At 33.0% G+C, this 57671-nt stretch carries 38 protein-coding genes, 1 rRNA gene and 1 pseudogene (1 of these 40 running past the window's edge); 14 read left to right on the top strand and 26 right to left on the bottom strand.

Annotation, left to right across the window (positions count from 1 at the left end):
- Positions 1–1206, top strand: the 3' portion of a protein-coding gene (locus DR871_RS14695; RefSeq protein WP_113667188.1) for a DUF6119 family protein. It extends 588 nt beyond the left edge of the window; 1206 of the gene's 1794 nt are visible here — the last part of the coding sequence; its start codon lies off the left edge, out of view; it ends in the stop codon at positions 1204–1206.
- A gap of 220 nt (positions 1207–1426) precedes the next feature.
- Here the strand turns inward: DR871_RS14695 and DR871_RS14690 are convergent, their stop codons facing one another.
- Both DR871_RS14690 and DR871_RS14685 read right to left on the bottom strand, forming a co-directional pair.
- Positions 1427–2536, bottom strand: a complete 1110-nt coding sequence (locus tag DR871_RS14690) for an IS91 family transposase (RefSeq protein WP_113667187.1) — start codon at positions 2534–2536, stop codon at positions 1427–1429.
- Positions 2521–3243: a tyrosine-type recombinase/integrase gene (locus tag DR871_RS14685; RefSeq protein ID WP_242497129.1), complete on the bottom strand. Its 723-nt coding sequence runs from the start codon at positions 3241–3243 to the stop codon at positions 2521–2523. Before DR871_RS14685 ends, DR871_RS14690 begins: the two co-directional genes overlap by 16 nt.
- A 1055-nt stretch (positions 3244–4298) precedes the next feature.
- On the opposite strand from DR871_RS14685, the gene DR871_RS14680 reads away from it, so the two are divergent.
- The 5 genes from DR871_RS14680 to DR871_RS14660 all read left to right on the top strand — a co-directional run bounded on the left by DR871_RS14680 (position 4299) and on the right by DR871_RS14660 (position 9844).
- A complete protein-coding gene (locus tag DR871_RS14680; protein WP_113667185.1) occupies positions 4299–6203 on the top strand; it encodes an AAA family ATPase in 1905 nt (634 codons plus the stop codon).
- Positions 6196–7122 carry a hypothetical protein gene (locus tag DR871_RS14675; protein WP_113667184.1) on the top strand — a complete coding sequence of 309 codons (927 nt, stop codon included), beginning with the start codon at positions 6196–6198 and terminating at the stop codon, positions 7120–7122. Before DR871_RS14680 ends, DR871_RS14675 begins: the two co-directional genes overlap by 8 nt.
- Before the next feature lie 179 nt (positions 7123–7301).
- Positions 7302–7802: a hypothetical protein gene (locus DR871_RS14670; protein WP_113667183.1), complete on the top strand. Its 501-nt coding sequence runs from the start codon at positions 7302–7304 to the stop codon at positions 7800–7802.
- A 78-nt stretch (positions 7803–7880) separates the two neighbouring features.
- On the top strand, positions 7881–8459 hold the full coding sequence (locus tag DR871_RS14665) for a hypothetical protein (RefSeq protein ID WP_113667182.1): 579 nt from the start codon (positions 7881–7883) through the stop codon (positions 8457–8459).
- A gap of 329 nt (positions 8460–8788) precedes the next feature.
- On the top strand, positions 8789–9844 hold the full coding sequence (locus DR871_RS14660) for a serine hydrolase domain-containing protein (RefSeq protein ID WP_113667181.1): 1056 nt from the start codon (positions 8789–8791) through the stop codon (positions 9842–9844).
- A 130-nt stretch (positions 9845–9974) separates the two neighbouring features.
- On the opposite strand, the gene DR871_RS14655 is transcribed toward DR871_RS14660, so the two are convergent.
- The 14 genes and pseudogenes from DR871_RS14655 to DR871_RS14590 all read right to left on the bottom strand — a co-directional run bounded on the left by DR871_RS14655 (position 9975) and on the right by DR871_RS14590 (position 25592).
- Positions 9975–10280 carry a helix-turn-helix domain-containing protein gene (locus DR871_RS14655; RefSeq protein ID WP_113667180.1) on the bottom strand — a complete coding sequence of 102 codons (306 nt, stop codon included), beginning with the start codon at positions 10278–10280 and terminating at the stop codon, positions 9975–9977.
- Positions 10281–11082: 802 nt separating this feature from the next.
- Positions 11083–11859, bottom strand: a complete 777-nt coding sequence (locus DR871_RS14650) for a phosphatase PAP2 family protein (RefSeq protein ID WP_099715583.1) — start codon at positions 11857–11859, stop codon at positions 11083–11085.
- A gap of 38 nt (positions 11860–11897) precedes the next feature.
- The gene (locus DR871_RS14645) at positions 11898–12323 is read right to left on the bottom strand and encodes an EamA family transporter (protein WP_113667179.1); all 426 of its coding nucleotides are present in this window, start codon (positions 12321–12323) and stop codon (positions 11898–11900) included.
- A gap of 19 nt (positions 12324–12342) precedes the next feature.
- Complete coding sequence (locus DR871_RS14640; RefSeq protein ID WP_099715581.1) at positions 12343–13224, bottom strand: diacylglycerol/lipid kinase family protein; 882 nt, start codon at positions 13222–13224, stop codon at positions 12343–12345.
- Positions 13224–15185 (bottom strand): LTA synthase family protein, encoded by a 1962-nt coding sequence (locus tag DR871_RS14635; RefSeq protein WP_113667178.1) that lies wholly within the window; start codon positions 15183–15185, stop codon positions 13224–13226. Before DR871_RS14635 ends, DR871_RS14640 begins: the two co-directional genes overlap by 1 nt.
- A 96-nt stretch (positions 15186–15281) precedes the next feature.
- Positions 15282–15713: a PepSY-like domain-containing protein gene (locus tag DR871_RS14630; RefSeq protein ID WP_099715579.1), complete on the bottom strand. Its 432-nt coding sequence runs from the start codon at positions 15711–15713 to the stop codon at positions 15282–15284.
- Between the two features lie 175 nt (positions 15714–15888).
- Positions 15889–15978 (bottom strand): annotated as a pseudogene (locus DR871_RS16665) (hypothetical protein); the annotation flags it as partial.
- Positions 15979–16469: 491 nt separating this feature from the next.
- Positions 16470–17876 (bottom strand): Omp85 family outer membrane protein, encoded by a 1407-nt coding sequence (gene omp85, locus DR871_RS14620; protein ID WP_113667177.1) that lies wholly within the window; start codon positions 17874–17876, stop codon positions 16470–16472.
- A 101-nt stretch (positions 17877–17977) separates the two neighbouring features.
- Entirely contained in the window at positions 17978–19006 is a 1029-nt protein-coding gene (locus tag DR871_RS14615) for a helix-turn-helix domain-containing protein (RefSeq protein ID WP_233206905.1), read from the bottom strand.
- A 64-nt stretch (positions 19007–19070) separates the two neighbouring features.
- A complete protein-coding gene (locus tag DR871_RS14610; protein ID WP_099715577.1) occupies positions 19071–19694 on the bottom strand; it encodes a COG4705 family protein in 624 nt (207 codons plus the stop codon).
- Positions 19695–19704: 10 nt separating this feature from the next.
- Positions 19705–22119, bottom strand: a complete 2415-nt coding sequence (locus DR871_RS14605; RefSeq protein ID WP_233206904.1) for an outer membrane beta-barrel protein — start codon at positions 22117–22119, stop codon at positions 19705–19707.
- A 61-nt stretch (positions 22120–22180) separates the two neighbouring features.
- Positions 22181–23470, bottom strand: coding sequence for a sensor histidine kinase (locus DR871_RS14600; RefSeq protein ID WP_099715576.1), 1290 nt, complete (start codon positions 23468–23470; stop codon positions 22181–22183).
- On the bottom strand, positions 23439–24116 hold the full coding sequence (locus DR871_RS14595) for a response regulator transcription factor (RefSeq protein WP_099715575.1): 678 nt from the start codon (positions 24114–24116) through the stop codon (positions 23439–23441). Before DR871_RS14595 ends, DR871_RS14600 begins: the two co-directional genes overlap by 32 nt.
- A gap of 720 nt (positions 24117–24836) precedes the next feature.
- Complete coding sequence (locus DR871_RS14590; protein WP_113667191.1) at positions 24837–25592, bottom strand: NUDIX hydrolase; 756 nt, start codon at positions 25590–25592, stop codon at positions 24837–24839.
- 327 nt (positions 25593–25919) lie between these two features.
- Between DR871_RS14590 and DR871_RS14585 the strand changes: the two genes are divergently transcribed.
- Positions 25920–28250 (top strand): glycoside hydrolase family 3 C-terminal domain-containing protein, encoded by a 2331-nt coding sequence (locus DR871_RS14585; protein WP_207209814.1) that lies wholly within the window; start codon positions 25920–25922, stop codon positions 28248–28250.
- A 279-nt stretch (positions 28251–28529) separates the two neighbouring features.
- On the opposite strand, the gene DR871_RS14580 is transcribed toward DR871_RS14585, so the two are convergent.
- The 6 genes from DR871_RS14580 to DR871_RS14555 all read right to left on the bottom strand — a co-directional run bounded on the left by DR871_RS14580 (position 28530) and on the right by DR871_RS14555 (position 39144).
- Positions 28530–30269, bottom strand: coding sequence for a cellulase family glycosylhydrolase (locus DR871_RS14580; protein ID WP_113667176.1), 1740 nt, complete (start codon positions 30267–30269; stop codon positions 28530–28532).
- Between the two features lie 32 nt (positions 30270–30301).
- Positions 30302–31759, bottom strand: coding sequence for a glycoside hydrolase family 30 protein (locus DR871_RS14575; protein WP_113667175.1), 1458 nt, complete (start codon positions 31757–31759; stop codon positions 30302–30304).
- Between the two features lie 28 nt (positions 31760–31787).
- Complete coding sequence (locus DR871_RS14570) at positions 31788–33251, bottom strand: glycoside hydrolase family 30 protein (protein ID WP_242497127.1); 1464 nt, start codon at positions 33249–33251, stop codon at positions 31788–31790.
- A gap of 14 nt (positions 33252–33265) precedes the next feature.
- A complete protein-coding gene (locus DR871_RS14565; protein WP_394345639.1) occupies positions 33266–34066 on the bottom strand; it encodes an endonuclease/exonuclease/phosphatase family protein in 801 nt (266 codons plus the stop codon).
- A gap of 444 nt (positions 34067–34510) precedes the next feature.
- Positions 34511–36013: a RagB/SusD family nutrient uptake outer membrane protein gene (locus DR871_RS14560; protein WP_317125691.1), complete on the bottom strand. Its 1503-nt coding sequence runs from the start codon at positions 36011–36013 to the stop codon at positions 34511–34513.
- 20 nt (positions 36014–36033) lie between these two features.
- Positions 36034–39144, bottom strand: a complete 3111-nt coding sequence (locus DR871_RS14555) for a SusC/RagA family TonB-linked outer membrane protein (protein ID WP_113667171.1) — start codon at positions 39142–39144, stop codon at positions 36034–36036.
- A 349-nt stretch (positions 39145–39493) separates the two neighbouring features.
- On the opposite strand from DR871_RS14555, the gene DR871_RS14550 reads away from it, so the two are divergent.
- Positions 39494–42364, top strand: coding sequence for a helix-turn-helix and ligand-binding sensor domain-containing protein (locus DR871_RS14550; protein ID WP_113667170.1), 2871 nt, complete (start codon positions 39494–39496; stop codon positions 42362–42364).
- Between the two features lie 64 nt (positions 42365–42428).
- Here the strand turns inward: DR871_RS14550 and DR871_RS14545 are convergent, their stop codons facing one another.
- Positions 42429–43715 carry a UDP-N-acetylmuramoyl-tripeptide--D-alanyl-D-alanine ligase gene (locus tag DR871_RS14545; protein WP_113667169.1) on the bottom strand — a complete coding sequence of 429 codons (1287 nt, stop codon included), beginning with the start codon at positions 43713–43715 and terminating at the stop codon, positions 42429–42431.
- Positions 43716–43780: 65 nt separating this feature from the next.
- A complete protein-coding gene (gldJ, locus tag DR871_RS14540; RefSeq protein ID WP_113667168.1) occupies positions 43781–45475 on the bottom strand; it encodes a gliding motility lipoprotein GldJ in 1695 nt (564 codons plus the stop codon).
- Between the two features lie 214 nt (positions 45476–45689).
- On the opposite strand from gldJ, the gene porU reads away from it, so the two are divergent.
- The 5 genes from porU to DR871_RS14515 all read left to right on the top strand — a co-directional run bounded on the left by porU (position 45690) and on the right by DR871_RS14515 (position 54124).
- On the top strand, positions 45690–49526 hold the full coding sequence (porU, locus tag DR871_RS14535; RefSeq protein WP_113667167.1) for a type IX secretion system sortase PorU: 3837 nt from the start codon (positions 45690–45692) through the stop codon (positions 49524–49526).
- 38 nt (positions 49527–49564) lie between these two features.
- Positions 49565–50734, top strand: a complete 1170-nt coding sequence (gene porV, locus DR871_RS14530; RefSeq protein ID WP_113667166.1) for a type IX secretion system outer membrane channel protein PorV — start codon at positions 49565–49567, stop codon at positions 50732–50734.
- Between the two features lie 85 nt (positions 50735–50819).
- Positions 50820–51302: a cytidine deaminase gene (cdd, locus tag DR871_RS14525; RefSeq protein ID WP_113667165.1), complete on the top strand. Its 483-nt coding sequence runs from the start codon at positions 50820–50822 to the stop codon at positions 51300–51302.
- Between the two features lie 142 nt (positions 51303–51444).
- A complete protein-coding gene (gene pdhA, locus DR871_RS14520; RefSeq protein WP_113667164.1) occupies positions 51445–52443 on the top strand; it encodes a pyruvate dehydrogenase (acetyl-transferring) E1 component subunit alpha in 999 nt (332 codons plus the stop codon).
- 7 nt (positions 52444–52450) lie between these two features.
- Positions 52451–54124 (top strand): pyruvate dehydrogenase complex dihydrolipoamide acetyltransferase, encoded by a 1674-nt coding sequence (locus DR871_RS14515; protein WP_113667163.1) that lies wholly within the window; start codon positions 52451–52453, stop codon positions 54122–54124.
- A 55-nt stretch (positions 54125–54179) separates the two neighbouring features.
- Here DR871_RS14515 and DR871_RS14510 read toward each other — a convergent pair whose 3' ends face one another.
- Entirely contained in the window at positions 54180–55421 is a 1242-nt protein-coding gene (locus DR871_RS14510; RefSeq protein WP_113667162.1) for a glycosyltransferase, read from the bottom strand.
- A 111-nt stretch (positions 55422–55532) separates the two neighbouring features.
- On the opposite strand from DR871_RS14510, the gene miaE reads away from it, so the two are divergent.
- Positions 55533–56114 (top strand): tRNA-(ms[2]io[6]A)-hydroxylase, encoded by a 582-nt coding sequence (gene miaE / locus DR871_RS14505; RefSeq protein WP_091203735.1) that lies wholly within the window; start codon positions 55533–55535, stop codon positions 56112–56114.
- 1436 nt (positions 56115–57550) lie between these two features.
- On the opposite strand, the gene rrf is transcribed toward miaE, so the two are convergent.
- A 5S ribosomal RNA gene (gene rrf, locus DR871_RS14495) occupies positions 57551–57660 on the bottom strand.
- Positions 57661–57671: the final 11 nt, after the last annotated feature.

Genomic DNA, 57671 nt, shown 5'->3' with positions numbered 1-57671 from the left:
AAGAAAGAGTTCAAAAAATACAATTTAGATAAGAACTTAGCAATAATGGAAGTTGGATCTTTCTTCTACCTTAGAAAGAAAATTGACTTTGAAGAATTAAAGGAATTGATAATTGACCTACACAAAATATATACTAAGAATACTCCTAAGCAATTAACATTATTTAATAAAGTTAATGAAACCGACCTTCTAAAAAAATTAGATGACAAACTATTAGATTTAATAACTGACGATATCCAATTGCATAATGATCCGTCCAGAGTTCGACAAACTTTAAACGATATTATAGAGGTAGTTCATCCTAGCAAACTTGAAAGATTTTACGAATGTGAAAAATTTGTAATTCGGTATAAATTTTCAAGAGGTAAAAAAGATTTAGAAATATTAGACCGATCAGATTTATATTTTAATGCAACTAAATATATCTTTGATACAATTGATAGTATAACCGACAGATACGCAATAAAGCAGAATATTTTTAAATTAAATATCACCGGTTATGTTAACAATAAAGAAGCAACATATGGAAGTTTTTTTTCGCATGTGACCGCAGAAATGGATCATGAAACAAGTAAGTATTTTAAAATCGATGGACATTGGTATATTTTAGAAAATGAATTCTTGAATATAATGAATGACGATGCCAAAGCATATTATTCAAAATATGTTTTAAATAAAAATATATTAATTAATTGGAAAGATGGTGAAGATGAAGATACATATAACCGAAGTTACCATGAATTAGACCAATATTACGTCTTAGATAAAGTAATCAAAGAAAATATTGAGCTTTGTGATATACTGACAATAAATAATAATATTGCTTATTTTATTCATGTTAAAAACGGTTTTAATACCAAAATGAGAGATCTATATATTCAAGTTATTCTTTCAGCGAAAAGATTGTCTAACGATTTAAAAAATACTAAAGGGATCAGTTATCTCAAAAAAACTTTAGAAGAGTATAATAAACGAAACTCTGATAAAAAAATTGATATTGATAATTTTCTTGAGAAAATTAAGTCTAAAGAATTAACTATAAATTTTGTTATGGCCTTTAAAAACAATCATTATAAAAAAGATAACATATTAGATCGTATTGACAAATGCAACTCAAATATTGCAAAATATTCATTAGTCCAAGTGGTAAAAGAAATGCAAGCTTTTAATTTTGGCATTAACTTAATTGACATATCCGACTTATAAAAAAACTGCAGGTAACAGCTAGAGATTCGTTGCGTGCGCAGCACGAACAATGAAACTCCGGTTGAACGGAACCGTTCACTGGCAGGAACTATGGAGTTATCGTAAAGTTTTAAAGGAGAATTTCAAGAGGATTTAGTGTCCTCTTTTTTTTTGAGAAGGATTTTGGGTTTAGTTTCGTATTTTCGGTCACTTATGAACACACGTTCCCTTACCCATAAAATTAGTTTTGACAGGGATTTAGATTTTGGCCACCGCCAAGATACCAAGCAGGCGGACCACGCTGGTCAAAAACTGCTATTCGGTGTAAATTACCCGTTTTACAACACGGACATTTAGGTAAAAAAGGCTTTTTTTCTGATTTTTCTAATACCTTCACTTGCAGTTTTTCCTGCAAAAGCTTTAACTTCTGACGTTTCCATGTACTGCTCAAAAAACCGTAATAACGGATCTTGACAAAGCCTTTAGGCAAAATATGCAACGCAAAACGCCTGATAAATTCCTGATGCGTCAGTGTCATTTGTTTTTTGACGCCCGCTAGGCGGTAATCCTTATAATCAAAAGTCACGTTTTGCTGGTCAATGCTCTTGATTCGATGGTTGCTAATGGCGATTTTATGGGTATATCTTCCCAGATATTCCACCACCGACTTTGGACTTCCAAAAGGTTTCTTTGCAAAAACAACCCATGATTTTTTCCATAAATCCTGTCGGATTTGTTCGTATTGGATAGGCGATTTTGCTTTGAGTTTGGCGCAATATTTAGCCCTAAAAACTTTCGACAAGGCTTTTACTGGGAACAAGAATTTACCATCGGTTCTGTTATTTTTCCACTGTGCTTCTTTGTTAACACCACCGCCTGGAACAATACAATGCAGGTGCGGATGCAAACTTAATTGCTGTCCCCAAGTGTGCAAAACGGCAATCATTCCCATTTGCATTTCCTTGGCTTTACCAAAACTTTGAAGCGTTTCCCAAGTAGCTTCAAACAAAGTATCATACACCATTTTAGGTTGATGTATCGCTAGAGAATTAATACTATCGGGCAAGGTAAAAACTACGTGGAAGTAGGGAACCGGTAAGAGTTCTGTACTTCTGGCTTGTATCCAATCTTCTCGTTTGTTGCCCTGACACTTCGGACAATGACGATTGCGGCAAGAGTTGTAGCTTATATTGAGGTTACCACAACTATCACAAGCATCGATATGACCACCCAACTCAGCTGTTCTGCATTTTTTAATGGCGTAAAGCGTGCGAAGTTGCCAACTATTTAATCCATAGTTTTCGAGTCTTGAGCCTGCCTTACTCAATACATCAGCTACTTCCGGCTGCATTTTGAAAATAGCGTATCGAGTGGGCTAAAAATACGCTGACTCTCGAGTTGAGCAATGTGCAAATATTCCATTGTAGTCTCAATGTTTTGGTGTCCCAAAAGGTCTTTGAGCGTCATAATATCCATACCATCTTCGAGCAAATGCGTGGCATAAGAGTGCCGCAGCGTATGGGTGTGAACTTCTTTTTTAACACCTGCTGCCTTGGCGACTTGCCGTACCGCCCATTGCACGCCTCGTTGTGAATACCGATTGTCAAAATCACCTCCTGCGCCAGTAGGCAAAGGTTGTCCATTAAAAAGATACTCTTGAGGTTTTTCGGCTTCGATGTATTTTTTCAATCCACGAATTAAATGTTCTGAAAGCGGTACATAACGGTCTTTCTTGCCCTTACCCTGTACTACTTTGAGCTGTTTGCGGTCAAAATCCAGATCTTGTAAACGCACCCCTCGAGCTTCCATACAACGAAGTCCGCAGCCATAAAGCAAGCCAATCAGTATTTTATGTTTAAGTAGTTTGGCACCTTGAAGCATAGCCCAAACTTCCTCTTTACTTAAAACAACAGGAAGCTTTTTCTCGTGTTTTATAGACGGCAAATGAAGGAAATCATACGGTAAACCTTCGGATTTTAGCAAAAACCGAAGTCCGTAAACACAGTGTTTAAAATAGGTTTGAGAAGGTGTTTTTGACTTTTTTTGTTGGTAAAACAAGTAGTCCTGTACTTGTTCGGGATCTAATTCGGTTGGGATTTTACCAAAATAAAGCGAGATAGCCGCAACATGGCGCGAATAATTATTGAAGGTACTTTGGCTTCTGCCTAAAACAGAAATCGTTCGCTCAAAACGATCTAAAAGTTCCTCAAAACCCGGAACTTCGCGCTTGGCTTGGTTGAGAATTTTGTTTTCTCTTAATGCATCAGGATGCTTTTTTTTGTAGTCATAATATTCTATTTTAGTTATCTTCGTAAGATAATCAAAATCAACAATGGTGCTACCGAAGGTTTAGTTCAACACACGCTACAAGCAATTTGGGTATTAGGCTTAATGGAAAAATTGGTTTTGTATTTGGAAGATTAGGCAAATCCGAATAATGGGCTTAATTTAGTCCCAAACTGCTTGTAGCGCGGGGACGTTAGCGCATAGCGTAAAAAAAAAACCTTAAAAAATTTAATTTTTGAAAAAATATACCTTAACAATATTTGGATTTGTTTTACAATGCTTTGGAATTGCGATTATGTTATATAAACTTTATAATAATCGTTTCTTATCATGGACTGGATTAACATTAGTATTTATTGGATTTGCATTAATAATTTCTGGAGTAATTTCAAACATAAAAAAAACTAAATAAATTACATTCATTAACTAGTAAATAAGTTAAACTAAAAAGCAAAACACAATTGAAAGATATACTCCGTAATGATTTTACCAAATAAAGCGTTATTCTGAACTGTGAAAAGTTTTAATCTAAACTTTCTTAACTTTTTGCAGAAATGCGAAATTTTTTAATCACTTTTTTTCCTAAATAAGCAACAAAAAAAAGAACTGTAAAAAATTCAAAAACAACTAAACGGAAATAAAACTAAATAAGAGCGCCATCCGCTAACAGCCATTTTGAGCTAGCTGGAATTTAGTGAAATTATCGTTTCGCATCAAGTTTTCGTTAAGCCGAAAAATTAGCGTTTACGAATTTCCAGCCATCTCAAAGTGGCATAACGTTGGCGGTCAGGCTATGACGACAACTTAAATCGATATAGAAAAAAATAATGAGAGAAATAGTTTACTTCTGGATTGCTGACTTTAGAAACATACAAAATCAAGGATTCAATTTTGGTTCTGAATATGAGTATTACACTGAAATAAGTGACACTGAAATTATAACCAAAAGAACAGAAAATGATTTCTACATTCCAAATTTCTTTCAGACAGAAGAAAGTAACTCTATCTTAAACATCTCTGCTTTTGTTGGTGAAAATGGTGCAGGAAAAAGCAATTTTCTTGACGCATTAAAATCAGCATTAACTCAAGACAGGGATTGGTTTGAATATTTAATTGTATTTAAAGATGCAAATGGCGAAGTTTTTTGTTTCGATTATTTTGAGGGACGGAAAGCGAAATATGAATTTAGTCAAAGTAAAGGTACTCCAGCTTTTACAGAAGTAATTTATTACAACCCTGCATTAGACAATAAAATTTATCCCATAACTCACGATAATAATGCTTGGATTGACATTTCCACCGATTGGTTAATTTTAAAAGATTTAGAGGAACAAAAATCAACTAAGCCGAATTTATCACAAATAGAGCTTTTTGCTGCGGAAGAAATCGCACGACAATTAAAATTATCAAATGATTCCGAATTTGTTATGTTTCTAAACGAGAAAATAAACATTCCTTCAGAAATCAGAATCGTTTCTGTAGCGGGTAATTTTCCTTCTAAAATAGACGGAACAAAGTCTAGCGTACGAAACGTTCCATACAACTACAGAAACTACTACGACTTATTTAATGAAATGGGAATGGTAGTTAATCAATACGCTCAAGAAGAACGCAAAATTCAAATAGAAAGAAAAATACCTGACGAAATAAATCCATATACAAGAAAAAAATGCTTCGCTATTTTTCTTGACCATTTGTTAAAAAATATTTTCTATCATTTTGAGTTAACTAACCACTATTTAGATAAAGGAAATATTGTTGTTAGTCTTGAAGATTTGAAAAAACTTGATTACGAAGAAGCTGTTTATACTTTCATCAAAAACATTGATTTAATTGATAATACAGATTATATTATAAATTTTATCGAATATACAAAAATTATAATTTTTGATGCAAAAGTAGAATTTTTGAATTACGGAGAAATATCGTGGGTTACACCTAAAGATTACCTTAAAAACTTTTTAATGTTAAAGGATGAATATCTTAATCAACTTTCCAAATTTTCAGATTACAACGTTCCAAGATCATTTATTGGCTATTCTTGGACAGGATTAAGTACAGGCGAAAAAGCTCTGTTTAATTTGTTTAGTAGGTTCTTTTTTGCAAATTCACTAATCATTGAAAAGGTAAAAACTGAAAAGTTTAATCATAAAAAAACACCTAATATGCTTTATATCTTAATTGACGAAGCAGAATCAGGATTTCACTTACAATGGCAGAAAGAATATGTTAATGATATTATAGAATTTATACCTAAAACATTAGTATTCGAAACCGATGAGGGAAAACTATACCCCAAAATTCAACTTATATTTACTACACACTCAACTTTAACACTCTCGGATATTCCAAACACTCATATTTCTTATATTCGATCCCGAGATAAAAAAGCTTACGTTTTGAACGGTGAGGAAAAACCAAACAAGTCTTTTGGAGCAAATGTACATACTTTAATGTCTGATTCATTTTTCTTAAGAAATGGATTAGTCGGAAGTTTTGCAATTAAAAAAATAAATGAAATAATTGCAATTCTTAATTCTAAAAAACCTTCATCAAAAGAAATAGAAAAAGTTAAAGCTGTAATCAAAATTATTGACGAACCTGTTTTGAAGACTAAATTGCAATCTATGCTTAGCAAATTTGATAACTCAAGCGAGTATGAGATTAAAAGACTTGAACAAATGAAAGAAGAAATAGAAAGTCGTATAAAAAAATTGAAGAGAAATGATTAATATAGTTACCAAACATACCGTAAATTCTAAATCGGAACACAAAAAAGGGTTGCTAAAAAAAACCAAAGCTAAGCTGAATAGTTCTTCATTACCCAAATATTTGAAGGAATTTATTGATGCTAATTTATCCCAAATTTTAGTTGACAAACCAGAAGAACTTTTAAAAATAAACAAGGCTTTTTATTCAACCAGTAAAGGGAAAAGCAAAAAAATCAATTCAATAATCAGAAAAATATTTGATTACGACCTATTTAGCAATAAAAAGCAAGAATATAACAGCTATTCTCTTGCCGATAATTTACAAATAAATACCTGTCCCAACTGCAACAGACAATATACAATCACGGTTAGTTCTAAAAAAGTAGACGGCCAGATAGCAAGACCTGATTTTGACCATTATTTCCCAAAAAGCAAATATCCATTACTCTCTCTCTCATTTTACAACCTTATACCTAGTTGTAAAATTTGCAATAGCACTTTTAAGGGTGACAAAGAAATGGATATTCTTCAAAATATTCACCCCTACATTGACAACCTAATAAATGACTTTTCATTTAACTACGAACTGTCTTCAAAAGGTCTTTACAAATGTGAAAGTATATCTATTAATTTTCACGAGCCTAATACCCAAGACAGAATTGAAAAGACATTAAAGATGTTTCGTATAGAAGAAACATACAATGGTCACAAATTCATAGTTGACCAAATTTTACAATTGAAAAATTCGTTGAATGACGACTATCTTAGAATTTTAACCCAAAACACTTATGAAAATATTAATTGGACACCAGAGGACGCTTACAGAATAGGATTTGGAGTAAATTATAAAGATGATGAATTATTTGAGCATCCATTTTCAAAACTAAAAAGGGACATTATAAAGAAAGAAGAAATGCTGAGTATATTTGAAACAAAATAAAGCCCGAACTGCTAACAGCAGTTACAAAAAATGGCAAATTATGTGGTAAATTCACGTTTACGTTTCGCAATAAATTTAGCAGTAACCGAATATATTCAGTTACGAATTTTGCCACTTCTTGTAGCTGCAAAACGTTATGCCTCTGTTTAAAAGAATTAGACGAATTCAATAACCTAACGATGAAATTAGATATTAACAGTATTAGTGACGGAAAAGCAAAAGATATAATTTTGGAATCAATAGTTCGTAGCGAAAATAATCTGAAACAAACTGAAGAATTCCAAAAAGAATTATTCTTAAATGCAACTTTAGACGATGTGAATTTTCTATTAAAATCAATAGTAGATTCAAAATTAGACTTAATTAAAGTATATTCAGGTAATAAAACATACGTTACTTCAATTGGACATATAAATCCATTTTTAAAAAAAGGCGGATTTGAAAAAATAGAAGCCGAACTAAAAAAAGCTGAATCAAAAGAAATTTTAGAAATTGAAAATCTAAAACTACAAAAAGAAGCTTCTGAATATGCCAAAAATTTTCGCCAAAAAGATGAAGAAATTAGAAATTTAACTAGAGATAATTTAAGGCTTGGTAATTGGGATATTCGATTTAGATGGTACATAGCAGTATTTAGTTTTATAATTGGATTTATAATTAAATATTTAATTGACAAGTAACATATTTCCGACCTTAAAGCGGTACGGAAGCGAAACCGAAAATTGAAATAAATAAAAAACCGAAACACCAAAACCTAAATGAATGTAAAAGGAAAAATTCAATTATCGTTTTTAGAATATACTGACGTCGAACTGAATGTCAAATATGGAAAAATTAACGAAATAAATATTCCCGACGTTAGTCCTTTAGTTTTATCTTCATTAGGGATTAAACAATCTTCTGATTATACCTTTGAGAAACATTATGATTCTCAAAAAGCTCCATATAAAAGCAATTATTACATTAGATATTATGGAGGCTCAGAAAAGCAACAGATAATATTTTTAAAATTAAACCTTTTGCAAATCATGCAATTGAGATACTCAATGCGTAAATGGTTAATCCAATCAGACGATATGAAAAAAGATATTTTAAAATATATAATCGGTGGTCTTCTTGGTTATGGTGGTGGACTATTTATTCAATACGTTAATGCAAACAACAATGACCCAGTTACTACACCTAAAGCGGAAAGCCAAAAGTCTTTAGAAAATAAATATCTAAAAACTGAAACTAAAAAAGATACAATCATAATAAAAAAGATTAAAAATACCTCTGACCTAAACGGTGCGGAAGCGAAACCGAAAATTGAAATGAATAAAAAACCGAAGGCATAACAGCCACTACAACGGATTTGGGCAATAGGCTTAATTTAAAGTTGGTTTTGTATTTGGGATGATTTGCTTCGCCTGTTCTATCGCTCGGGTGGCAAATCCGAATAATGGGCTTAATTTGTCCCAAACCCGCTGAGTACCGGAACGTCAGGCTCTGAAAAAACCTCATCAAATTTAGAAAGTATTCGGAGGGCTACCAAAGAAAAATCTCAAATATGAGAATCTTAAGAGGTAGATTTTAGTTTTTTCACAGACTAACGTTGGTGGCAATTTTATCGAAACGACCGTAAACACAAGATAGATTCAAACATTAAATAATTTTTAGAACATAAATGAACCAAATTTTTAGACTAACATTACTTGCAACAACAATTTTATTTACAAGTTGCAATTTATCAGCACAGCAAAAAGACAATTACTCAACAAAAATTGACAGTTTACTACAAACCAATAATCCAAGAGATTTTAACGGAGTAGTTTACATTCAACAAAACGGAAAATTGAAATATGCTAAAGCATACGGATTTGCTAATTTAAACAAAAAAACACCTCTGAAAATCGACGACAAATTCTCTACAATGTCGATAGCAAAACAATTTACAGCTACACTTATTTTACAAGAAGTTGAAAAAGGAACGATTGATTTGCAAACACCTATTCGTAAATATTTACCCGATTTAAAATATTCTTGGGCAGACACCGTTTCTGTTCATCAATTACTTAACAACACTTCGGGTTTGTACAGCGAAAGCATAGACAAGCCTTTGAAATTTAAACCAGGTACTGCATTCAACTACTCAAACGTTGGTTATTATGTGGCTGGAATGGTATTGGAAAAGCAAAGTGGGAAATGTTTTGAAACGTTAGTTACGGCATTATTTAAGAAATGCAAAATGAACAACAGCTATTATCCTAACGAAACCAATAGTATTTTTTTGACTAAAGGACACCTTATAAAAAAAGATGGAACGATAACGCAATTTGAAAAAATCAGCTTTACACCTGACCAGTATTGGGGAAGTCATTTAATTGTTACCGCATCAGATTTAGCCAAATGGAACGAATGTTTGCATAATGGAAAACTATTAAAACAAGCTACTTACAAACTGATGACTAATTATTCTATTACCAACAAACATCAACTTTTTAGTGAAAATCTTATTGGTTATGGTTATGGTTTACGAATTAATGATAAAGCCAATATCTACGAAATTGGACATACTGGTTTTCATCCAAGCGAAGGATTTACGGCAGTAAATTTATACTACCCTAAAACCAAAACAAATGTCATAGTGATGGAAAATCAAGCCAATGAAAACTTTGAAAGTGCTTATTATTTCGAGCAGGAAATTAGAAAAATAGTTAAAGAAAGTAAACTTTTGAAATAAATCGCTTCAATAAAAAAAGCACTATTGCTGTTTTGCAGTATAATATCATTTATAGTAAATGCACAAACAAATCACAGGAAATAATTAAAAAGTAGTCGAACATAGAAAGCTGAGCAAATGCTCGGCTTTCTTATTTTACATCAATAAGCAAACCCGAAAGAGTGTCTTTGTATTTTTTCTTGGAAACGAAAGCATCAAGAATATTAAACAAGATCTGTTTTTCTTCATCTGTCAGCGTTTCTATAAGTGTCAATTTTTCCATTAAACTTTTATCGTTGGAATGAATTTCTTTAATTTCTTCGGCAGACGCAAACAGTTCGGCAATTGAGCAACCCATTGCTTTTGCAATTTTTTCAATCGTAGAAAATGATGGGTCAGTTTTATTGTTTTCTATAGTACTAAATTGTGCTTTGTCGATACTTGCCTGCCAAAACAATAAATAGCAGATGTTTCATTCGATTGTTTTTGATATAGAAATAGAAGACAAGAGATAAACGGGTTATTATAATTATATTTCGTATCTATATTGTCAGGTTCAACCTGACAATATAGCTTTGGTATGTATATCGTACTAAATAAATAATTGTTGATATTATTATATTTTGTTTCATTGTAGTCAGGTTAAACCTGATATGTTAACTATGAGGCATAAATTTATATCTACACAATCTAATTAGATTTACTGCATTCGAAATTTTGATTAAAAGCTGGATAGTTCTATATGCACTATTATGCCAAATTATTTAACGAAGCTAAAAAAAAATTCTGGTGCAAATCACGAAGTGTAGATGATTTATTTTAAACTATGTCATTAATTTTTTGGAACGTTGGCAAAGAAGTGGCGACTGAAATGTAAAACGTACTTTTAATACCGTAAAAAGGAGAATGTTGGAGTTATCAAACAAGTAGTTCGTTAAATGAAGCTAATAAATAAATGAGTTGTGCACGGTGAGAAAAAATATATAAAGACAATTATTTATTATAAACTTATATTTGAAAAAAGGCTTTAATTATAAAAACCGAAGTCTAGACTTTTCAACTTACACTTTTTGCGATAGTGTCCAGAATTCCATTTATATCTGAATATTTAAAAAAATATTGCTTTCAATACTAAGTGTCAATTATACTTATACATTAGAAACCAATTAAAATTAGTATTTTAGGCTAAATCAGATAATAATCTAAAAAAAAACCACTTCTCTTTAACAAAAAGTATCTTTTAAAAATAATTACAAATATTAAAACGTTTTAATGAAGCCTACACCTAATTGTTTGCCATTATAGAAAGGTGCTATAGCTGACATACTATTTTTTTCTTTGGATTTGAATATTTTTTCTTGTATCCATGGATTGATCCAATAGGCAACTTTTGTACTTAAAATTCCAATTCCAGCACCTGCAACCACATCTGTTAGCCAATGTTTGTCGTTGTAAATTCTGAATGCTCCTGTACCAGTAGCAATTATATATCCTGAAATTCCATACCATATTGAGACATCTTTATACTCTTGCCAAAGGAACTCTGCGCCTGCAAAAGCCGTGGCTGTATGTCCAGATGGAAAAGAATTGAAACCACTACCATCAGGTCTTTCGACTTGTGTAATTGATTTTAAACTTAAAACTGATGCTGAGATAATTAAATAAGAAGTACCGAGTATTATGGTTCTGTCTTTAAAATTATGTTTTCCTTTTATGCCCAAAGCATTTAATCCGTAAACTGATAAAGCTGGTGCATATTGCGAGAAATCGTCAATGGTTACTTTTTTATCGATATCTTCATTTACTTCTTCTTTTATTTGAGTATTGAAGAGTTTTAATTGATCACTTTCAATACCAATTACACCATAACCTATTAAAACGGACGGAATGATTAGTTGTTTTAATTTGAATTTATGCGTGCTGTCGGTTTTCGGAATAGTATCTGTATCAATTTTCTTCTCTTGAACACTTTCAATCTGGTTCTGTGCATGCAATGTAGCTATACTTAATAATGAAAATAAAATGGTTTTAAACATGGTAAATAATTTAAAAGGTTACGCGTAGTTTTATACCATTATGATTTCATTGTTAAGATTAGTATTCCGCCTATAATCATCAAACCACCCAAAGCTATGCGCCAAGTAAATTGTTCGTTTAGAAATATAAAAGAAAGTACTAGTGTGATAATTATTCTTCCTTTATCGATTAATGCCACTTCGGAGACTGTGCCTATTTTTATTGCTCTATAATAAAAGACCCAAGAAATTGCCGTTGTTAGAGCCGAAACACCTAACAACAAAACATCTTTTTTGGTAAGATTAGAGAAATCTTTATAATTATTAAAAACTATGATGTTAAACCAAATAAAAATAAATACGAATGAAGTCCGAATAGCCAAGCCTGTATCGGAAGCTACATTCTTTAAACCTGCTTTAGCAACTACCGATGTCAAACCAGCGAAGAACATCGATATTAGAGCAAAAATTTGATACTGTTTCATAACTTAATTAGTTTAAATTTTATTCTGTCAAAACTTCTAATCCACTTTTTATTATTGTAACTTCTATTTTATTTGTTCTCAAATTATGAAATTCTCCGTCAATTTGCGTGTCTACGAAGATTTTCTTAGGCATTTCTATATTTATTTTTTCGATTAATGTGTGTCGTGCTTTTTCGAATTTTTCTATTTTATTTGATATTACTCTCATACCTAAAATTAGTTTATCAAATAAGTTTAGTTTAGAAATTACAACTAAATCTAATAGACCATCATTTAAACTTGCTTTAGGTGTTAAACTCATTCCATATCCCATTTCATTTGAATTAGAAATAAAAATCATGAAGGCATTTGTATTGACAATATGATTGTTAAATGAAAGTATCGTTTCCATCGGATTAAATTGAATACTTGATGCTATAGAAGCCCGAACATAAGAAAACAATGTTCTCTTACTGTAACTCTCATATTTTTTTATAATCGTTGCATCAATTCCAACCCCCACATTGCTAAAAAAATAATGGTCGTTTACTTTTCCAACATCAATAAATTGTGTGTTGCCTTTACGTATAATTTCCGTTGCTTTATCCAATGATTTTGGAATGTTTAGATTAGAAGCTAAACCATTTCCAGAACCAACTGGAATAATTCCTAATTTTATTTTGGTATTAATTAAACACGACGCCACTTCATTTATGGTGCCATCTCCGCCACATACTACAATACAGTCCGGATTGTTAGAAATTGCATTTTGGGTAAGGATGATTGCGTGTTTTTTATAATTTGAATAGTCAACTGCAATCTTATAAGTTTCCTTTGGAAAATGCTTTTCTAATTCGGTTTTGCCAATATTATGTTTTCCACTACCTGATATTGGATTAACAATAAAATGAATGTAAACCATTATTCAAGCAGCTTATTAGTAAATAAATAATCAGCAGTTTGATACCAAGAAATGGTTTCATTTAGGAAATTTTTGTCCAATGGCAATGGTTTTAATCTATTATCGGTTTTATTCCAAGTATAAAATGCTTGCTTCTTTTGGTCAGACAAAATCATTACTTTTTCTTTTTTCATCAATACTAATTTTCTGTATGTTCCTACTAATGCGCGTTCTTCAAAGTTTGGATTAAATACATTTTTACCAAAGAAATTGCTTTCGTAACTCCAATTCATCATTGAAAAAAATGTTGGAAAAACATCTATTTGAGAGCATTGTTTTTTTACTTTTTGGCTTATTGCTTCTGGAAAATTTATTATAAATGCCGGGATGTGATAATTGGCAACATCAATTTCATCTTTACCTGCACTACTAGCGCAATGGTCGGCAATAATTATAAAAACAGTATTCTTGAACCAAGGTTTGTTTTTGGCTTTTTGAAACATTTTTTTTAAGGCATAATCAGTATATTTTACAGCTCCTTCACGACCAGTTCCTGATGGAATATCAATTGCATTGTCAGGATAAGTATACGGTCTGTGGTTGGAAGTTGTCATTACAAAATTGAAAAATGGTTTGTTGTTTTTGTAATGTTCATCAGCCACTTTAAGCATTTTAGAGTAAATGTCATCATCACAAATACCCCAAGCATTTTCAAAAGTCACTTCGTTATCATTAATATTATTTCGTACCGTTTTAATTTTATCACTTAAAACGCTACCTCGTCCACGATCATAAATTGTAAATCCGTTGCCACCAAAATACGCGTTCATATTATCAAAATAACCATCGCCGCCATAAAAGAAATTTGAGTTATATCCTTTGGTTTTAAAAACATTTGAAACGGTATATAGGTTTTGATTTTCGGGACGTTTTACGATACTTTGTCCCGGTGTTGGTGGAATACAAAGTGTCATTGCTTCCATACCACGAACGGTTCTAGTTCCTGTGGCATATAAATTGTCGAAAAACACACTTTTTTGAGCTAAACTATCTAAAAAAGGTGTAATATTTTCTTTATTTCCAAACTCGTTCATAAAACTACCACTAAGACTTTCAACCAAAATAAATACTACATTCTTTTTACTTGGCTCTTGGTTAGTTGTGTCTGTTATTGTTCTGTGAATAGATAATCCTTCTGATTGGTATTTACTGTTTTTATCGCTCAATTTATTTCTAATAATAGCAAAAGCCGATTTGTTATTTACAGAAGTATAAAACTCATAGTATGCCATTTGATTGTTTCTGAAAGCTGCAAAAAATGAATAAATTCCCGATTTTGATATTTCAGCGTTGTATCTATTTTTAGACCATTCCGCCTGATTATTTGTTATAAATGTTGTAAAAAACAAACAAGAAACTACACCAGTACCTAACACAATACTTTTTTCTTTTAAAGTTGTAGTTTGTGAAAATGTGTTTTTGAAGGCATTTCTTTTATAAAATAGAAATAAGACTAAAAATACAATTAATGATACTCCACTAATTAATATTGGTAGAGGATATGATTGTTGAATGTTTGAAATAACTTCGTGAGTGTATATTAAATAATCTACTGCAATGAAATTAAATCTCGTTTTGAATTCGTCCCAAAAAGTAATTTCGGCAAAAAAGGTAAATACTAATATAAAGGTTACTACTGTGGTAAAAAACCAAATGAATATTTTATCAACCAACGAGCCAACCCATTTATTTGGAAAAATGAAGTAATAAATAATGGCAGGAAATACAATAAAACTAATTGTACCTATATCGAAAAATAATCCTGTTAGTACTGTTCCTAAAACAGTGAAAATGTTAAACGAAACTTCGTCGTATTGCCATATAAAAAAAATAATTCTTACTATCTGAGAGATAATAACAAACCATAATACAAAAGTAAGTAACAATGCGTATCTGGTTGATAAGTTGGTTTTTTTGAACATAATAGTTGGTAAATAATATTTTGAAAGAGAGTGAAATAGTGATTTGTAAACAGAAAAAAACACCCACACATACTGTCTAGATGCTTTAAAAAAAATCTAACTAACCTTGTCTTTAGTGATGAAATTACCGTTCTCGTCAAAAAGCAAATCCTTGCCTTTAATTTCGGCTTCGTATATTATAGTACCTTCTTCAGTAACAATTTTTGCTGCTTCTTTTACTTTTTGATTTTTATAATTATCCTTTAAGTATTGCAACGCATTTTTAGGCAATTGACTGACTTTAATTTCAATTTCTGTTTCAACAATTTTTCCATCTTGACTTAACAAAACCGAATTATCTACATTATTCAAATCAAAACTTGCTTCAAAGTTTTTCCCTTCCTTATCCCATTTTACTTCTTTTGCTTTTGGAAATTTTTGAAGAAGCGCATTTTTGACTACTTGAGGCACATTTTGCTCTTTCGTTTTTTGAGCAAACGACACTAATGATACCATTATTAAGGTTATCACAATTATTGATTTTTTCATTGCTATTCTATTTTATAAATTAATAATAGTCAAAGATGAAAACCAATTTAGAAGAAATATTGAATTTTGGGCTTGGGACTGTTTTTTATGAAGTTTTTATGATATTACTTTCCAATAATCAGTTTTTGTTTTTCTATTTTATTGTTTTTAATAATGGCAACGGTTATTAATAGCATTAAAATTGTAAATAGTATAGCTGACGACAAGTAGTTCCAAAATTTAGATCGCCTTTTTCCAAAGGTTTTGTAAGTAAATCTCCAAAAGTTGCTCCGAATGGTCGTGTTAAAACAAATGCTAACCAAAACGTTTCTTTGCTAGAGCTCGTGGCGACTTATGGAAAGCTTTTTTTCCATAATTGCCCGAGAGAAGTTATGAAAAGTAAATGAACAATTTACCGAAAAACTAGCCATGAGTTTTAGCAATTGTTGGCAGATGCCCTTTATTCTTCTGTTTCCGTTCTGTTTTGTAATCCTTTCATAATTAGGTTTAGGGTTTCAATAAATTTAAGTCTGATAGGTATAAATACAAATCGGATTACAAAAAATATAAGTCACACATAAATAAATATAAATTGGATTGATATAAATAGGACAAACAGAAATGTAAATGCGAAACATATTTATATAAATGCGGAGCAGATATATATAATTGCGATAGCAATAAATATAAATCCGCTAGTTAGTTTTATATTTCTGTTTGTAACATACACTATTTTTATATCTCCAAAATCTTTACAAATAATACCAAACTAATTTGTTAAAAAGCTTGACCTATGCCGATGTAGAAGAGTTTATCTTCTTTTGATATTCCGTAATCAAATGATAAAATTGTGGACTGATTCCAAGCAATTCTTGCACCTAAACCATACGAGTAACGAATGTTTTTAAAGTTTAGATTTTGCCATTCGTCTCTTACTGTTCCTGCATCAAAAAATGGTGCGACACCGAAAGCAAATCTTTGTTTTCCTAATTTTGTTTCTGCAATTCTATATCTTATTTCAATATTTGTGAACCACGTAGAACGTGCTAAAAACCGATTTGCTCGATAACCTCGCAATGATTGCTTTCCACCAAGTGCATTGATGCTACCTTCTGGACTCCATTGGTCTTGAAATTCAAAAAATGGGGCATTCGAGCCAAAAATGTTACCAACTCCAAATCTTCCAGCGATAACAGTTCTTTTTCCAAAAGGCAACTTTTGATATGCTCTTGCTTGAATAAAAAGTTTATTGAAATCAAATTGTGAGCCAATATATTTGCCAGAATATTCATTTGCTATTTCAAAATAGTAACCTTTGGTTGGGTCGGGTTCAAAATCTCTTGTGTCATAAATTAATGCGGTTTGTAAAATTGAAATCCAACCACCATTTAAGCCAGATATTAAGCCTTGATTAAAATCTCTTTGCAAAAGTGAAAATCCATTTGGAGCAGTAGTTTCTTCTCCTGAATTTGGATTTATTGCCTCTGCTTCCTCTCCCTCAAAAGTTTTATAACTTAAATTTTGAATTTCATAACCACCCATTACTCGCCATTTTCCGTTTCCTATTGCGTAATCTCCTTTTAGATTAAGCATATATTCTGTTTCTCTAAATCGGTTTGACAAGGCATCTGTCACAAAACTTGCTTCGCCAATTCCACCTGGTCTCAGCGTTTTTCTTGCTTTGTCAAATGCTTCATATGTTGAAAAAGTAATGTTTTCATTGGATGGCAATCGTAGATTGCCCAACGTTGATTCTGTTGAGCCAAAATATAAATTTGCTGGATTTTGTTGTGCTTTAAAATCAATTTTAAATCTCCAACGTGTTCCTTTATAATATGGTACATCTAAAGATAAAATTAATTCTCTTGCGTTTGAAGTGTAATATGCTGCATTAGCTTTTAGTTTTGCCAAGTAAGGTGTGTAGGCAAAAAGTGGATTTGTTCGTTCGCCGTTCCAATAGACATTACTTCTAAGACCAAAACCAAAACCTGTAACAGGATCTGATGAAAAGTCAGGCAAACCCGTTATGAAAGTTCCTTCTCGTTTTTTTGCAAGGTCATCATCTGACATTCGTTTTGATTTTACAAATGAAAGTGTATCGTTTACTTGTGCGTTAATCGAGTACGTTGAAATAGTTAAAATAAAGCAAAAGAGAATCTTTTTAATTAATTTAAGTTGCGACATAATTTTGGGTTCTTTTAATTATTTCGCAAATATCGTAAGTGATTGTGTTTTCATAAAAATGAAATAAGTGCAAAATGATTGATTTGTACCAATTACTTTTTTTACAAAAGATTTTTCTTGAATTGTGTTGGTGTTAAGCCTTTGAATTTCTTAAATGTAGCATTAAAAGAAGATTTAGAATTAAAACCTACATCTGTAGCGATTCCTAAAAGTGTAAGATTATTGTTTTGGTCGTTTTTTAGTCGGTTTACAAATTCTTCCACTCTATATTCATTTATGAAATCTTGAAAATTGGTATTCATATGTTCGTTTAAAACTTCAGAAATGTATTGACGCGGAATATTTAATTTATCTGAAACATCTTGTATGGATAATTTTCCATCAAGATATATTTTATCAATTTGCATTGCATTGATTAAAGCAGTTTTATATTTACTAATTGTTTCATCGTTTAGATTTGAGTTTTTGTATTTACCGATTTCTACTTTAGGTAAAATTTCTTTATTACCATTAAACAACTTAAAAGTTATAAAATAGAATAAAAACGCAACAACTATTAAAAGATATGAATTGAAATTTTGGTCGTATAAAAACGGTAATTCTGATAATCCAACGATTTTAAGAATATCATTAATGAGTGAAAAAACGAACAAAATAATGATTGGAATGATGAAATATATAATCCAATTTTTTCTTTTACTTGAAATTATGGAAAATAAAATTAGTAATAAGTAGATGATAAAAGTTAATTCGCAGAATACTTCTAAAACTTCAATGACTATATTAGTTTGAATTAATTTTATTTCAATTACTTCAAGAATTAGATAAATGATATTTGGTATGAAAAAACAGTAATCTGATTTTATAAACTTTTCTTTATTGCTTTTGAAATACCTAAAAAACAAAAATAGAAATGTTATAAAAAGTGTGTTATCGAAAAGAAACCAATCGGTGTTATTAACAAATATATTATTCTTGTCATCTCCAATAATGTATAAAACGATAGAAAATAAACTTCCGAATAATAACCAAAAAGTTGTGTTCTTATAACTATTGCGATTGTTATATAAAACAAAAAGGACGAAAAGTCCTTGAAGTAATGCAATAATTTGAATTGTTTTAAGCATCATTAAAATTTACTGTTTGCAAGATACAAAATTTGAAAAATATTTAATAGTGCGAAATATCTTTATATTATTTTAGATAATGTTTCTTTTTATCGAGGTTTTTATGCGTTTCGTGCAGCTCGAGGGTTTCTGCCATCAATAGTACTTCCGAAACTTTCAAAAAATAGTGTGCTAAAATTAGTAGCAGTAATAAACTTCCAATAAGCAACGCACCACCAAGAAACCCAAGACCTGAATTATCGGCTAAAAAGTCGCCTAACGCTGTACCCAATGTATTAGAAAATAAAATAGCTATCCAATAGAATGTTTCACCATGAAATGTATTAATATCGTTTACGGATACTGATTTCTCCGTTTTTTTCCATGCTACAAATGTTGCAATCAATATTGTAATTAGAAGTAATGAACCGGTGGCATATCCTAAGCCTAATGTGCGATCCATAAAATCTGACATTGTAGTTCCAGCTGTGCTTGTTGCCAAAATTACTGACCAATATAGCATTGGTTTGTACTTTGTAGCATACAATTGCAATTGAAGAGTAACAATGAAAAAACCAACTAAGATTAATGAAATCAATGCATAACCAATATTTAATGTCATTGAAAATAAATCTCCTGCTGTTTCACCTAAAGTGGTAGCGCAAATTTTCATTATCCAAAACGCCATTGTAATTTCTGGTAATTTTTTCATTAGAACTAATTTAGAATTTATAGTTGTAACCCAGTCTTATTACTTGTGTTTCGTAATAGTCATTGCTAGTATAACTAAAATCTTGTCCTTGAATTTCTTTTTTAATTACCAAAGTATTTAATAGGTCAGTAGCATTTATAAAAAATTCTCCTTTACCATTTTGAACTGATTTTTTCAATCCTAAATCAATAGAAAATCTTGATTTAATTTTGCCTTGCGGAATAATATCTGGTGCTAAATAAACAGCCGTTAGTTGCGCATCCACTTTTTTAGTTAAGTGCAATGTGTTGTTCCACTTTATATTTCCTGAGAAAACATCTTGTTTTGCTGCCGAAAAAGTATTTGGCTGTGGATATAAATTTTGAACTGTAAACGCACCGATTTGATTATAATAGGCATTAAGATTAATATTGGAAGAATACCATTTTACAATATCTTGTGAAATGACCATTTCAACACCTGTATTTGAACTTTTATTTACGTTTTGAAAAATGGCATAAATCAGATTACTACTAGGAACTGTAGAAGCTATTCTTGTTATTGTAGCATTGGTAAAGCGATGGTAGATAGCGGAATATAAATAGCCTTTTTTCAAATTTCTTTTGAAACCTAATTCCACTAAATTAGTGAATTGTGGTCTTAGTCCAGGATTACCAACTTTGATAATTTCGGCATCGTCGTACTTTGGAAATATTCTAATATCTACTTCGTTTGGTCTGTCAATTCTGCGGTTGTAGAACAATGATATTTTGTTGTCATCATTGATTTTATAAGCAAAACGGAAATTAAGAAATGGTTCGAAATACGAATATCCATCAGTTCTATAGGTTGGATGGTTTGGATTTACCTCGTATTCTAAATCTAAGTATTCTAGGCGTAATCCGATTTCGGCTTCGATTTTATTGGTTTCATAAATGTAGTTTCCATAAACTGCTGGAATAATTTCTTCATAGGTTGCTTTACCACCTGCACTTGCATCCAAAGGCGAATTATTTCCTGGAAAGAATTGCATGTTTGTTGGAATAATACGGTTTCGAAATTTGAACCCTGTTTCAATTCGTCCGTATTTTAAAGGTTTTATGTAATCGATATTTAGATCTATTACACTTTCATCTGATAATAATTTGAAGGAATCTTTACTCGAAAAACTTGGCAAAATGTTATCGAAGAAATATTTTTCATCTTCTCTATGAAAGGTATAATTGAAGCCAATATTTAACAAATGTCCGGCTTGCTTGAATTTATGTTGATATGCAGCAGTTCCCATCACTGTTGTTTTTAATTCATCCTCTAAAAATTGCCAAAGTCGTAATCGTTCGGAATAGTCTGCATTAAAAAAAGGTTGGTCGCCGTTATCAATAATTTTTTCTGAACCAAATAAACCCGAAACGGTTAGCGTATTGTAATCATCGATATTCCAATCAATTCCCGATTTAATTGTTGAAAAATGGGTGTTTCGATTTCTTTTTAATTGTTGGCTAATTATTGTGCCGTCATTGTATGTTCGTGTTACAAATTCATTTTTATTTAGGGTTTCTGTGTATAGATAATCGCCTTGAAAAAACGCATTAATTTTATTTTTGCGATAATTGAGTGATAGTGTAGGATTGATTTTTGGTGTTAATGAATATTGTGGTCTTATTGTAGGCAAATTTTCTTTTCGTTCCCACAAAGCACCTAAACCCGACGTAAAACCCACTTTACCATTAAAGCCTTCTTTTTTGTTTTTCTTATAGATGATGTTAATAATTCCAGCATTACCATTGGCATCGTATTTTGCAGATGGATTATTAATGATTTCTATTTTATCTATTGCTGAAGCAGGAATATTATCTAAACCCGATTGATTTCCGAAGCCTGTTAAAGCAGTTTGCTTACCGTCAATCAATACGGTCACTTTATCATTGCCTCTAATTTGTACTTTTCCGTCTTGGACTGTAACCCCTGGTAAGTTTTGCATGGATTGTAAAACAGAGCCGCCACTTTGACTAATATTGTCAGCCATAGAAAAGGTTTTTTTATCCATTTTCTCGCTGACAGTATTTGTTTTTGATACTACTACTACTTCTTGTAAGGTTGTGGCATCTTCTTCTAATTCGATAGTGCCTTGATCTAAAAACTCGGAAAGGGATCCAACATAAACTGATTGTGTCTTGATTTTGAACCCAATAAAGGAGAATTCTAAAATATAGTTTCCAGATTTGATATTGGCCAATGAAAATCGACCTTCCTCATTTGTTATTGTTCCGGCAATTAAAGTAGCATCTTTAGAAGTTTTTAATGCCACATTTACAAATGGTAATGCAAGTTTAGTTGTTTTGTCTTTTGTGTTACCCGACACTGTTACTGATTTATTTTGTGCCCTTAAATTTGCTACCGATAATAGTAGCATTGTTACTAATAGAACGTTTTTAATTCGCATCATGCTTTTTCCTTTTATTTTTTTTGAACAAAGTTCTGAATGGAATTTGAAGAAATATTGAATTTTAAAAAACTATTTCGAATTTATGCATTCTATCCATAAAATAGTAGTTAACGGACCAATGGTTTGTATCCGCAATTTTTTTAATGATCGATAATCCTAAACCATTTCCTTGAGAGGATGGATTGGATTTAGAAAAACGCTCAAACATTTTTTCAGTCTGTAAAGCTATGAGTATTCCTGTATTTGCGAAAGTTATACTATGATTAGTAAGTTTGATTATAACTTGACCATTTAATACATTGTGATTTATGGTGTTTAAAAATAAGTTACTGATTATCATTTCTGCCAGAAAATGATTTGATTTGGCTTCAACTTCATTTGATAATTCTGTTGTAATATCTATTTTTTTTGAAAGTGCTTGTTCATTAAAAAAGGTTAGTTGATTATTGATGATATCTTTTATGTTTATTTTCTCAATCTCATTGTATGAATTGCTATCAATTTTTGATAACACCAACAGATTTTTATTAAGTTTAACCAACCTTGTGGTAGTGTTGTTTAAATCATCAATCAATTTAAATTGTTCTGAGTTTAGGTCATTTCTTTGAAGTATATTCTCTAATTTACCTTTAAAAATTGCAATTGGTGTTTGCAACTCGTGTGCTGCATTTTCTATAAACTCTCTTTGACTTTGATAAATGCTAGAGTTTTTATGGATTAAGCTATCGATGGCACTATTTAATCGGTTGAACTCTTCGGTTGTGTTTTTAATTAATTTTACTGAAGTAGATTTGTCAATTTCAAATTGTTCCATTTTGTCTAAAGCTGCATAAAATGGTTGCCATAATTTTTTTGAAATTATTTTGGTGATAATGAAAAAGCCTATAATTAAAAGTACTAATAGTGAAATGAAAAGAATTACAGTACTTCCAATTAGATTTTCTTTTTCGACCATATTTATTTTGGCAGAAAAAGTGAACCATTTGCCTTCAATTTTTACTGGAGCGTTGAGCACTCTAAATGGTTCGTTTTCTTTAGTTAATGCATCGTAATAACTATGATCAAATAAACTGTCTTTTTGTATGCCATTGAATTTTTCGAGATTTACATCGCGATTGAACTTGTTCCAAAGCGTTATGTCCATTATAGTTAAATCATCTTTAGTAAATTTATCAAATTGCTTTTTTATCGCATATAAATCCTCATTAGCATCGTCTTCATATAAAATATTAGAAATAATATAAAATACAGGACCAACTGTGATTAGTATTACTAGCGCATAGATAAAATAATAATTTAGTGTTTTTTGAAGTAGTTTTTTATTCATCTTGCCATTTATAACCTGTTCCATAAACTGATTTTAGATAATCTGTTGCGCCCATTTCTTTGAGCTTCTTTTTCATGTTTTTAATGTGCGCATATACAAAATCATGATTGTCTAACATGTCCGCCATATCACCCGATAAATGCTCGGCAATGGCACTTTTGGATAAAACTTTATTTTTATTACCAATCAAAAATAGTAATAAATCCATTTCCTTTTTGGTAAACTCGATTTTCATGCCTTTGATTTTGACCGACTTGCTTATTGTATCTATTTCTATTTCATTAAAGGAAATCACATTTTTTCCATTGAATTGTTTTCGTCGAACTAATGCTTGAATGCGAACTAATAATTCTGATAAGTGAAATGGTTTTGTTAGGTAATCATCGGCACCAAGTGTTAGCCCTTCAATCTTAGTTTCTAGAGTGTCTTTGGCAGAAATTATAATTACTCCATCTGTTTTGTTTTGCTTCTTTAGGGCTTCTAAAATTTTAAATCCATTACCGTCAGTCAACATTAAATCTAAAAGAATACAATCGTACGAATATAAAACTATCTTCTCGATAGCACCTTTTAAGGTAGTTGCTGATTCACAAAGAAAATCGTTACTGCTCAAGTAATTTATGACACTTGTTGCAATTTCGATTTCATCTTCTATTATTAAAATTTTCATATCACAAAGAAACTAATCAATTTTGAATATAAATTGAATTTTGCTAATATTTCAAACTCATACCTACACAAAATCCCATATCGTTATCATAATGTATTCATGTACTTAGGTTTCTTTTCATAATATATTTCAAGCCAAAAATGTATAATTTGTCAGTATTCCACATTAAATCCATTCTTATACTTTTAGAAACTGGAATGTCCATTGGTTCTAAGTGAAATCTGAAATTACCATCGGTAAAGACTTCAGCTTGTTCTTTTATAACCATTGGTATTGTATTTTAAAGACATTTGCTAAAAACGGAACGATTGTCTTTAGCATTGGACTGCTTTAAAAGGTTTTTTTCCATTTGGCCACCTTCCATTCCTCTACAAAGCCAATCAAAGCAAATGAATGGCATTAACATTGTGTTTTGCCAATATATCTACCAATATTTGTTTCTGTTCCAAGACCACGTTGGAATTCGAAACAAAAGTGAAATTATTTTATATTCTCGAAAAATGTCAAGACAGGTATCAAGAGTTCGATTTCAAACCCTGACAGTCCACAAGAAACTCCATTAGAAATAATGGAGTTTTTTTATTTCTAATTGACCCGTCTTAAAATAGAATTAAATTCAAAAGTTGAAGTTATACAAAAGGATTAAATAACTTGAACTAAAAAACAAGACACAAAAAACTCCTTAATTCCTTAACGAGTTTTCTATGTTTATTGTTCAGATTACCAGCCCTGAGTCAATCCATTCTTTAGGACCTCTTCGTATTTTTCTTTATCGAAACTATATAAATTTGGCGCTTTATGTGCGACATTACTTTTCTTTTCGTCCAGCTTTGTTAAAATGCCTATTGCCGTTATCTTACGTAAAAAATTTCTTCGGTCTAGTTTTCTGCCTAAAATGGTTTCATATAATTTTTGTAATTCCGGAATAGTAAATTTTTCGGGCAGCAAATTATAGCCTACCGGCATTAAATTCAACTCCTTCCGAAGGGTTTCTAGTGCTTTGTCTAAAATTTCCTTATGATCTAGAACTAATTCAGGAACAGCATTATGATCAATCCACTCTACAATTTCATTTTTACCGTCAGGCTGAGGAACCGTTTTTAAAAAATCGACTAAGGCATAATAACCAACTGTTACAAAGCGGCTTGCAAACCATTTCCCCTCGTCTAAAGGTATTTCGTAAAAATTCAGAACACCATTGCTCACTTCAACATCGCATCTATTTGCTGCTCCAAAAGTAGCAAACTGCCTCAGAAAAATTCCTTTTAATCCTGTTCTACCATGCAAAACAGTGACAGCTGCCTGATCAATACCCTCGTTTATCGGCACAAAACCACCTGGCAAAGCCCATTTATCGCTGTACTTTGTTTTTATTAATAAAACTTTAAGTTGATTGTCATGAAATCCGAAAATCACACAATCTATTGATAAACCCGGCTGATAATCTTCCTTATTATCTAAAATGGTTTTTAACATGTGATTTATTCTTCTTATTAATATATGTACTTTTTGAAAGGCGCAATTTAATTCATTTTTTATAAGAAAATAAAAGAACGCCTCATTTTGAAAACGCACCAATCCTTACTTCTGGTTTAAATCAAAAAATAATGTAGCAAAGAAACAAATCCATTTGACAAGAAAACAGATTTCTACAAAAAAACACTTAAAAAAACCATAAACAAAAAAAAATTGTGAAATTTTAAATCGAATGCATTGCCAATCATAAATTTATGTACATTGCGTCAAAATAACACACAATATTATTTATTAAAAATAGTCACCAAAAAACAACCACAAATAACCATGAAAAAATTAATTTTAATACTTATCGGACTTATATTCACGTCCCAATCGAATGCGCAAGAAGTAGATTATCGTGCAAAAGCAAAAAAATTAGTTTCACAAATGACATTAGAAGAAAAAGCTTCTTTATGTTCCGGTGAAACAGCTTGGTCTACAAAAGCAATTACCCGACTTGGCATTCCTTCTATTTTTATGACTGACGGACCGCATGGTTTACGCAAAGCTGAAGGTTTCGACTTTACCAATAGTGTTCCTTCCACTTGTTTTCCAACAGCATCAGCCCTTGCTTCTTCTTGGAATCCAGCATTGGCACAAAAAATGGGTGAAGCCTTAGGAATTGAATCTCAAGCTAACGATGTTCAAATACTATTAGGACCTGGAGTAAATATGAAGCGTTCGCCTCTTGGAGGAAGAAACTTCGAATATTTTTCTGAAGATCCAGTATTAGCTGGAAAAATGGCTATCGGTTTTATAAATGGAGTTCAAAGTCAAGGAGTAGGAACTTCCATGAAGCACTTTGCAGCTAACAGTCAGGAAGCAGAACGCATGTCTAATAGTTCTAATGTTGACGAACGTACTTTGAACGAAATCTATTTTCCTGCCTTTGAAATGGCAGTAAAAGAAGCACAGCCCTGGACAGTAATGTGTTCTTACAATAAACTTAACGGAACATATGCTTCTGAAAATTCTTATTTATTGAATCAAATGCTAAAAGAAAAATGGGGATTGCAAGGTTTTGTAGTTTCTGATTGGGGTGCAGTAAACGAAAGAGCTTTAGGAGTTGGTGCCGGATTGCATTTAGAAATGCCTGCAAGCGGCGGTTTCAATGATAAAAAAATTGTTGAAGCAGTAAAAAAAGGAACTTTGGCGGAAGCCAGATTGGATGAAATCGTAACTGATTTACTTGCCATTACTTTAAAAGCAAAAGACAGCCACAAAAAAGGAATTGTTGTAGACAAAGTAAAACACAATGAATTAGCTAGACAAGTAAGTGGCGAATGTATTGTTTTATTGAAAAACGACAATGCGATTTTACCGTTGCAATCAGCTTTAAAAAAGATAGCTATTGTTGGTGATTTTGCAAAAAACCCACGTTATCAAGGAGCCGGAAGTTCACAAGTAAGACCTACACAAATTGTAAATGCACTGAATGAATTACAAAAAATGGCTAAAGGAACTCAATTTTCTTTTTCAACTGGTTACAATACTGCAGGGGAAACGGATGATGCTAAAATTGCTGAAGCAGTTCAGCATGCAAAAAATTCAGAATTAGTAATTGTTTTTGCAGGTTTACCGGACAGCTATGAATCAGAAGGTTTTGACAGAAATAACATGGACTTGCCTGCGGGTCACAACAAATTGATTTCAGAAGTAGCAAAAGTTAACAAAAACATTGTAGTGGTATTGATGAATGGCGCTGCTGTTTCTATGCCTTGGAAAAATGATGTTGCTGCAATCGTTGAAGCGTATCTTGGTGGTCAAGCCGGTGGTGGCGCAATCGCAGATGTTTTAACGGGGAAAGTAAATCCTTCCGGTAAATTATCTGAAACTTTTCCTGCTCGTTTGGAAGATACTCCTACTGCCATGGATTTCCCTTCCAGAGACGGAAATGCCAATTATGGTGAAGGGATTTTTATAGGCTACCGTTATTATGACAAAAAGAAAATCGAGCCTAACTTTCCTTTTGGATACGGTTTGAGTTACACCTCTTTCTCTTATTCTGATATTAAAGCCAATACTACATCAGCTAAAGATTCCGATGCAATCACAATCTCAGTAAAAGTAAAAAATACAGGTAAAATTGCGGGTAAAGAAGTCGTTCAACTATATGTTCATGAACAAGAAAGCGAAGTGGCAAGACCAGAAAACGAACTAAAACACTTTGAAAAAGTAACATTACTAGCCGGAGAAGAAAAAACAGTTACATTTCAATTGACTTCACGTGACTTTGCTTATTTTAACTCAAAATCTCATGATTGGGCAATAAAATCTGGAAACTTTGACATCCTTATTGGAAGTTCCTCTCGTGATTTGCCTTTAAAACAAACCATAGCTATCGAATCTACAAAAGCTGCAAAAATAGTACTGACGCGTGAATCATTATTTAAAGAATTCAAAAATTCTCCTAATAGTAAAGCGATATATGAACAACTAGTTCAAAGTTTCACTGGTGCGAATAAAAAACCAGAAACAGAAGATGAGAAAAAAGCAGCTTCATTTTTAGAAGCAATGTTAGCCGATATGCCAATTAATAAATTCCTTTTATTATCTGGAGGGAAATTTACAGAAGAAAATCTGGATGGTATTTTGAAAGCTGTCAACCAGAATTAAAGATTGTTATTAATTGTTGTTAAAAAAGTATTGAAAAAGAATGTATTTGAAGCATTTGCGAGCGTCTTCAGCTAATTTCCCTCAATCCAATTTATTCTCCAAATAAACAGCATAACTTGTAGTTTATTAGAAACTAAATAATGAGTCAATACTTTTTTATTTAAAAAAACGCAGTCAACAGTATATTTTAAATATTGTTGACTGCGTTTCTTTAATGCTTACTAATCTTTGGTGTCAAACCACAAAAAAAAGTTACTTATAATGATCTTTGCGTTCGATTTATTTATTGGATTTTTTAAATTCTAAAAAATTAAAATTAAAATTCCCTTTTTCAAAACGGACTTTGACTTTATTTATTCCCTGTTTTAAAATCACATTTTTTAAAGTCACCGTTTTCCATTTATCATATCCTCCCGAAGATGGAATTGTTATGGTTTCAGAAATTCTACCATTTCCATCTTCTAAATACAGTTTCCCGCCTGAAGCCTGACTTGCATAACGAACAGCAATATCAAAACTAGTTTTGGTTTTTACCTCAACCGTGTATTGCAACCATTCACCATCATCAATAAAGCCAACCTGAAATCCGTTTGTCATTGTATCATTGCAAGACTCAATATCAACTCCATCATTTCGCATCATTCCGCCTTTATTCCATTTGGTGAACTTTGTACCGTCATAATTCGCAATATCTTTATCCAAATAAGCGTATCCGTTTTGTCCCAAATCATATTCGGATGCGAATACTTTACCGGGCAAAGAATGATGTTTATATTTCTTAGTTTCCGTAGTTTGGATTTGTCTGAACATCGCATCAATCACATCATATCTGATAGTCAGATTTTCAATTTTGAAGTTTTCGGCAATTTGCATCAATGCTTTTTTGCCAAAATCAACCGAAGGTTTAGCGCTTTTATTATTCCAATATTGCAACAATTGCTCATATTCCGGCGTTTTTTTAACCGAAGTAACTCCCGCTAAATTCTCGATTTTTTTCATTGGCCAAAAAGCCCAACCAATATTATTTGATTCCATCAAAGAAATGGCTTCCTTAAACCAAACATTAGAGTTTTCTCCACTTTCTCCCAACCAAATTGGCACATTGTATTGGGTTCTGTAATCCAACATTTTTTGTATCGAAGCCACATCGTTTTGATTCCAATATTTATGAAAACTCAACGCCATATTTTCATCCCAAAGCGGAAACATTCCATCGTAATTATTCCCCCAACAATTCCCTTCAATGAAAATTAAATGATTTTTATCGATTGCCCGAATGGCATTTGTGACTCTAACTTGCAAAGCTCTTAAAGGCGCATTGGAGTTTTCATCACAACCATTTTGGTTCGTCCCGGTAAAATTCCAATTGGGTTCATTGATAATATCATACGCACCAATCCAAGGATTGTCTTTGTAACGTTCTGCTAATTTTTCCCAGAGTGCGACCATTTTATCCTGGTTGGCTGTACTTTCCCAAAGTGATGGTTTTGCAGGATCATAATCAGAAATATTGGCGTCTTTTCCCTGTCCACCCGGAGCTGCATGTAAATCCAAAATTAAATATATTTTATTGGCAGCACACCATTTCAATAACTCATCGGTCATTTCGAAACCTTCCTCCAGCCAAGTATTCTGACCAGAAACCACTTCTTGTTCTAGAGGTAAGGTATATAAATTGTAATGCATCGGTAAACGAACAGAGTTGAAACCCCAGGCCGCCAATGAATCAATATCTCTCTGAGTTATTCCATTTACTTTATAGGCATCATAAAAGTCTTCGGTGTTCTTGGCACCAATTAAATCCGTTATTTTTTGTTTAATCACATGTTGTGGACCTGCAAACGAACCGGTTTGAAGCATATACCCTTCCTGAACCATCCATCCGCCCAATCCCAAACCGCGCAACACAATATTTTTCCCATTTCCATCAACAATTTCTTGTCCATTTCTATGTAAAAAACCCTGTCCAAACGAGGCAATTGAAAAAGAAATAAAGACTAATAAAACTATTTTTTTCATACAATTGGTTTTAAAATAAAACAGTTTTAAAATTAATACACTAATGTTTGAATCCCGTGAGCAGGAATTACGACAACCGTTTTCTCTGTAGCAATTATTAAATTATACGTCACACTTTTGTCACTTTGATTCATTACTACCGTAACCATTTTCCCGTCTTTATTAAGGAATGAAGTACTTATCAAACTGCTTCGGCTTACTGCCGTACTGACTCTTTTAGCATCTGGTCGAATGAATTTTGAGAAATGTCCAATATAATAATACGACGGCGTATAGATTAATTCTCCCGAATTAGTATCCGCATGAATGGGTGCAAAACAAAAATTCCCTACGTGATTTGGCCCACCATTTTGATCCAAAAGGATGTTCCAATCTGTCCAACCCACAGTTCCATTATTAAAATCATTAATCATAGAAGTTCCATATCGTTCTCCGTTTGCCCAAAATTGGTATTTTTTAGCATCAAATTTTTCTACACAACCTTCAGTAAACAATAAATTTTTAGATGGGTAGGCTTCGTGTACTTTTCGAACATTATCAAACATAGGCTCTCCTCCAGCCCAAGTTTCGTACCAATGAAATCCCATTCCCCAAGCATATTTTGAAGCTTCGGGATCTGAGAAAATAACATTGGCTCTTTGGTTCATCAAATCACGGTTGTGATCCCAAACCACAATTTTTTTATCTCCCAAACCTTCTTTTTTCATTGTTGGACCAAGGAAATTCTTCAAGAAATCTCTTTCGGCTTCCGCAGAATATACACAGGATTCCCAAGTTTGCGTTGCCATAGGTTCATTTTGAACGGTCAACCCCCAAATTGGCATTCCTTCTTTCTCATACGCTTTTATAAATTTCGTGTAATAATTTGCCCATGACTGGTAATATTCCGGAAGTAAAGTTCCACCTTTTAGCATGCTACCGTTGCTTTTCATAAAAGCGGGAGGACTCCATGGCGAAACATAAAGCAATAATTTTCCACCTGCCGTTTTTATGGCTTCTTTAAGCATTGGAATGCGATATTGTCTGTCGTGATCAATATTGAACGTTTTTAAATCCTTGTCTCCTTCTTTGATATACGTGTAACTCCCACTCGAAAAATCAGAACTGTGAATGGTGGTTCTCAATAAGGAATAGCCAATTCCTTTTTCTTTGTCATAGTAGGCGTTTAGTAATTCTTGCTGTTTGCCTTTACTCAATTTTGCAAAAACCTCAGCACTCGCATCCGTGATTGCGCCGCCAATTCCCATAAAGTTTTGGAATGTTTTAGTTGGTTCCACAAAAACAGAAATCTCTGTTTCCAAAGGTTGTTTTGAACTACTAAAACTCAATTTATCAGTTTGCGTCAATCGTAACTTCGTATTTTCTGCTGTTGTGTAAACGGTAATCGTTTTATCTTTAGTAGAAAAAGAGTGTTGTTCCGTTTTATTTTTTTGCTGTGCAAAAGCCAAAAAAGTCACTGTAAATAAAGCAATTGTTGTTATTCTTTTCATGATGTAAGTATTATTATACTATTTTATATTACCAAATGTATGTTCCTACTGAACCTGCTTCCAGTGAAGTTGTTATCCATTTTCCATTCTGTTTAATATTAAAAATTTCGGAAGTATTTCCATCATTTTCAACAATTAAAACTTTTTTCCCGCCAGGTATTTTAAAAGCCACAGAATTCAAATTACCGCTAATAGTACTTGAAATTCTCACCGAACCTGCAGGAACAAATTTAGAAGCGTGGGCAATGATATAATACCCTACATTTCTGGTAAAACTATCACTGCTGTTAATCGTCAATGCACCTTTACAAGTCGTGCAACCGCCCGGAGTATTTGGTCCAAAAGAAGCATTATTGGCTAAGTTCCATTCTAATGCTGTTCTGCTCCAATTTCGCATCGAACCGATGATTACATTTTTGACATGCCATTTCAAATCCCCATCAAAACTTCCTGTAGAAGCCGTGTATTGCTCTGTAAAATAGATATTTTTATTTGGGAACGTATTATGAACTGTAGACAAAGCACTGATATCACCTTCGTACAAATGAAAAGCAGAACCGTCAACATAAGGATTTGCTCCTGGATCATTCAGCACAGCAATAGGATATTCAGGTTTGTTGCAATTATGGTCGTATGCTACAATTTTCGTCGACAAATTTGCCGCTTTGAAAGCTGGACCTAAATGATTTTTTATAAACTCAGCCTGTTGCAATGCAAGCATCAACATACTTGGATTATTACCCGGATGTAAGGGTTCGTTTTGAGGGGTAACGGCATCAATTGTGATTCCTTCGGCTTTCATTGTTTGGATATACTTCACAAAATATTTTGCATAAACGGCATAATATTCCGGTTTCAAGCTTCCGCCAATAAAACCATTATTATCTTTCATCCAAACTGGTGGCGACCATGGCGTTGCCATAATTTTAATATTTGGATTGATTGCCACAATTTCTTTTAGCATTGGAATCAAATCCGTTTTATCTGGTGCCAAACTGAAATTGTCCAGATTTACATCTATTTGTCCGCTTGGTAAATCGTCATACGTAAATGGCGTTGCATTCAAATCTGATGCACCAATACTAATTCTTAAATAACTAATGGCAATTGAATTAGCATCAGAACCAAACAATTCTTTTAATAATTCTTGTCTCTTTTGCGAATTTAACTGATTGATAACCTGAGCGCTTCCTCCCGTTAAAGTATATCCGAAACCATCAATTGTCTGAAACGTTTTTGCATCATCAACCTCAATATTTGCGTAGTTATTTACCGTGGTTCCAAACGCTAAAACCGACGTTTGCTTTTGAAGTGTTACACTTTGATTGCCTTTAGTCAACCAAAAATCCATTTCATTGGTAACTGCTGCTGGCGGATTTGGCGTTGGCGTTGGAGCCGGATCAACAGTATCTCCTGATGGAGAACATTTTGACATAAGCAGCGTAAGGGTTAGTACGATTAAAAACTTCATAGTGTTTTTTATAGTGTTCATAATTTATTTCAAATTTATTTCAAGTTTATTTCAACATAAACCGGTAAATGATCGGATGGATATTTCAAGTCTTTTGAATCGCTCAAAACGGCATATTTTTTAACTTTAAAAACACTATTTTTCGAAATAAAAATATAATCTATCAATTTTGTTACAGGTTCGTTATGTTTAAAATTATTAAATGTTCCTGAAGGTCCAAAAGGCTTTTCTATCGAAACCTGTCTGGTATCATCCATTGTCTTTTTAAGCAGTAGTATTCTGTCTTCGTGAGGCTCCGAGTTTAAATCACCCATCAGAATTACCGGATAATTCTTTGTGTTTAGTTCCTTTATTTTCGAAAGAATTAATTCAATTCCTTTGGCTCTAGCTTGTTCACCAATGTGATCCAAATGGGTATTAAAAACCCAAAAGAGTTGTTTTGTCTTTAAATCTTTGAATAGCGCATACGTACAAACTCTATTTAAGGCAGCATCCCAACCTTTTGAAATTGTATTTGGCGTTTCAGAAAGCCAGAATGTATTGCTTTCTTTGACCGTAAATCTTTCTTTTTTATAAAAAATATTAGATGATTCTCCCTGCCCAATTCCGTCTCTTCCTATACCAACATTATTGTATTCTAAAAGTGCTTTTGAAATATCAATAACCTGATTGGGTTTTGCTTCTTGGATTCCAAAAACATCAGGATTATAGAACTGAATTTGAGAAGAGAAATACTCTTTCCTAAAAGGCCAAGCATTAGTTCCATCACTGTCTACATCTAAGCGAATGTTATAGGTCATCACTTTCAATGTTTGCGCATTAGAAAAAAATCCCATTAGCAGAAAAACTAACGAAACAATTATTTTTTTTACCTGATTCATAATGCTATTTAAAATTAATATTCTCCATCTGAGCTTCTATCCAACTTACAAATAGAAGCTCTCAATGAAGACCTAACTAAACAAAAACCATATTATTTAGTGTTAAGAATCCCAATTATCCATTTGAATAGTTGTTAATCGGTTGTTTGACACCTTTTATATACCAATAAAATTAGTAAAAGAGAACAATAAATCTACTCTAACTCCTTATTATTAAAGTGAATAAAAAAAATATTTAGCATTACGTTTTGAGAACTACAAATTTATTTTTTTGAACTTTAATTAAAGGAACTGGAATACTAAATAAAGCTCAGAACAGGAATGCGTTCTGAGCTTACATTTACTATTTTTTGTTGCATTCAGAGTTTCTGCTGAATGGAAACGTACATTCTATTTGAATTAATTGTAACCTGGATTTTGTTTCAATTTGGTTCCTTGTAATTCTCTTTCAGGAATTGGAAAAATTTCATCAACACCTGCATCAAAACCTCTGTTTGCTAATTTAGAAGCTGCATCACCCCAACGCACCAAATCAAAAAATCGGTGACCTTCGCCGGCAAGTTCCATTCTTCTTTCATTTTTAATGGCTGCAAGCGTAACGGGAATAGAAGGCAAACCAACTCTGGCTCTCACTGCATCCAATAAAGCTTGCGCTCTGGCTCCTGAACCTAAAGCTTCGGCCTCCATCAAATAAGAATCGGCCAATCTAAGAATATAGGTATTTTGCTTATAATTTAATTCTGATGCTCCTCCACCGGTACGAACATCTTCTTTACGTGGAAGAAATTTGTTTAAAAAATAACCTGTATCTTGATATCCACCAATATAGTCTGCTTTACCAGCTGCTTTTAATGCTTTAAGGTCAAAAACAGTAGCGCCAAATCGTGGATCCCCTTTAATCGCATCATACAAATCTTGAGTAACAATACTAAAACACCATCCTGATGGCAAATCAGGCGCTGTAGAACCCGCCGGTCTTGAATAACTTCTTGGTCCAACCATAACGTTCAAGGAATTCCCTTCGTCTCTTCCGGATCCCCAAAAACCCCAGTCCGAATTTCCAGCACTAGTGTGAGAAACTTCGATAAGAGATTCCGTGTTGAATTTATTAGATACTACCCATAAGTCATTAAAATTACTTAGAAGTTTATTTCCATATTGATTTGTAGCTCCCGGAGTTCCATTTACCTGAGCCAAAATAGCTGCTGCTTCTGTTTTTTTACCTTGAAACAAATACACTTTACCTAACATGGCTTGCGCAGCGCCTTTAGTAAGTCGGCCAGATTCAGTCTCCGCAGAAACTGTTGTTGGCAAAACATTGATTGCATCTAGTAAATCCTTCTCAATTTGCGCATAAACAGCTTCCGGAGCAGCTTGCTCAACGTTATACATATTAGTTGCCGTCAAAGGATCTAATAGTAAAGGCACATTTTTGAACAATCGCACTAAATCGAAATAATATATTGCACGTAATGCTTTAGACTCAGCGGTAAATCGTGCTTTAACATCATCTGGCATAGCCACAGTGGGTAATTTTAACAATAAAGTGTTCGCTCTAAAAATACCTTGATAATAATCGTTCCAAAAACTTCCCGGAATAATGGTTGCCGTCAGTGTATGCGTTGAAAAACCTTGGATTCCAGCTCCATCTGTTGGACCACCGCCTCCAGCAAAATGATCATCTGAACCAGAATTCATCATCGAAATCATGTTTTCAAAACCACTAGAATTTTTTCTGATTGGATCATAAACTCCAACAAGAGCGGCTGTAGCCTGATCTTGATTTGCATAATAATTTTCTGAAAGAAAAGAACCTTCAGGTTTTACTTCCACAAATTCCTCAGTGCAAGAACTTAGGGAAACCATTGCAACTGCAATAAATAAATATTTGAATTGTATCATTTTCATAATTGTTGATTGTATTAAAATTGTACGTTAGCTCCAAGCATAAATGTTCTTGCTTGAGGGTAAATTCCTTTATCTATTCCAAAAACTCCTCCACCAATCTCTGGATCGTACCCTGAATATTTCGTAATAGTCAATAGATTTTCAGCCGTTACGTAAAAACGCACTTTGCTTGCTCCTATTTTACTCACAGAACTTACCGGTAATGAATATCCTAATTGAACCAATTTTAATCTCAAATAATCTCCTTTTTCAAGATAGAAATCAGACATTCTTCCAAAATTGCTATTGGTGTCATTGTTAGTAAGTCTCGGGTAATCATTTGAAGTCCCTTCGCCTGTCCATCTGTTCAATGCACTTGTTTGATAATTTGCATTTCCTACATCCAATCGGCGTAAGCCCTGGAAAATTTTATTTCCTGCTGCACCTTGTGAAAAGACCATGAAATCGAAGTTTTTATAATCAAAATTTAAGGTTAAACCAAAAGTGTATTTTGGAATATTAGTCCCCAAGAATTGTTTATCATCATCACCAATCGAACCATTCCCATTTGTATCTACCCAACGGAAATCTCCCGGACGTGCATTAGGTTGAATTAAACCACCCGAAGCATTTGTATAGGCTGCAATTTCAGCTTGATTCTGAAAAATTCCGGCTGTTTTAAAACCGTAAAATGAGTTATAGGACTGCCCAACTTGTGTTCTTGTCACTTGTCCCATTGATTGAAAAGAAGCATCACCAGCAATAAAATCTGCATCAGCAGCTACATATGTAACTTTATTTTCTAAGTAAGCAACATTTCCATTTACAGAAAAATTAAGATCTCCAAAGCTCTTTTTGTACCCTAATTCAATCTCAATCCCTTTATTGTCCATGTCAGCCACATTCCCAATTGGACTTGCGGTAACTCCCACATAACCCGGAATATTTATTGGACGTAAAATTCCTTTGGTTGATTTTTTATATAAATCGACCGTCAGACTGATATCATTAAAAAATTTCGATTCAAATCCTACATTCGCCTGAGAGGTTTCTTCCCATCTTAAATCTGGATTATCAAGAGTAAGATTTGCATATCCTGTAGTTATGGCTCCAGTGTTACCAAAAGAATAATTGTAACCGCCCTCCACTAACGAAAGGTATCTAAAGTCCGGAATAGCATCATTCCCTACAATTCCGTAACCTCCTCTAATCTTAAATGTATTCAGGACTTTGCTTTCTTTCCAAAAATCTTCTTTGGTCAAAACCCAACCTAAATTAAACGATGGAAATACTCCGAATTTATTATTCCCTCCAAAACGACTCGAACCATCGCGACGAATAATTCCTGTAAACAAATATTTCTCTTTGAAATCATAATTCACACGTGAAAATAAAGAAGTCAGTTTATGTTCTGTAGCATCATATGTATAACTACTTCTGTCGGATTGCGGAATATCAAAATTGAAAGACGCTTCACGGTAATTAGTCACTGGCAAACCAAACAATGTTGCACCAAGACCTCCACCGATATTATCTACGTAAGAACCTTGACCTAATAAAACGGTAACATTATGATTCCCAAACTGGTTATTGTAAGTCAATATATTTTCAATATTCCATGCAAAACTCTTATTTTCATTTTTACTTAAGTTATTTTTAAGCACATTTGATGTGGCACTCAAGTAGAACACTGGCGTAAATCCCTGTCCACCCCAAGTAGACAATTTTGCTCCAAGAGTTGATCTTACTTTAATGTGTTTGGTAATAGCTGCTTCTAAATAAGTATTTCCTACGATATCATCAGCAGTACTATAACTTCCTAATCTAGTTTTGGCATACGCCAAAGGATTTGTCATTTCTTGACCTACTAAACTTGAAATTCCATAAGGATTTCCATTTCCGTCACGAATCACAGGATTTGAACTGTAAGGAGCGCCATTAGCTTTTGCAGGATCAGTTTCTACTAAAGGAGTAGTTGGATCTAAGTTGATAGCAGAACTTAACGGCCCACCAAATTCACTATTAGTATTCCCTATTCCAATTGATTTTTGTCTTGAAAAACCAAGCGTTTGACCAAAAGTGAAAACTTTAGAAAGTTTATGAGTAGAGTTCAAACGGAAATTCTTTTTAGTAAAGTTTGATATTTCTGTAGAAACAATCCCTTCTTGGTCTTGAAGTCCAAAAGAAGCATAAAAATTAGAAACATCATTTCCTCCACTAATACTTAACTCATGAGAATAACGAAAAGCACTGCTGTTAAAAATTGCGTTTTGCCAGTCCGTACCAACTCCTAAAGAAGCTACATTAGGAAATACCGCTGCTCCACCTGCAGCAACAGACTTTTCGTTCATGATAGTAGCATACTGAGTTGCATTTAATAAATTTAAAGTTTTTTCTGGTGCAGAAAAACCTGAAAACGCATTGTAGTTAACAGAAATTTTTCCTGATTTTCCTTTTTTGGTTGTTACCAAAATTACTCCTGTCGCAGCACGCGTACCGTAAATTGCAGCAGAAGCAGCATCTTTCAACACTTCGATTGATTCGATATCAGATTGATTAAGGAATCCAATTCCACCACCATCGACAACAACACCATCAACAACCCAAAGAGGATTATTACCGCCCTCACCAAAAGTGGTTACACCCCTAACACGTATTGTAGATGCAGAACCTGGTTGACCTGAACTGGCAGCAATAGTAACACCAGAAACTCTTCCTTGTAATGCTTGCTCAATTCGTCCGTTTGGAACTTTCTCAAGATCCTTTGCTTTCACACTGGAAATAGCTCCTGTTACAACACTTTTCTTTTGAGTTCCATAACCAACAACTACTACTTCTTGTAAACTTTCTGTTGAAGGCTTTAGTGTTACATCAATTTTAGTCCTTCCACTGATTAGCTCTTTTATTGTTGTATATCCTACATAGCTAAATTCCAAAGAACCTTTAGCATCAGTGCTAATTTGATAATTTCCATCAAAATCAGTTGCTACAGCTTTCGATGTTCCTTTAATTAAAATAGAGACTCCTGGAATTGGAAGTCCGTTTTCATCATATACTTTTCCGCTTACAGTAACATCTTGTGCTTGTGCGTAAACTGAGAATAGAATAGATAAAAGACAAAAAACAAACAGTTTTGTAAATTTCATATTTCTAAAAATTTTGGTTAATTAATTAGTAATTTAAAGCAATAGTAGCGCTATTTTTTTTAAATTCATTTTAATTATTTACTACAAAAACACATCAAACACTTTTTTATTACTTAACAAAAACACATCAAATAAAATATAATTTATTACTAATTAACAGTTTAAATATTTTTTATCATTGTTATTTAAATGTTAATTAAAATTAAAACCACTACATTTATAAAATAAACAAATATTGTCCTTTAATTATAGAATTCATTAAAATACAACTCAATAGCTGTGCATTTATAAATACTACACATCATCCTTTTACAAACAAATATCAACGAAATATATACAGGCTCCAATCATGAAATTTTCTAAACTTCACATCCTAATTTTTCTGATTCTATCTTCTTTTGCTACTTATGGCCAAATAAAAAATATTGGCCTACCAGAAATCAGAAATTACAAAAGAACAGATTACAAAGGAGGCACCCAAAACTGGAATATTGATCAAGACAAAAATGGCAATATGTACTTTGCTAATAATAATGGCCTATTTCAATTTGACGGTTCTACTTGGAGAAAATACACTTTGCCTAATTTTTCCGCTATTAGATGTTTAAAAATTGCTAGCTCCGGGAAAATATTTGTCGGTGGTTACGATGAATTTGGTTATTTTAAGTCAGATTCAAAAGGAAAACTAATTTATTTCTCCATTTCAAAATTGGTAAACCGTGAAAACATTAAAACAATTGACTTCATTTGGAAAATACACCTTGAAGGCGATGACGTTATTTTCCAGTCTTTTGCAAGAGCCTATATTCTCAACAAAAATAATCTCAAATTACTCGAAGCACCTGATAGATTCCAATTTTCATTTCAAATTAAAAACCAACTTTATTTTCAGGATGTTTCTAAAGGTATAATGAAATATGAAAGCGGACAATTACAACCTTTGAAAGGCTCAACCACATTAAACAATACCGAGATTTGGGGAATGTTTCCTATGCCTGAAAATAAAATACTCATTACCACTTTAGACAAAGGATTGTATTTATATGACGGAGAAAAAATGACTTCATGGAATACGGAAGCTAATATTTTCATTAAAAAGAATAGTTCTTTAGGTGGTGTAACAATAAAGGGTAAGTTCATCGTGCTGAATTCTGTTTTAGACGGTGTTATTATTTGCGATTTAAACGGCAAAATAATTCAACACATCAATCATCAAAAAGGACTTCAAAACAACACGGTTCTTACCTCTTTCATTGACAATAAGAACAATCTATGGCTGGGATTGGACAACGGAATTGCCTTTATAAATGAAAATTCTCCGTTTACCTATTTTGGATTTAGTTTTGGTTTAAGCACCGTTTACGCCTCAGTTATTTATAAAGGAAATCTTTATGTGGCAACGAATCAAGGACTTTTCTATCATTCTTGGAACAACACTATTAAAGAAAATAAATTCACACTTGTCGAAGGAACTACTGGACAAGCATGGAACATCCAAGTAATTGATGACCAATTAATATGCGCTCACAATAGAGGAGCGTTACTAATACTGGGCAAAAAAGTGGTTAAAACCTTAAATAATAAAGGCCATTTTGGGTTTAAAACAATTCCAAATCGTCCAAATTATATTATCGGCTCTAGCTATAACGGTTTTACTGTATTTGAAAAAACAGCAAATAGCTTGGAATACAAAAACCAAATTGACGGATTTGATAAATCTGCCAATACATTTGAAATAGATGAAAATAATTTATGGCTGAAAAAGGATGAATTAATCTATCAAATGAGAATTACAGAAGATTTAAAAAAATTTAAATCAATTAAAACACACCAGAATTTATCAAATTCAGCCGCAGGAATTGGAAGTATCCAACGTATAAAAAATACTATTTACTTTCAGACAAAAAACCGTTTTTATAAATACTCTCAAGAACAAGATTTGTTTTTTGAGGATAAAAAAATGAGCGCATTATTCAAGAAAATTCCAAAAATCTATTCCTTATCAGAGGATAATTACGGTAACATTTGGTACCTTTTTAATGAATCATTAGGCGTATTGATGAAAACCCCGAATGGAAAATATAAAAACACCTTGACTCCATTTTCAAATTTAACGGGGAATTTGGTTAATAATTACTTATCTGTAAATACAATAAATCCTGAGAACGTATTCATAGGTTTAAATGATGGTTTAGCACATTATAATACTAAACTATCAAATTATCTAGTTACAAAACCCAAAGCGTTTATCCGCAGTTTTTCCTATCCTGGAGACACTATACTTTTAGGAAATGGACAAAACAAGATTGAAAAACTTAAAATTCCATATGCATCAAATCAAGTAAAATTCACCTTCTCGTCCCCGACTTATGAAAATCTGGAAAATATAGAATTTTCCTATCAGCTGGAAGGTTTTGATGATGGATGGAGCAATTGGTCCACAGTACCTATAAAAGAATATACTAATCTAAAAGAAGGCGATTACACCATGAAATTGAAGGTTAGAAATAGTTATGGAATCCAATCTGAAGAAGCTCTTGCTACTTTTACCGTTTCTCCCCCATTTTACAGGCATTTTTTAGCCTATTTACTTTACGTTTTGATCATTGTCGCTTCAATATTTTTTATTAGAAACAGAATAAAAATGAAAATTCGGAAAAATAAATATTATGAAACTATCGAACAACGAAGATTATACTTGGAAAAAGAATCCAAAATAAGACAGGAACAATACGAATTAGAGAAGGAAATTGAAAAATTGAAAAATGACAAATTGCAAATTAAGATTCTAGCAAAAGACAAAGAATTAGTCAATAACTCGTTGCAAGTAGTAAAGAAGAACAAAATCCTGAACGGTATAATCTATAAATTAAAAGATATCAATGTCGAATCCTTTGATGATTCCACTAAATTCCAATTTACAAAACTAAACAAAAGCATCACAAAGGAGGTGAATGCAGATAAAAGCTGGAAAGATTTAGAAAAACACATCAAAAATGTCCATTTTGATTTCCTAAAAAGACTAAAAGAAAAGTATCCAACAATATCTCCACGAGAACTGGATTTATCAACTTATTTATTGATGAATATGTCTACCAAAGAAATTGCCGAAATCATGAATATTTCCAGTGGCGGAGTAGAATTAGCACGCTATAGATTAAGAAAAAAACTAGAGTTAAACAAAAAAGAAAATCTTATAGGATTTTTAATGAGTATTTAATTGAAGTAAAAATGCCATCAAAATAAATCGTGATGGCATTTTTTCTGGTTGAATTGTTTCTTAACTACTCTATAAATTCCAAGGTTCGCTCCAACGCCATTCCACGAGATCCTTTAATTAAAATAGTACTATTATCGAATTTCATGTCAGACAAATCATTTGAAAAACTTTCAAAAGTATTGTAAAACCCCAAATTATCCTTCTCAATTTTACTTTCATAAAATGCGGATCCAACAAAATAACACTTTACATTTTCATACTTTGACAACATGGCAACAATTGCCTTATGTTCTTTTAAACTTTCGTCACCAAGCTCAAACATATCTCCTAAAATCATAACTTTATTAGCGTTGTCTAATTGTAGAAAGTTCTCAATTGCTACAGACATACTACTGGGATTTGCATTATAAGCATCCAGAATAATCTGATTTGAACCTTTTTGCACTAATTGTGATCTATTGTTTTCAGGAATATAACTTTCTAAAGCATCTTTTATTTCACTGTCCGTGACTCCAAAATATTTCCCTATAGTAAGAGCTGCGTTAATGTTATTCGCATTATACAACCCTATTAAATGAGATTGAATTAGCAAATCTGAATAGCCGATTGTCACAAACGGATTCGCTTTGATCGAAGTGATATTGACATCAGCATTTGTTTTGTTAATACCGAAAGAAAATGACTTTAGCAACTTTGACTTCTCAACTTGAATTGGGTCTTCCAAATTAATAAAGACAAGTTTATCATTTGCCGAAAGGTATTTATACATTTCGCTTTTGCCTTCAATCACACCCTCAACACCACCAAAACCTTCTAAATGAGCTTTGCCAAAATTAGTAATATACCCATAATCCGGCGTTGCCAATTCACAGAGAAATTCAATTTCTTTTTTGTGATTAGCTCCCATTTCAACTATCCCTATTTCAGTTTCTGAAGTAAAAGAAAGCAATGTCAACGGCACCCCGATATGATTGTTTAGGTTTCCTACGGTTGCTTTAGTTTTGTATTTTTTTGAAAGCACAACATTAATAAGTTCTTTAGTGGTCGTTTTACCGTTGCTTCCCGTTAGCGCAATTATAGGCAATTTCAGATAATCCCGATGGAATTTTGCCAATTCCTGCAGTGTGATCAAACTATCTTCAACCAAAATAGTTCTTTGGTCAATAAAATAAGATTTGTCATCAATTATCACATAGGAAGCACCTTTATCCAATGCCTCTTTCGCAAATGTATTCGCATCAAAACGCTCCCCTTTTATGGCTATAAATAAAGAATTTGTCTCAATTTTACGAGTGTCAATTGAAACTGAGCTGCATTGTAAAAATAAACTATGAATGTAATTAGTATCCATTTTAAACGATTTTAAAAAAAAAGCCCTAATCAAAGGGCTTTTTTTTTGTATTATATCTTAAATATTTAATTTCTGGGCGATCTTTTCTTATCTGCTTTTGGCCCTACTCTAGACATTGCGCATCTAAAACCGATATAATCCGTAGCCATATCTTGAGGAAAGTATCTTCTTTGTGCAGGATCAAGCCAATAAGCTCTATCTCTCCATGAACCACCTTTGTAAACTCTAACCTGATCATTAATCAAAGTAGACCTTTTATTTGAAGAATCATATTTCCGAACCATTTTACCTAAACTGTCTGTTGTAACATTATGTCTAGGAGAATTATACATGGATTTTTCAATTTTTGATTTTTCATCATCAGAGTCGGAACCTCCAAAATTATAATATTTACTAGACTGCTTGTCTCCATCCCTATAATTGATGTTATTACTTTTATCGAAATTTTGTCTCAAATAAGTTTCTTGCTCATCTACTGGAACTTGTGCAATCTCTCCTGGTAAGTTCCTAGCAATAATTCTACCATTACTTAAAGTATCATACTGAATATTATCTTTAGTGACAATTTCAATTTTACCATCTGCACCAATTTTATTTTTGGTATATAGATTCCCTCTAAAATAATTAAAATCATTTGCTTCATTGTCTACAATAGGTCTGTATACATCCGCAACCCATTCAGCAACGTTTCCAGCCATATCATACAATCCAAAATCATTTGCTGCATATTTTTTTACTTCATTAGTTATATCGGCACCATCATCAGACCAACCTGCAATTCCACCGTAATCACCATTTCCTTGCTTAAAATTCGCTAACTGATTCCCTTTATTTTGTCTTTTTCCAGAGCGAGTATACCCACCAGACCAAGGGTATTTTTTTTGACCTTTATATGAATTATACTCTCTTTGACCTACATCTGCAGCAGCTGCATATTCCCATTCAGCCTCTGTTGGAAGTCTATATTCTGGTAAAACAATCCCAGAAGATCTTTGTGCATAAACATTTTTTTCTTCCGTAATTTTACCGTCTTTATCAGCTTTTGGAGATTTAGCTTTTTTGGAACCTCTCCCACCTTTTAATACAATTTCTTCATTACCTCCAAAAGTACTTGTAGGAGACTTTAAATAGGTCTCTGTACTAAAAGAGCTTTCTGCACTAACTTCTGTGTTTTTAGCATTCTTTTTGAGATACCCATTTTTTTCTAAAACTGCTTCGTTTACACGATCAGTTCTCCATTTACTAAATTCAACTGCTTGAATCCAATTCACACCTACAACAGGATATTCTGCATAAGAAGGATGTCTCAAGTAATTATTAGTCATAGTTTCATTATAACCTAATCTATTTCTCCAAACTAAAGTGTCAGGCGAAGCACCTTCGTATATGTTTTTATAATTTTCTTCACTAGGCGGAAAAACCATTTTCAACCAATCTAAATATTCTAAATACATAAAATTAGTTACTTCAGTTTCATCCATGTAAAACGACTGAACATGTTGCTGAGTTGGCGCATTATTCCAATCATGCATTACATCATCCTGCACTTTTCCCATTGTAAAAGTTCCACCTTCTACAAAAACCAAACCAGGCCCTGCTTCTTGCTTCTTATTACCCGAACCTGCTTTTTTACCATCAACGTTCCAACCTGTTGCTCTTGATGAATTTTTGGAGCTAGATTTTTTACTGCAACTAGCCAAACCGACAATCAATATAATTGATAAAATCAATCGTACGACCATAATTTTCTTTACTTTCATACTCTTTAGTAGGTAATAATTTTTGAAGCCGCAATATAATAATTATGATTTAATCTGCAACGTCCTTTTTTTAATAAATAATTATAACTCAATTCCATTTTATATTTGTATAAATCAGAACGCAAATTTATAATATTTATTATTTATAATAACGTTAAATGATTTATTTTTACTTAATAATTATTCCTTAAGTTGCACCGAGATTTACAAAACAATGAGAAAAACATTTCTGTTATATTGGACATTACTACCTTTTTTTTCATTTTCTCAAATAAAAGAGGATGTTGTAATTGAATGGTTGGGCACAAAAGAAATGTCATATGGTAATTTCACCATTAATATACCCAAATTTTCAGGTAATAGTTTTCATTATGATGCTTCCAAAAAAAACATCACTTACACCGTTATATTAAAAGATACGCCATATTTTAACGATAATAAAATTCAAATTACTAATGTAATTTTTGAAAATATTACACTTTCGGATCTAGGCGATTTAGCCTCCGAAAATATACCAAAAATTATTAATCCTTCGATAACCATTTCTACTTCAAGAGACATAAGAGAAGCTTTCATCTCACTTTCACCTATAATCAAGGATGATTTTGGATTCAAACGAATCAAATCCTTTTCGTATGAAGTAGTCAATAGCAATAATACCTCTAGAATCCAGCAATCTGGAAAAACTGTAAATACCATTTCAAATTCTGTATTAGCAACTGGCAATTGGTTTCAATTTTATATAGAAAAATCGGGGGTTTATAAAATATCTAAAAGTTTTCTGCAACAACTGGGAATTGACATTAATGCTGTTGATCCAAGAAAAATAAAGATTTACGGAAATGGTGGCCGAATGCTACCATTGTCAAACAATATTTATTATCCGAATGACTTAATCGAAAATGCTATTCAAATTAGCGGTGAAAGTGACGGCGTTTTTAACAATGAAGATTATATCCTTTTTTATGGCGAAGGAGTTGACACTTGGAATCAAGAAAGCAGAACGCATTTAAATTTGTATGACAAAAAATCCTATTACTATATTACTGTAGAAGGCGCTGATGGAAAAAGAATTGCCCCTCTAGCACAGCCTGCAGGAAACAGCACTTTGACTTTAACTTCATTTGACGACTATCAATTCCATGAACAAGATCTTGTAAATATTGCCCGTTTGGGCCGTCAATGGTTTGGTGAATCATTTGATGTTAAGGACGAACAGGAATTTGATTTTGTTTTTCCAAATCTTGACAGTTCAGTTCCTGTGAAAATCATGCTGACAGCAGCCTCAGCCGCTTTTACTTCAACCTCTTTCAATGTAACAGCAAACGGAAATGTGGCAGGAACCATTTCATTCCCTGCATTAAGCAGCAATTCAGGAACCGAGTTTATCGTTGGTTTTTTGCCAAACAACACTACTTTCAACGGGACAGAAAACATCAAAATAAAATTAAAATACAACAATAATGGCGTTCCGGGTTCCAAAGGTTTTCTAGATAATATTAGGCTTACCGCCAAAAGAAAACTTCTAGGCTACGGAAAACAATTTCATTTTCAATACGATCAATCCGTTTCAAATCTTGGAGTTGTAAATTACGAAATTTCAAACGCGACTGGGATTTCTCAAATTTGGGATGTTACCGATATTTATACTATCAGCAAAATCGAAAATACGAGTCAAAGTTCCCTAAGTTTCAAAGCAAATTTGGGTGAACTGAGAAAATATATCGCAATTGATGCAGCTGATTATTATACACCATTAAAAGACAACAAGTCAAAAATTGCGAATCAAAACTTAAAAGGCTCACTTTTCAAAAACAGCCAAGGTCAGTTTCAAGATATTGATTATGTAATTATTTCACCCTCGTTTCTAATTTCACAAGCGGAAAAACTAGCCCGTTTTCATCGTACATATTCTAATTTAAATGTAAAAGTTATTCCATTAGAATTGATCTATCAAGAATTTTCTTCCGGAAAACAGGATGTTGCCGCCATAAGAAACTGCATCAAATACATTTACGAAAATGCTTCGGCGCTAGATAAAAGACTAAAATTCATCAATCTTTTTGGAGATGCTTCTTACGATTTCAAAAACCGAATCATAAACAATACCAATGTTGTTCCTATTTACCATTCTTTAAACAGCAACACAACCGGAGAATCCTCTTTTGCATCCGATGATTTTTTTGGATTAATGGACCCATCGGAAGGAAATGTTACTTCTTTTTTTGGCGGAATCGACATTGCAGTAGGAAGAATGCTAGTCAATGACACTAAACAGGCTGACGAAATGGTCAATAAAGTTATTGAATACCATGATTTAAAATCCTTCGGCAGCTGGAGAAATAACTTTGCGCTTGTTTCTGATGATTCTGATATACCTGCAGATGCCAGTTTGCAAAACAGACAAAATAGCCTTGCGAATACAATAGCTTTAGAGAAACCTTTCTTGAATGTGAATAAAATTTTATTAGACTCTTATGCTCAAGAAGCCTCATCGGGAGGTTCCAGATATCCAAAAGCGAGAACAGATTTTTTTAATGCTTTCGAAAAAGGGGCTTTAGTATTTAATTATTTGGGACATGGTGGCGAAGACGGTTTATCAGCTGAGAGAATTTGGGAAAAATCAGATGGACAAAACTTGAGCAATCAATTCAAATATCCTTTGTTTATAACTATTACATGCGAATTCTCTAGGTTCGACAATCCGTTTAGGCCAACCGCCGGAGAATATACCTATTGGAATCCAAAAGGCGGAGCAATTGCTATGATTACTACAATACGCTCTATTGGTCAGTTTAGCGCCGAAAATTTCAACGATGCTTTGACAAAAAACTTACTATCATACGGTTCAAACCAATACACATCAATCGCAGAAGCGCTGAGAATTTCTAAAAACAGTAATCCAAATTCAGCCACCAATGTTGTTTTTTACATTGGCGATCCAGCCATAATGCTCGCGGTAGCCAAACCAAAAATCAGGTTGACAAAAGTGAATGACATATCCGTCACCCAAACCATAGATGACTTCAAATCATTGGCAAAAATGAAACTTACAGGAGAAGTTACGGATGAAAACAACAATCTATTGACAAATTACAACGGAGAAGTTTCTACCACTATTTTTGACAAAACAGTCTCAAGAGTAACCTATAATAATGACGGAAATAGTCCTCCTATCAATTTCAATGTTTTAGGGGAAACAATATTCAGGGGAAATGCATCAGTCACTAGTGGACAATTTGAATTTAGTTTTGTAGTGCCAAGAGACATCAGAGTTCCATTGGCAAACGGAAGAATAAGTTTTTATTCCAAAAAAAATGAACTATTACAAAACGAAACAGGATACGATTCTAGTATAAAAATAGGCGGAATAAATGAAAACGCTACAGCAGACAATATTAGCCCGAGAGTTAAGTTATATATGAATGACGAGACTTTTGTTTCTGGAGGAACAACTAATGAATCTCCCTTTCTGGTCGCGCATCTCGAAGATGAAAATGGAATTAATACAGCCAGCGGAATAGGTCACGACATTGTTGCTGTTTTAGATGGAGATGTAAGCAACCCTTTTGTTTTAAATGATTATTATCAAACCAATCTGGATGATTTTACTAGTGGAACACTGCGATTTCCGTTGCGCAATTTAGCTCCCGGATTACACACTATAACATTCAAAGCATGGGATGTATACAACAATCCAATTACAGTGGAAATACAATTTATCGTAGTAGGCGATGAAACAATAACATTGACACATGTGTTGAACTATCCTAATCCGTTCGTAAATTATACTGAGTTTTGGTTTACACACAACAGACCTTATGAGCCGCTCGAAGTTCAGGTTCAAGTTATGACAATAACGGGGAAAATTGTTTGGACAAAAAATCAAATTATCACCACCGAAGGATTTTTATCGAAAGAAATAACTTGGGACGGCAAAGACGATTTTGGTGACCGAATAGGAAAAGGAGTCTACGTGTATAAACTCACAGTAAAATCAAGCTCAACCAATAAGAAATCTGAAAAGTTTGAAAAACTTGTAATCCTTTAATATTATACTATATTTGTTTAATAAATATTCGCATCAAAATGAGAAAAATAATACCCCTATTTATCCTTTTATTTATAGCATCTTCTGCTAACGCACAAGATCGAGTTATAAATCCAGGGGTTCCCTTTTTACTAGTCTCAGCTGACGCTAGAGCAGCAGGTATGGGCGACATTGGTGTTGCAACTTCTGCGGATGCTTTTTCTCAACAATGGAATCCTGCAAAATATGCTTTTGCAACTGATGCACAAGGATTTTCCATCAGCTACACGCCATACCTTACTGATTTAGTAAATGACATATCATTAGGACAATTAACTTATTATCAAAAACTGAATGAGAAAAGTGCCTTTGCAGGAAGTCTGCGTTACTTTGGTTTAGGTGAAATTGAATTGCGCGAAACTGGCGATCCTAACGAAACACCCAGATTAGTTTCTCCAAATGAATTTGCCATTGACGGATCGTATTCGTTAAAATTGAGTGAGAAATTTTCGATGGCTGTTGCGGGACGTTTCATTAATTCCAATCTTAAAGTAGCTTCAGAGAGTAATGATGCTTCTTCTGCAAGTACATTTGCGGTTGATGTGGCCGGTTTTTATCAATCTGAAGAATTAGCCTATAATGAATTCAACGGAAGATGGAGAGCAGGATTTAACATTCAAAACTTAGGCCCAAAAATTAGTTATGACAATGATCAGTTTAACAACAATTTCATCCCTGCCAATTTAAAAATAGGAACAGGTTTTGATTTTATTTTAGACGACTATAATAAAGTGGCCGTGAATGTTGAATTTAATAAATTATTAGTTCCAACGCCACAAGACCCAGATTTAAACGGCGACGGAACTGTAACCTCAGAAGAGCGCAATCAAAATAATGACAATTACCGTTCCATAGGCTGGACATCTGGTGTTTTTAAATCTTTTGGTGATGCGCCTGACGGTTTTGGTGAAGAAGCAAAAGAAGTTACGTATGCTTTAGGTGCCGAATATTTGTATCAAGATTCCTTTGCAATGCGTTTGGGATATTTTCACGAAAGTCCTCTAAAGGGAGCACGTCAATTTTTCTCCCTTGGAGCAGGTTTCAAATACAATGTAGTTAAAGTAGATGTTTCTTACTTATTCTCAGCATCTAAAGTGAAAAACCCGCTAGAGAACACCCTTCGCTTTTCACTCACCTTCAATTTTGGTGAGAAATATGACGAATATTAAACTTAAATTAATTCATAAATAACGATCCAAATTTCAATCCCGATACTTCGGAGATGAAATTTGGATTTTTTTTCCTAAAAAAAGCATGAAAGAAATAACAATTACCACACAATTTAAAGTATTCGAATCCGTTCAGGAATTGCCAAATGACATTCAGGATCTAATGACACAAGCCGTTGAAGTACGAAAAAACGCTTATGCTCCTTATTCCAAATTCAGAGTCGGAGTGGCAATTTTTTTAGACAATGGTAAAATAGTACTTGGTTCAAACCAAGAAAATGCAGCTTATCCGTCAGGACTCTGTGCGGAACGTGTTGCAATTTTTTATGCTGGAGCAGTCTATCCGGAAGCCAAAATTTTAAAAATGGCAATTACAGCTGCATCGGACACAAACCAAACTACAGCTCCAATTCCGCCTTGTGGCTCTTGCAGACAATCAATTGCAGAATATGAAATTAAACAAGAGACCCCAATAGAAATCTATTTTATGGGAGAAATTGGTACAATATACAAATCAGAATCCCTGAAAAACTTGCTCCCATTTATGTTCGATAAAAAATTCTTGTAAAAATTCCAAAAATTGCCTATTAAATTTTAGTTCTTACTTGGAATGTCTTATTTTTGCATTTCGCAAATTTGTGGGAGGAAACTATTTTGCGTTATAGTACAAATTGATAATACAATAACACTTTAGCAAAAGAAAAATTCAGATGAAAGAAGTTACAAAAGAAGTATATTTAAAGTGGTATGAAGATATGCTGCTTTGGAGAAAGTTTGAGGACAAACTTGCCGCATTATACATCCAACAAAAAGTTAGAGGTTTTCTACATTTATACAATGGTCAAGAAGCAGTATTAGCTGGTGCACTGCACGCAATGGACTTGACAAAAGACAAAATGATTACTGCTTACAGAAATCACGTCCAACCAATAGGTATGGGAGTTGATCCTAGACGCGTGATGGCAGAACTTTTAGGAAAAGTTACAGGAACTTCAAAAGGTATGGGTGGTTCTATGCACATCTTTTCAAAAGAGCACCGTTTTTATGGTGGTCACGGAATTGTAGGAGGACAAATTCCTGTAGGTGCAGGATTAGCTTTTGCTGATAAATATTTTGAAACTGGCGGTGTTACTATGACCTATTTTGGTGATGGTGCAGCACGTCAAGGATCTTTACACGAAGCGTTTAACATGGCTATGTTATGGAAACTTCCCGTTGTATTTATTGTTGAAAACAATGGATATGCCATGGGAACTTCTGTAGAAAGAACAGCCAATCATACTGACATCTGGAAATTAGGTTTAGGATACGAAATGCCTTGCGGACCTGTTGACGGAATGAATCCTGTAAAAGTTGCTGAAGCAATGACTGAAGCAATTGACAGAGCACGTCGTGGAGACGGACCAACTTTCTTAGAAATGAAAACATACCGCTATAGAGGTCACTCTATGTCGGATGCACAATTATACCGTTCAAAAGAAGAAGTAGAAGAATACAAAAAAATCGATCCAATTACTCAAGTTTTAGATGTAATTAAAGATCAAAAATATGCTACAGAAGAAGAAATCGAAGCAATTGATAAAAGAGTAAAAGAGTTAGTGGAAGAATGTGTAACATTTGCCGAAGAATCTGAATACCCTCCTATTCAACAGCTATACGATGTAGTATACGAACAAGAAAACTATCCATTTTTACCTCATAAACTATAAATCAATTATGGCAACAATAATTACAATGCCTCGTTTGAGCGATACGATGACGGAAGGAACGGTAGCGACTTGGCTAAAAAAAGTAGGTGATAAAGTAAGCGAAGGTGATATCCTTGCAGAAATTGAAACCGATAAAGCAACAATGGAATTTGAGTCTTTCAACGAAGGAACACTTTTATATATAGGAATACCTGCAGGTGAAACTGCACCAGTAGACTCTTTATTAGCCATTATAGGAAAAGAAGGCGAAGATATTTCAGCTTTAATAGCTGCAAAACCAACAGACGCAGCTCCAGTAAAAGAAGAAACAAAAGAAACTGAGGAAACAAAAGTTACTGAAAAAACAGCTTCTACTCCTGAAGCTACAAAATCCGCTGCACCTGCAGCAACTTCACTTCCAAAAGGAGTTGTAGTTATCACCATGCCTCGTTTGAGCGATACTATGACCGAAGGTACTGTAGCAACTTGGTTAAAAAAAGTAGGTGACACTGTTGCTGAGGGTGACATTCTTGCTGAAATCGAAACAGACAAAGCTACAATGGAATTCGAATCTTTCAACGAAGGAACTTTATTATACGTAGGAATCGAAGAAGGTAATACTGCACCAGTTGATAGCCTTTTGGCAATCATTGGGCCAGCAGGAACTGATATTAGTGGAATTGCTGAAAACTACAAAACTGGCGGAGCGCCACAAGCTGCTCCAGCAGTGGCAGAAGAAAAAGAAGTTGTTTCAACAGAAAAAGCTTCGGAACCAATCGTTCAAGAACCATCAACTGACGGTCAACGAATTTTAGCATCACCATTAGCAAAGAAAATCGCAAGTGATAAAGGAATTCAATTGACACAAGTAAAGGGTTCTGGTGAAAACGGACGTATTGTAAAAAGCGATATCGAAAACTTTACCCCACAAACTGCAGCTGCTCCGGCACCGACAACTGCAGCTTCACCAGCAAAAACAGAAACTGTTACTGCTGCAAAACCATTTGTTCCAGCAGGAGAAGTTTTCACAGAAGAAATCAAGAATTCGCAAATGCGAAAAATCATAGCGAAGCGTTTAGCAGAATCTTTATTTACAGCTCCACATTACAATTTAGTAATTGAGGTAGCAATGGATGAGGCTATGAAATCTAGAAGTATCATCAACAGCGTTCCTGACACAAAAGTATCGTTTAACGATATGGTGATTAAAGCATGTGCAATGGCTTTGAAAAAACATCCAAAAGTGAATTCACAATGGAGAGAAGATTCAATTCTTATCAATCACCATGTGAACATTGGAGTTGCTGTAGCTGTTGAAGACGGATTAGTAGTTCCAGTATTACGTTTTACAGACGCTATGAATTTATCTCAAATTGGCGGAAGCGTGAGAGATCTAGCAGGAAGAGCTAAAAACAAAAAATTATTACCTACAGAAATGGAAGGAAGTACTTTTACAGTTTCTAATCTTGGAATGTTTGGTATAACTGAATTCAATTCTATCATTAACCAACCAAATTCTGCTATTTTATCCGTAGGAGCTATTGTAGAAAAACCGGTTGTAAAAAATGGCCAAATTGTAGTAGGAAATACAATGATGCTATCTTTAGCTTGCGACCACAGAACAATTGATGGTGCAACTGGAGCTCAATTTTTACAAACATTGAAACAATTTATAGAAAATCCAGTTACTATGCTTGCGTGATAACTCGGTTTTTAAAACACAAATCCCGTCTTGTTTAAAAACTTGACGGGATTTTTTATTTATTCTTCTCCTCAATCCAACGCGACATATATTTCGTGCTTTTTAAAGTATGGTGTTGTAACATGGAACCCATAAAATTATTCAATCGATGCTGGGGTAAATTAGAGCGTAAAAATTCAATTTTAATTCTAAAACTACTCTCGAACAAACCTTTAGAATACCGTTGATTGATAATTTTCAATCCATTTTTCTGGGCTTTATGCCAAATTGCTTTGTCTTGATATAATTGCACTGCAGCATCCACAAAATCAGCTACGTCATCCGTAATAAAACCATTCCAAGGCAAATCCCCGTGCATGGCTTCAGAACCAATAGTAGTTGTTACGCTTGGTGTCCCACATTGCATCGCTTCTAATAACTTCCCTTTAATACCTGCACCAAAACGCAAAGGAGCCAAAACCACTCGCGCTTCCTGAACTACTTCTTTAGCATCGATAGCTCGTCCCAAGATTAAAAAGCCTTCTTTCTTGTTATGTAATTGTAGTACTTTTTGTGAAGGATAAGCGCCATAAACATTCAATACAGCTTCTGGTAGAAGTTTTTTTATTAAAGGCCAAATCGTTTCCTTTAAATATTGAACGGCATTCCAATTAGGCTCATGAAGAAAATTTCCGATAAAAACAAAATCTCTTCTTTCTTCAAAAACAGGTAATTCCTGAATTTCGGCAGCGTCAATTGGCTTTAATAAAAAAGGTAGATAATATAATATAGAAATATCTATTTTAAATGTAGATTCTAGTAATTCCATCTCAAATTCGGAAATCATCAAAGACAAATCACAACGCAAAATACTGGCAATTTCCCTTTTGGCGACCTCTTCAACAAATAAATCGGTTGCAATAAAAGAATGGTTTTCTTTGAATGCTTTCTGACGAGCCAATCGCAAACAGTGCAAATCTTCGGTATCCAATAATCGTAACGCATCAGGACAATTTTCGGCAACGCGCCAACCAAATTGTTCTTCCATCATAAAACGGTCAAACAAAACCACATCCGGATTCAGTTCTTTTACAAAAACATCAAAACTGGAATTATTAAGTTGAATTGATTCTTTTTCCACTTCGTATTCTTGCAAATCAACCATGAAATCACTGTCTTGCGCTGGACTAGCAAACGAAATACTAAAACCTTGCGCTTTGAAAAGTGAAATCAGTTGCATCATCCTACCTCCTGCTGCAGATGAATTGGGTTCTGGCCAAACAAAACCGATAATTAAAAGCTTTTGAACTTGATTCATATTATTATAAAATTTCATTTGCAAAATAATGCTATTTTGAGTTCAATATGGTCATCATAACCAAAAATAGATTATAAAACACTAATTTTGTAGCAAATAAATTTCATCATCATGTTAGGATTAAAATTAGCCACAGACCCACGTTGGGTAAATATAGTTGAATCAAATATAGAAGAAATCTTGACGGATCATGCTTGGTGCGAACAAAAAGCTGCTTCTAATGCGATAAGCTTAGTTACTTACAATTCGGAATTAGAAGAGTTAGTAACCGAAATGTTAATCATTGCTAAAGAAGAATTAGACCATTTGCAATTGGTTCATAATTTAATAAAAAGTAAAGGATTGACTTTAGGCAGAGAAAGGAAAGACCATTATGTGAATGAACTTTTTAAGTTCATGAAAAAAGATGGCAGCCGAAAAGATGCGCTTTGTGACCGATTATTATTTTCAGCTATGATTGAAGCAAGAAGTTGTGAACGCTTTAAAGTTTTATCAGAAAACATAAAAGATGTTGAATTGGCCACTTTCTATAGAGATTTAATGATTTCCGAAGCGGGCCATTACACCACTTTTTTGGGTTTCGCACGAAAATACGCTGACAATATTAACGTGGACAAACGCTGGAAAGAATGGATCGAATTTGAAACCTCGATTATCACAAACTATGGTAAACAAGAAACTATCCACGGTTAAGTAAAAGCAGGTATTATTTTATGTATTCCACAATAATCTATTTATAAAAACACTGATTTTTGTACCTAATTTTTGGATTTTCATAATTCTTAAAGGTTTATGTCAAGTCCTGAAAAAGTGATACAGGATTAATAATAAGTAAAAGCAAAGTTTTTGAACAGTAGTAAGCATCTATTTGATACTGTTTTTGCTTTATAGGTTCTCATTTTAATTTGATTTTTTTCATGCATTTTATTGGTAATAAGCATAATAATTTTAAATAATGTGGCCGTTGCGTATTTTGAATATCAATCGATTCGTTGATAATTTATTTCATAACTTGTAAATCATGATTGTATTTATCATTCATAAACTCTTGTTTTAATATACGTTTATTCTTTTCGAACGGCATTTTCAAAAGGTTCAGAATTTTGAGTCATACTAATAAGTATTCCGTTTTTATTTAAAATACTTTGAAAGTCATTAGCACAATACTGCAATCCAGTATCAGAGTGACATTTAATGGATTTTTTTTCTTAGTTTAATGCCATTTTAGAGCAACAATACTGCTTTCGACAATCATATTATCAGCAACATTATACCCCATAAGCTTTTTAGAATAGGTATCTGTTACAATACCAAGATAGCAAGCTTTTCTCTTTTCCAATATAAATTATGTCGGAGAACCAAACTTGCTCAGGCCTGTTACTATCTAATCTAATAATTTGATTTTGATGTTTTCTAAATCGTTGATAAAAATTAGGATTCATATGGTAAGACCATTTTGGTTGAATCAATAAATGATTAGCTCTGAGAATGTCGAACAACTTATCCCTTCCAATATTCCTCAATTAAAACTCTTCCACTAAAATATGCTAACTTTTTTGAGTTCTAACCCTAGGCATCGATTTCTTTACATCAAGATCCGTAGAAATTACTTTGGTAGCTTTAGCTTGTTGACTGACTTTTCTTTTCATTTTTCGGTAATAAATCTGTCTGTCTACCCGGACGAAATAACAAGCAAACATTAATGTTTGTTGTTATTTTTGTCTAAAATGATTCCATTTTTATCTGCAGCAAAAGCTTATTGTTCCAAAAATAACTTCTCCTTCTCAAAAAGTTTTACCTTGGATTCAAGCTCCCTTTTCTTTTGTTCTTGTGATTTCGGCTTGATAGAAGGGGTTTAGTTTTCCCACTAAAAATACTAATTTCGTAACAGTTCTACAACACTTTTATAATTCAATACCATAGTTCTTAATAGCTTGAGTAGCTAAAAGCTGTACTATTTCTATTTCCTGACCAGTTGCAACTTAAAAGACATAAAGTAGTCCTTTTTAGTACGCTTTACATATTTAATATTTTCTTCCATAACAATTTGTTTTGTGTTTCGCTATTTTGTAAACGAGAAATAATAAAACAAAAAATCCTCATCAATTGAATGATGAGGATTCTTCAAAGAAAGGCGACGACATACTCTCCCACATAACTGCAGTACCATCTGCGCAGGCGGGCTTAACTACTCTGTTCGGGATGGGAAGAGGTGAGCCCCGCCGCAATAACCACCTTAAGAGGTTATAA

The organism is Flavobacterium petrolei (assembly GCF_003314435.2).
In the GTDB taxonomy this organism is placed as follows: domain Bacteria; phylum Bacteroidota; class Bacteroidia; order Flavobacteriales; family Flavobacteriaceae; genus Flavobacterium; species Flavobacterium petrolei.
Note: the sequence above shows the minus strand (reverse complement) of the source record. Positions and strands in the feature narration are given on the sequence as shown.

Bases quoted from the DNA above. Each gene is read 5' to 3' on its own strand.
- DR871_RS14575 (WP_113667175.1), bottom strand. From the start codon at position 31,759: ATGAAAAGAATAACAACAATTGCTTTATTTACAGTGACTTTTTTGGCT.
- DR871_RS14595 (WP_099715575.1), bottom strand. From the start codon at position 24,116: ATGAAAATTTTAATAATAGAAGATGAAATCGAAATTGCAACAAGTGTC.
- DR871_RS14690 (WP_113667187.1), bottom strand. From the start codon at position 2,536: ATGCAGCCGGAAGTAGCTGATGTATTGAGTAAGGCAGGCTCAAGACTC.
- DR871_RS14565 (WP_394345639.1), bottom strand. From the start codon at position 34,066: ATGGGATTTTTTTCTAATGCGCAAACATTGAAAGTGATGACCTATAAC.
- gldJ (WP_113667168.1), bottom strand. From the start codon at position 45,475: ATGAAAGTAAAGAAAATTATGGTCGTACGATTGATTTTATCAATTATA.
- DR871_RS14605 (WP_233206904.1), bottom strand. From the start codon at position 22,119: ATGATGCGAATTAAAAACGTTCTATTAGTAACAATGCTACTATTATCG.
- DR871_RS14580 (WP_113667176.1), bottom strand. From the start codon at position 30,269: ATGAAAAAAATAGTTTTATTAGTCTTTATTTCTTTTTCAATTGCCTCG.
- porU (WP_113667167.1), top strand. From the start codon at position 45,690: ATGAGAAAAACATTTCTGTTATATTGGACATTACTACCTTTTTTTTCA.
- pdhA (WP_113667164.1), top strand. From the start codon at position 51,445: ATGAAAGAAGTTACAAAAGAAGTATATTTAAAGTGGTATGAAGATATG.
- DR871_RS14560 (WP_317125691.1), bottom strand. From the start codon at position 36,013: ATGATACAATTCAAATATTTATTTATTGCAGTTGCAATGGTTTCCCTA.
- DR871_RS14555 (WP_113667171.1), bottom strand. From the start codon at position 39,144: ATGAAATTTACAAAACTGTTTGTTTTTTGTCTTTTATCTATTCTATTC.
- DR871_RS14590 (WP_113667191.1), bottom strand. From the start codon at position 25,592: ATGTTAAAAACCATTTTAGATAATAAGGAAGATTATCAGCCGGGTTTA.
- omp85 (WP_113667177.1), bottom strand. From the start codon at position 17,876: ATGTCGCAACTTAAATTAATTAAAAAGATTCTCTTTTGCTTTATTTTA.
- DR871_RS14635 (WP_113667178.1), bottom strand. From the start codon at position 15,185: ATGTTCAAAAAAACCAACTTATCAACCAGATACGCATTGTTACTTACT.
- DR871_RS14680 (WP_113667185.1), top strand. From the start codon at position 4,299: ATGAGAGAAATAGTTTACTTCTGGATTGCTGACTTTAGAAACATACAA.
- DR871_RS14660 (WP_113667181.1), top strand. From the start codon at position 8,789: ATGAACCAAATTTTTAGACTAACATTACTTGCAACAACAATTTTATTT.
- DR871_RS14600 (WP_099715576.1), bottom strand. From the start codon at position 23,470: ATGGAACAGGTTATAAATGGCAAGATGAATAAAAAACTACTTCAAAAA.
- DR871_RS14670 (WP_113667183.1), top strand. From the start codon at position 7,302: ATGAAATTAGATATTAACAGTATTAGTGACGGAAAAGCAAAAGATATA.
- DR871_RS14515 (WP_113667163.1), top strand. From the start codon at position 52,451: ATGGCAACAATAATTACAATGCCTCGTTTGAGCGATACGATGACGGAA.
- DR871_RS14550 (WP_113667170.1), top strand. From the start codon at position 39,494: ATGAAATTTTCTAAACTTCACATCCTAATTTTTCTGATTCTATCTTCT.
- porV (WP_113667166.1), top strand. From the start codon at position 49,565: ATGAGAAAAATAATACCCCTATTTATCCTTTTATTTATAGCATCTTCT.
- DR871_RS14675 (WP_113667184.1), top strand. From the start codon at position 6,196: ATGATTAATATAGTTACCAAACATACCGTAAATTCTAAATCGGAACAC.
- DR871_RS14545 (WP_113667169.1), bottom strand. From the start codon at position 43,715: ATGGATACTAATTACATTCATAGTTTATTTTTACAATGCAGCTCAGTT.
- DR871_RS14610 (WP_099715577.1), bottom strand. From the start codon at position 19,694: ATGAAAAAATTACCAGAAATTACAATGGCGTTTTGGATAATGAAAATT.
- cdd (WP_113667165.1), top strand. From the start codon at position 50,820: ATGAAAGAAATAACAATTACCACACAATTTAAAGTATTCGAATCCGTT.
- DR871_RS14615 (WP_233206905.1), bottom strand. From the start codon at position 19,006: ATGATGCTTAAAACAATTCAAATTATTGCATTACTTCAAGGACTTTTC.
- DR871_RS14650 (WP_099715583.1), bottom strand. From the start codon at position 11,859: ATGTTTAAAACCATTTTATTTTCATTATTAAGTATAGCTACATTGCAT.
- DR871_RS14645 (WP_113667179.1), bottom strand. From the start codon at position 12,323: ATGAAACAGTATCAAATTTTTGCTCTAATATCGATGTTCTTCGCTGGT.
- miaE (WP_091203735.1), top strand. From the start codon at position 55,533: ATGTTAGGATTAAAATTAGCCACAGACCCACGTTGGGTAAATATAGTT.
- DR871_RS14630 (WP_099715579.1), bottom strand. From the start codon at position 15,713: ATGAAAAAATCAATAATTGTGATAACCTTAATAATGGTATCATTAGTG.
- DR871_RS14640 (WP_099715581.1), bottom strand. From the start codon at position 13,224: ATGGTTTACATTCATTTTATTGTTAATCCAATATCAGGTAGTGGAAAA.
- DR871_RS14570 (WP_242497127.1), bottom strand. From the start codon at position 33,251: ATGAACACTATAAAAAACACTATGAAGTTTTTAATCGTACTAACCCTT.
- DR871_RS14585 (WP_207209814.1), top strand. From the start codon at position 25,920: ATGAAAAAATTAATTTTAATACTTATCGGACTTATATTCACGTCCCAA.
- DR871_RS14665 (WP_113667182.1), top strand. From the start codon at position 7,881: ATGAATGTAAAAGGAAAAATTCAATTATCGTTTTTAGAATATACTGAC.
- DR871_RS14510 (WP_113667162.1), bottom strand. From the start codon at position 55,421: ATGAATCAAGTTCAAAAGCTTTTAATTATCGGTTTTGTTTGGCCAGAA.